Below are 50,568 nucleotides of genomic sequence, written 5' to 3'. Positions count from 1 at the left end.
CTTTTCCTCGCATGCGCGGCGGCGCTGACCGCCGGCTGCGACTCCGACAAGCAGCAACAGGCCGGTGCGCCGGGCGGCAAGATGCCGCCGCCGCAGGTGGCCGTGTACACCGTGAAGCAGGAAGCGCTGCCGGTGGTGACCGAACTGCCGGGCCGCACGTCCGCGTTCCAGATCGCCGAAGTGCGCCCGCAGGTGGCCGGCATCGTGCAGAAGCGCCTGTTCACGGAAGGGGCCGACGTCAAGGCCGGCACCCAGCTGTACCAGATCGATCCGGCCACGTACCAGGCGTCGTTCAGCGCCGCCAAGGCCGCGCTGGCGCGTGCCGAAGCGAACCTGCTGACGGCCGGCCCGAAAGTGAAGCGCTACAAGGAGCTGGTGGAAATCGAGGGCGTGAGCCGCCAGGATTACGACGACGCGGTCGCCGCCGAAGCACAGGCGCGTGCGGACGTGGAATCGGCCAAGGCGCAACTGCAGACGGCCCGCATCAACGTCGAGTACACCAAGGTGCACGCGCCGATTTCGGGCCGCATCGGCCGCTCGAACGTGACCCCGGGCGCGCTGGTGACGGCCGGCCAGGAAACTGCGCTGACCACCGTGCAGCAGCTGGACCCGATCTATGTCGACGTGACGCAATCCTCGGAAGACCTGCTGCGCCTGAAGAAATCGCTGGAGGGCGGCGGCGTGACGAAGGCCGAAGGCAAGGTCACGCTGAAGCTGGCCGACGGTTCCACGTATGCACAGGCAGGCAAGCTGCAGTTCGCCGACGTGGCCGTGGACCCGGGCACCGGCAACGTGACGCTGCGCGCGCTGTTCCCGAACCCGAAGCATGACCTGCTGCCGGGCATGTTCGTGCGCGCCGTCGTCGAGAACGGCGTCAACGAGCAGGCCATCGCCGTGCCGCAGCAGGGCGTGACCCGCAACCAGAAGGGCGAAGCCACCGCGCTGGTGCTGAACCAGCAGGGCATCGTCGAGCAGCGCGTGATCGCCACTACCGGCACGCTGGGCGACAAGTGGCTGGTGAAATCCGGCCTGGCCGCCGGCGACCGCGTGATCGTCGAAGGCATCCAGAAGGTGAAGCCGGGCGCGCCAGCAGTGGTTGCCGCTCCTGCCGCACCCGCCGCGGCCAGCACCGCCGCCGCCAAGCCGGCCGCCGCCGCTCACTAAGCAAGCAGGAGTCATTCAATGGCAAGATTTTTCATCGATCGTCCCATTTTCGCGTGGGTGATCGCCATCGTCATCATGCTCGCGGGCGGCCTCGCGATCTGGAGCCTGCCGATCGCGCAGTATCCAAGCATCGCGCCGCCTTCGATCTCGATTTCCGGTTCGTATCCGGGCGCTTCCGCGAAAACCGTGGAAGACGCCGTCACGCAGGTCATCGAGCAAAAGATGAAGGGCATCGACGGCCTGCGCTACATGAGCTCCTCGTCGGATTCCACCGGCGGCATCAGCATCACGCTGACGTTCAAGAGCGGCACCAACCCGGACATCGCCCAGGTGCAGGTGCAGAACAAGCTGCAGCTGGCGACGCCGCTGCTGCCGACCGCCGTGACGCAACAGGGCCTGGTGGTGTCGAAAGCCACCAAGAACTTCCTGCTGGTGCTGGGCTTCGTCTCCGAAGACAACAGCATGAACCAGGCCGACCTGGGCGACTACGTCGCCGCCAACGTGCTCGACCCGCTGTCGCGCGTGCAGGGCGTGGGCGACGTGACGCTGTTCGGTTCCCAGTACGCGATGCGCATCTGGCTCGACCCGACCAAGCTGACCAGCTACCAGCTGACGCCGGCCGACGTGATCACCGCCGTGCAGGCGCAGAACGCCGAAGTCTCGGCCGGTGAACTGGGCGGCGCGCCCGCCGTGCCGGGCCAGCAGCTGAACGCCACCGTGACGGCGCAGAGCCGCCTGCAGACCGCCGAACAGTTCGGCGCGATCCTGCTGAAGACGCAGTCCAACGGTGCCACCGTGCACCTGCGCGACGTGGCCAAGATGGAACTGGGCCGCGAAAACTACGCCACCGTGGCGCGTTTCAACGGCAAACCGGCCACCGGTATCGCCCTGAAACTGGCCACCGGCGCCAACGCGCTCGATACCGCCAAGGCCGTGGAAGCCAAGGTCGAGGAAATGAGCAAGCTGTTCCCGAAAGGGATGAAGGCTGTCGTGGCATTCGACACCACGCCGTTCGTCGAACTGTCGATCGAGGAAGTGGTCAAGACGCTGGCCGAGGCCATCGTGCTGGTGTTCCTCGTCATGTACCTGTTCCTGCAGAACTTCCGCGCCACGCTGATCCCGACGATGGCGGTGCCGGTGGTGCTGCTGGGTACCTTCGCCGTGCTGTCGGCGCTGGGTTATTCCATCAATACGCTGACGATGTTCGCGATGGTGCTGGCCATCGGTCTGCTGGTCGACGATGCCATCGTGGTGGTGGAAAACGTCGAGCGCGTGATGACGGAAGAGGGCTTGTCGCCGAAGGAAGCGACGAAGAAATCGATGGGCCAGATCTCCGGCGCACTGGTCGGTATCGCGATGGTGCTGTCCGCCGTGTTCGTGCCGATGGCATTCTTCGGTGGTTCCACCGGTGTGATCTATCGCCAGTTCTCGATCACGATCGTGTCGGCCATGGTGCTGTCCGTGCTGGTGGCGATGATCTTCACGCCGGCGCTGTGCGCGACCTTCCTCAAGCCGGTCGAGAAGGGCCATCACCTGACGAATCGCGGCTTCTTCGGCTGGTTCAACCGCACGTTTGAAAAGAGCACCGACAAGTACCAGGGCGTGGTGGCCGGCATGATCCGCCGCCGCGCGCCGTCGATGATCCTCTACGCGGTGCTGCTGGCCGTGCTGGCCGTGGTGTTCATGCGCCTGCCGACTTCGTTCCTGCCGGAAGAAGACCAGGGCGTGCTGTTCACGCAGATCCAGCTGCCGACCGGCGCCACGCAGGAACGCACGCTGAAGACGATCGAGAAGGTCGAGGACTACTTCATGAACCAGGAAAAGGCCAACGTCGCTTCCGTGTTCGCGGTGGCCGGCTTCTCGTTCGGCGGCAATGGCCAGAACACCGGTATCGCCTTCGTGCGGATGAAGGACTGGTCCGAGCGTTCGGGCGCTGAAAACAAGGTCAGCGCAATTGCCGGCCGCGCCATGGGCGCACTGATGCAGCTGCGCGATTCGATGGTGTTCTCGTTCGCACCGCCGGCCGTGATCGAACTGGGTAACGCCTCCGGCTTCGACCTGCAACTGCAGGACGTGGGCGGCGTGGGCCACACGGCACTGATGGCGGCGCGTAACCAGCTGCTCGGCATGGCCGCGCAGAACAAGGCACTGGTGGGCGTGCGCCCGAACGGCCAGGAAGATACGCCGCAGTACAAGGTGACGATCGACCAGCAGAAGGCAACGGCGCTGGGCCTGGCCGTGGCCGACGTGAACCGCGTGCTGTCGGTGGGCTGGGGTTCGTCGTACGTGAACGACTTCGTCGACCGCGGCCGCGTGAAGAAGGTGTTCATGCAGGGCCAGCCTGATTCGCGCATGGTGCCGGAAGACCTGGCCAAGTGGTTCGTGCGCAACAACGCCGGCGAGATGGTGCCGTTCTCCGCCTTCGCCACCGGCGAGTGGATCTACGCATCGCCGCGCCTGGAGCGCTACAACGGCCTGTCGTCCGTGAACATCCAGGGCAGCCCGGCGCCGGGCGTGAGCTCCGGCGCGGCCATGGCCGAAGTGGAAAAGATGATCGCGCAACTGCCGCCGGGTATCGGCTACGAATGGACCGGCCTGTCGGTGGAAGAACGCGAATCCGGTTCGCAGACGCCGATGCTGTACACCATCTCGATCCTGATCGTGTTCCTGTGCCTGGCTGCACTGTATGAAAGCTGGTCGGTGCCGTTCTCGGTGCTGCTGGTGATCCCGCTGGGCATCATCGGTACCGTGATCGCCACCTGGGGCTTTGGGCTGGCGAACGACGTGTACTTCCAGGTGGGCCTGCTGACCGTGGTCGGCCTGGCGGCGAAGAACGCGATCCTGATCGTGGAATTCGCCAAGGAACTGCAGGAAGGCGGCATGGAAGTGCGCCAGGCAACGCTGGAAGCAGTGAAGCTGCGCCTGCGCCCGATCCTGATGACCTCGATCGCGTTCGGCCTGGGCGTGCTGCCGCTGGCATTGGCAAGCGGTGCCGGTTCCGGCAGCCAGAACGCCATCGGCGTGGGCGTGCTGGGCGGCATGCTGACCGCCACGTTCCTCGGCATCTTCTTCGTGCCGGTGTTCTTCGTACTGGTGCGCAGCATGTTCATTTCCAAAAACCAGCCAGCCGCCAATATCGTTAAAGGTGAAGCATGATGACCAAGACCTTGATTACCCTGGCCGTGACGGCATTGCTGGCCGGCTGCAGCCTGGCGCCCACGTATGAGCGCCCCGCGGCGCCGGTGACCCCGGCGTGGCCGCAAGGCGATGCATACCAGCCAGCCGCGCAGCCGGCCGCCGACGGCAAGCAGGCCTACGACGTGCAATGGCGCGAGTTCATCGCCGACGAGCAGCTGGAAAAGCTGGTCGAACTGGCGCTGGCCAATAACCGCGACCTGCGTGTCTCGATCCTCAACATCGAAGCCGCGCGTGCCCAGTACGGCGTGCAGCGCGCCGACCGCGTGCCGGGCCTGAACGCCAGCGTGGGCCAGACGGCCCAGCGCGTGCCGGACAACCAGTCCGCCACCGGCGAAGCCTATATCTCGCGCCAGTACACGGCGGGCCTGGGCATCCCGGCCTTCGAGCTGGACTTCTTCGGCCGCGTGAAGAACCTGTCGGAAGCGGCGCTGCAGCAGTACCTGGGCACCGAAGAGGCGCGCCGTTCGCAGCAGATCAGCCTGGTGGCCGAAGTGGCCAACGCCTGGCTGACGCTGGCGGCGGACCAGGAGCGCCTGCGCCTGGCGCAGGACACGCTCAAAAGCCAGCAGATCAGCTATGAGCTCAGCAAGCGCCGCTTCGAAGCGGGCGCCACGTCGGGCCTCGACATGTACGAAGCGCAGACCAGCGTGGAAACGGCGCGCAGCGACGTGGCCGTGTACACCGCCCAGGTGGCGGCCGACCAGAACGCGCTGGCGCTGCTGGCCGGTGCGCCGGTACCTGCCGAGCTGCTGCCGCAGGGTAGCCTGCAGTCGGTGACGCAGCTGGCGGACCTGCCGGCCGGCGTGCCGTCGGACGTGCTGCAGCGCCGGCCGGACGTGCTGGCCGCCGAGCGCACGCTGCAGGCCAACAACGCCAACATCGGCGTGGCGCGCGCCGCGTTCTTCCCGAGCATCTCGCTGACGGCATCGGCCGGCGCGATGAGTTCCGATTTGTCGAACCTGTTCAAGGCAGGCGCCGGCACGTGGTCGTTCATCCCGCAACTGAACCTGCCGATCTTCGCGGGCGGCCGCAACCAGGCCAACCTGGACCTGGCGCGCACCAACCGCGATATCGCCGTGGCGCAGTACGAGAAGGCGATCCAGTCGGCGTTCCGGGAAGTGTCGGATGCGCTGGCCCAGCGGGGCACGCTGGACGAGCGCGTGGCGTCGCAGGCGGCACTGGTGGAAGCCTCGGGCAAGAGCTACCAGATCCACGAGCAGCGTTACCAGAAGGGCGCGGAGTCGTACCTGAACGCGCTGGTATCCCAGCGCAACCTGTACGCGGCCCAGCAGACGTATATCAGCGCGCGGCTGGCGAAGGCCAGCAATCAGGTCACGCTGTATAAAGTGCTGGGTGGTGGCTGGCAATAAGGCCAGCGAGCCGCTGACGGGTTGATACCCGGCGACGGCAGAGCAACTGGTGTCTGACCCTCGCGGTCTGGCACCGGTTTCGGATGCGTGCAACTAGCGCGTGACCCAGTCGGCGCGTGCAGGACTGAGCAGCTGCTGAGCAACCTTCAAGTCAGCAACGGCGGCATCCACTCCATGCACAAGAACAAGCCGTTGGCCCCGTTGAGCGTAAACCCGCAGCGCTGGAACAGCCGCTGGGCACGGGTACCGGGCAGCACATCAAGCCGCACCGGCACACGCATCCGCACACCCTGCGCCTGCAGGCTGCGCAGCAGCCCCAGGCCGATACCCCGGCTGCGGCATTCCGGCAGCAGGCTGATGTCGAGGATGCGGATTTCGTCGGAGCCGTAATTGACGTGCAGCGCGCCGATCGGCCGCTCGCGCTCGATGATGACCGCCGTGTCGGCATAGGGATAGTAGGCATGGAGCTGGGTTTGCCGGGCGCGGAACTGCAGGGCCATCAGCAGGGCTTCCGTGGGGGCGTCGCAGGCGCCCATCCGCTGGTCAGCGGTACGGGTGCTGGCAAACAGCACCTCCATGAAGGCCTGGTCGGCGGCTTCCGCCGGCCGCATTTCGATCGTGCGGGAAGTCCTGGTTGACATGGTCATCCTTGCGCAAGTGGCGGTCGTGGAAAATGATAGCATCCGTGTGGGTGCACAGGCGATCCGTTTGACAAACCGGGGCGGCCAGCCGATAGCAATTTCGCCAGCGCCCCCTGAAAGGCAGTATGAGCAATACCGAAAAACGCCATCACGACCCGGAAAAGGCACGTCATCGGCGCCGCCAGGTGCTCGATGCGGCCGCCGCGTGCTTCGGCCGCAGCGGCTTCCATGGCGCCAGCATGGCAGAGATCTCGAAGGCCGCCGGCATGAGCGCGGGCCACATATATAACTACTTTGACAGCAAGGACGCGATCATCGCCGCCTTCGTCGAGGAAAACGTCGAGCGCGTCTCGGCCCTGATGCGCGGCTTCGAACTGAAGGACGACCCGCTGCAGGCGCTGCTCGACGAAGTGCCGCGCGCGGTGCGCGACGACCTCAATCCGGAAACCTGGATCCTGCCGCTGGAAATCACGGCGGAAGCGTCGCGTAATCCGAAAGTCGCCGCCGTGGCGCGCGACGCGGACCGCCGCACGCGAACGCTGCTGCGCATGGTGCTGAAGACTGGAAGGGAACGCCACGGGCTGCCCGTGGACGAGGCGCTGCTCGAAGCGCGGATGAACGTTATGATCACGATGTTCCAGGGCCTGCCCGTGCGCGCCGTGCACAACCCGGACATGGACCCGGACACGCTGACCGAGTCCTTCCGCCTGGCGCTGCGGGTCCTGCTGTTCAGCTGACATTCACCTACGGAGCATCATGACCGATTTCGTCTTTCCGCCGCACCAGGCGGCATCGCTGGCCGTCGACGGCAGCGACGCCCGCTTCCCCGTCCGCCGCGTCTACTGCGTGGGCCGCAACTACGCTGGCCACGCCCGCGAAATGGGCTCGGACCCGAGCCGCGAACCGCCGTTCTTCTTCACCAAGCCGGGCGACGCCAGCGCCGTGGTCGCGGTGGCACCGGGCGCCACGGCCGAGCTGCCGTTCCCGCCACAGACGAGCAACTTCCACCATGAGTGCGAGCTGGTCGTCGCCATCGGCAAGGGCGGCGCCGACATCGCCGTGGAAGACGCACCCGCGCACATCTTCGGCTACGCGGTCGGCTTCGACATGACGCGCCGCGACCTGCAGAACAGGATGAAGGACGCCGGCCGCCCCTGGGAAATCGGCAAGGCCTTCGACTTCTCGGCGCCGGTCGGCACCGTGCACCCCGCCGCCACGGTGGCGGGCATCGAGGACGCGGCGATCACGCTGCAGATCGATGGCGCCACGAAGCAGTCCGGCCACATCAACGAAATGATCTGGTCGATCGCCGAGACGATCGCCAACCTGTCGACTTATTTCACCCTGCAGCCGGGCGACCTGATTTTCACCGGCACGCCGGAAGGCGTGGGCGCCGTGCAGCGCGGCCAGACGCTGGTCGGCCATGTCGATGGCCTGAGCGATATCTCGGTCCGCTTCGTGTGACGTTCATTTGTTGTTCATAAGCGCGCGGCGATCGCCTCCAGGCCTTCGAGCGCGCCGGCCGCCAGCCCCACATCGAGCGGGGTTGGCACCTTGGGCTCGCGCGGATTGATTCGCAGCAGCCGCCCGCCGCGCCGTATCACCTCTTCGCTGAAGCGCCGCACCGATGGAATCGCCGTGCCGGCGCCCAGTTCGATGACGACCGGCCGCTCGACCTTGTCCAGCCATCGCTCCAGCCGCGCCGCATGCCGCTCGCTGCGCTCCTCGATCCAGCCCCAGTCGCCGAACATCAGGATATTCGGACGCGCCATGCCGCCGCAATGAGGGCAGACGGGTGTCTCGTTCGTGATCCTGCAGGCCTGCGCGTCGATCTCGGGCTTGAAGTCACCGGCTTCCCAGATCGCATCGCTGCATGGTTCCAGGCATTGCAGGTGATGGATCGAGCCGTGGCATTCATGCACTTTGTCCGCGTCGAAGCCGGCTTTCTGGAACTGGCCATCGACATTGCTGGTGAAGACGTGGTAACCGTGCGGTTTCTTTTCGCCCCAGCTCTTCAGCAGCCTGAAACCTTCGTGGGGAATGGTACCTCGGTAGAGGTTGAGGCGGTGGCCGTAGAAGCCCCAGGCCAGCCCCGGGTTTTCCTTGAACGTGGCGGGCGAGGCTGCGGTCGTGAATGCGATGCGCGCCGCACCGAGGGCGGGGTAGGCGCGCCAGAAGCCTTCGTTGCCGCGGAAGTCGGGGAGGCCGGAGTCGACGCCGATGCCGGCGCCGGCGGCGATCACCAGCGCGTCGGCCTGGCGGATCAGTTCGGCGGCGCGGTCGAGCTGGGCGCTGTCCAGCGATGAGGGGGAGAGTGGTGTCGTCATCGTGCGATTCTAGCGCTGTCCTGCGCTGCGGCGGTAGGCCGGGGCGGTGCCGCCAGGCAAGCCTGCTGGTGTGCAAAAAGGCATGGCAAAAACTCAAACCCCTCTGCTATAATCCGCCACTCGTCGGGGCGTAGCGCAGCCTGGTAGCGTACTTGCATGGGGTGCAAGGGGTCGGAGGTTCGAATCCTCTCGCCCCGACCAGAAGAATTAACGATAGAGGCCACTCTTTGGAGTGGCCTTTTTCGTTTCTAGGTGTTTAACACGATCCGTCTTGAAGATAACGGCCAAATTATGCGAGTCGGGCCCCTTCCGCCAGCGATTCCCTGCTGGGACGTCAGGAATCGAGTCCTCGCGGCTCGCCGCTCAAGTTTGCGTCGATGTGTCCACGCCAAGGAATGACGTCCTGTCGCTGGACCGCCTTTCACGCAAGCCCGGCTCCCAAGCCCGCAACCCCTGATCCTTGCTCAGCCGGATGCGATGAATCTTCATCGCATCGATCACATCCGTTGCCCCGGGCGAAGCAACCAGCAACGGCAGCGTCTGTGCCGCCTCCAGGAAGAATCGCTGCCGCTGCCCATCACTCTGGTCGATGAAAGCATCGACCCACCATTCGGTTATCCGGTCGCTGGCGCTTTCCAATGCCGCTTGAGTCACCAATCGGTTGGATTTCTGGATGTTGATCAGGCGTGCGGAAGGCATCAGGTTCCACGCATCGCCGCAAGGCCAGGCGGCGAACGGGAAGCAATGGTCGATATCGTACTTGTCACCCAGCCTGGCGCCAGTCCAGACGCAATACACCGGCTTCCCTTTTGCTCGAATGCGATCGACTGCAGCCCTCGCGAATGTCGTATCGCGAACAGGGTCTGCCCAGGTAAGCAGCCTGTGTGCCAGCATCCCCACCGCCGGCAACCGATCACCGGAGTAAGCCTCGATCAGCCGGACCCACTCGGCCACCAGCACAGGTTCGATCCATACGTTGTAATGCGTTAGCGCTTGCCAGATATCGAGCGGCACATGAAAGTCTCCAAAGCCCCACAGGAACGCTTCGTCAATTTGCAGTTCTGACTGCGTGGAAGTTTGCCTGCGCCATTCGATGTTGAAAATCGGATTGGCGCTCGCCGGCCAGCGTAAGTACGTCGCTGGCATACGTCGTATCAGTTGCGAGATTTCCGACAGGCTGCGATGCAGGTGCCTCGCGATATCGCCCCGAAATACGGAACCGATCGCCAGTTCGACAGGAGTGATGGGCCTGAGCGCATGGAAATTATCGGTGACGAATCCTGGCCCAGTGCCCAGGCGCGACGGCGGCATTTGCGGCAACTGATGCTCGATCAGCGGCTTGTACATTCGCAGCCAGAACAGCGATACGAGTCCCAGCGGCACGACGACCGATTCTGCTTTATGGCGGGCCAGACCCGCTGCGGTGTCGGCGATGCGGGCGATCACGCGCAGCAGCGCGATCTTGTAGGTGGAAGCCTTATCGTCGACCAGTATCAGGTGGCGTAGCAGGGGCAGGGCGCCGAGGCCGTCATCGGGCAGTCCCAGCACGACGTTCGTCCACGAGACTTCACTCCGCCCCAGTTTGTCGCGGCTATCGCAGGTCCGAACAATGCGCAGCCCGAACTGCAGGGCAAGCGAAGAAAGCTCCTGCAACGACACCTCATGCATTGCCCGCTCGGTGTCCGGCGCGCCGAGCCGAAGGCTGATGGCAATGCGTCCGTTGGGCGCCAGCAGCGTTGCCAGCTTACGCAGCGAACGCTGGCGGTCCTCCGGACGAATGTGCATCCACACGGCCGACAGGAGGACGAGATCGAACCTCAGGCCGAGCCGCGGCACTCTGACGAGGTCCGGCAAGCTGTCGGATAGCCAGCGGATCTTGTCCGACGGATGAAGCCGGCGCGCCTGGGCAAGCATCGCGTCGGACGGATCGACGGCAACGACCTCGTAGCCGTTTGCCGCGAACCAGGCGGCATCGCGGCCGGAACCGGCGCCGACGTCGAGCACCATTCCACCAGGAGGCGGAAGCACATCCAGCAAGCCGGCGTGCACCTCGTTGAAATCCAGGGACTCGTACTGGCCCGCCAGCCGGGCCGCGTGTTGTTCGTAGTAGGGGATCGACGTCATCGACTGCTTGTTATTTTCGGTAGCGACGAACGATTCTAGTCCGAGCGGCGCTACCATGGGGAAACAAGCATGTGAAGGATGGACGAGCTGGGCCGCAAACCAGCCAAATCTGCTGCCCCTCGCATACAAAGCTGGTGAATGCCGCTGCAAGCGGCATTGCTCGACTCACGCCAATTCCAGCACCTCCTCCAGCGGCCGCCGCGGCTTCTGCGGCCAGTTCTCCGGCAACGCATACCCCACAGCAACAAGCATCACCGGAATCTCGTTGTCGGCCAGCCCGAAGCCGCTGGCAACGGCTTCCGGATCGAATCCGATCATCGGCGCCGACCCGAGCCCCATGGCCTGGGCCGCGTGCATCAGTGTCGCGGCGCCCAGCGTGGCCGAGCGGATCGCTTCGTCGCGCTGGCGCTGGGGCTGGCCGTTGTACAGGCTTCGTGCGGCGCCTTCCCAGCCGGGCACCATCGCGGCGGGCATGATGCCGGCATCGACGACCGGCTGCAGGCGTCGGGCCAGCACGCGCTCGTCGGCCAGTTGGCCGACCACGATGAACGTCACGGCGGCATCGGTGATCTTGGCCTGGTCCCAGGCCACTTTGCGCAGCCGCGTCCTGGCGTCACGGTCGTGGACGGCGATGAAGCGCCAGTTCTGCAGGTTGAATGAGGTGGGTGCCCGGGTGGCAAGGTGCACCAGTTCGCCGATCTGCGTGACGGCGATATCGCGCGCCGGATCGAACAGGTTGGTGGTGCGGCGCTCTGCGATCGCCTGGAGGGTAGGGTGGGTCATGATGGTCCTTTGTGATGGCAGATGGGATGTCAAACGAGGTAGTCGACGACGCCGCCGTCGACCCGCAACGCGGCGCCCGTGGTAGCCGAGGCCTGCTCCGAGCTCACGTAGAGAATCATGCTGGCGACTTCATCGACCGTGGCGGCACGGCGCAGGATCGACGAGCCGCGGTGCTGCGTGACGAAGTCCGCCGCCACCTTGTCGAGGCTCTCGCCGGTGCGCTGCACGTCGGCCGCCAGCATGTCGGCCACGCCATCCGACAGCGTCGGGCCGGGCAGCACGGCATTGACGGTCACACCGGTGCCGGCCAGCCGCTTGGCCAAGCCGCGCGATACCGCCAGTTGCGCGGTCTTGCTGAAGCCGTAATGGATCATGTCGGCCGGGATGTTCAGCGCGGATTCGGAGGAGATGAACACGATGCGCCCCCAGCCTCGGGTGCTCATCCCCGGCGCATAGGCTTTCGCCAGGCGCACGCCGGACATCACGTTCGTCTGGAAGAAGCGGTCCCACTCGCTGTCGGGCGTGTCGAAGAAATCCTGCGGGCCGAAGATGCCGACGTTGTTGACGAGGATGTCGACGTCCGGATACGCGGCGAACAGTTGCGCGCACCCTTCCGCCGTGGCGAGGTCGCCCGCGAAGCCCGAAGCGGTTCCCTGCTGGCCGCTCAGCCGCTCCAGCGCGGCGTCCACGCTCTTCTGGCTGCGGCCATTGACGATCACGTGCGCGCCGGCCGCAACGAAGCCCTTGGCGGTGGCGAAGCCGATGCCCGCGGTGGAACCGGTCACCAGCACCGTGCGGCCTGCGAAATGGATATGCATAGTGAATTCTCCTGAAGTGAATGAACTGCGACCACTATATCCATGCGGGGATGGCGCGATAATGGGGGCTGTTTCCAAATAACTTTTCGAGGAATTCGAAAGATGGACCGTATCGATGCGCTGCGCCTGTTCGTGGAAGTGGTGGAAGCCGGCAGCTTTTCGGCCGTGGCGCGGCAGCGCACGATCGCGACATCCACGGTGACGCTGGCGGTCGGCCAGCTTGAACAGGAGAGCGGCGCCCGGCTGATGGCCCGGTCGACACGGCGCCTGGTGCTGACGTTCGAAGGCGAGATGCTGCTGGCCGATGCGCGCCGCATCGTGGCGGAGTGGGATGGGGCGCTGAGTGGCCTGCGCCAGGATGGTCCGCTGGCGGGACCGGTCCGCGTGGCGGCGACGAACGACTTCGGCCGGGTCCAGCTGCGCCCCTTGCTGGACGCTTTCCAGCAGCGCCACCCCGGCATCCATGTCACCCTGCTGCTGAGCGACAGCACCATCGACATGGTCGACGAACGGGTCGATCTCGCCCTGCGCTCCGGGCCATTGCCCGATTCCGGCCTGCGCGCGCGGCTGCTGTTACGCGGCAAGCGGCTGGTCTGCGCCTCGCCCGGTTATTGGGCCAGGGCGGGCAAGCCGGTGCATCCGGACCAATTGGCGGAGCACAATTGCCTCGTGCTGGCGCGGCCCGGCGCACCGCTCGCGGCTTGGTCGTTCCAGGACGGCGCGCGGCTGTTCAGTGTCAAGGTACGGGGCGACCGGCAGGCCAGCAATGGCGACGTGGTGCGGGAATGGGCCCTGGCCGGGCTGGGCGTCACGTTCAAGAACGCGTGGGATGTCCGCCAGGACCTGGCGGCGGGAAGGCTGGAAACGGCGCTGGACGACTACGCCGCCGACAGGATGGACCTGTATGCCGTGCAGCCCGGCGGGCTGCCGTCGCGGCGCGTGGCGGCGCTGGTGGACTTCCTGGATGAGGCGCTGAACGATCCGGCGTAAGCGGATCGCCCGGCATCCAGTGCGCGAACCGACGCAGGCAGCAGACACAAGGAGGGTCTGCCGCACTGCAAAGCTTCAACAACTGACTGTGGCGATGCTTCGTCCGGTCCGAAGGTCGATCCCGATCCAGCATTCATACCCCTTGTTTGCACCTTGGGCTGTGTAGGTGCATTGCACTCCTTGCTTCGTCCGCTCCCTGTCCCCTTTGTCTTGCCTGCAAACTTGCGGAGCATCCGGTCCGATCGAATCGAAAATCTCCTTCGCTGGCTGTCCTTCAACGAGCACAGTGAGTTTTCTATCTGTCGGGGTAGGCGCGTCCCGATCGGCCAGGATCGGGCCGGAGAATATCGTGTAACGAGCTTCGAGCGGTCGCCATGCCTCCAGTGGCGCTGCTCCAGCGAGCGTAAAAATGATGACACCGGGAAGAGCTAACCTCAGCGCTTTTTTCATCTCAGGTCCACAAGGTCACGTGAAAATGGTTGTCGTGCTGCTTTGCCCAGACTACGAATGGAATTCTGCGGTCGTTGAAAAGCAGTACCTTCACGTTTGCGTAAGCATGGAATAGTCCAATCAACTTTCTGTCGCAGCGAAGTCGTACTCCTTATCCTTCCAGGTCACCGGTGTATGTTTGCCGTCTTTGCGAAGCGGTCGTACATCGACGTCGACACCTTTTTCGTGGGACTCGTGATCAGGGTGATTGCCGCCGCCAGCCAGGCTGATGTCGCCGATACCGAATTTCCTGTTGTCATATTGACGCCATTCTCGTTCGACACGCAGGATCGCTGTCATGAGGGACGGATGGGCGTACTGAGAGGCGCCTTTGCTCGGAATGCCATCGAGTTTGCCGTATACATAGTAGCCAGCATCCTCCGGAGCTTGAGGCAGCATGAAATAGCTGCGTGAATCTTTTGGCTGCATCTGCATGGGTGCCTCCGTCAGACGCATTTGTTCGAAGCGAGGTCCCATCCGCCAGCGGTATTGCCACCAGTTCCACCGCTGATTTTCTGATGGGTGTATTTCCATTTAACCTTTGAGAACTTCAGACCCACCGAGTCGTGCAAAATACTTCCTTCCGCAACTGCCTGGTCGATGTTCGCGATGAGGACATTTTCCATCTCGATCTCGTAGTAGCGGATACGTACACCCTGGCCGTCTGCGCGCATGAATTCAAGTTTCGCCTTTGGTATCGTTCTTCCTGCGGAACATGTTTGCAGCAGGACCGGAGAAGCCATGTCCGCAAGCTTTGTGAACGAAAGCGTACGATGTTCGCATCGCTCTGCCGTGTGGCCCCCGCCAGTTGACGCGGTAGCGCTGCGTGGTTGCGTTACGCCCCAGAAGGCAGCTGTGACTTCGATCCAGCCTTGATGCGCCGAGTCAGCCGACTCGCCCTTAATGCCGTCGATTTGAAGATATACGTCGATCGCCATGTCACTCTCCTATCAAAGATGTGTGCATGGAATTGTTGCCCGTTTCCCCTTAAAAAATGTTGGGACCGATCAACGGGTGGGCGGCGATGCGTATCAGCCGTCAGACAAGAGAGGATTCACATTAACGATCCCACTTCGCTTACGCCGCTTCCCACAACAACTTCAGCCGGAAATCCTAACTCCGGCATCGAATGTATTAACCGTTGCCTGAAGCATCGACCCCGCCTTCTGATGTCACTTCTGCGCAGCTTCAGAATCAGCCGCAAGCCCCCTGGCCAGCACCTCCGCCACGGTCGCATTCAAATCCTGCCCCGTCTCGGCGGCCAGCGCCTGCAACTGCTTCACCAGTTCGCTATTGAGCTTCACCGCGAACGGCACCAGCCCCAGCGCCTGGTCACGCTTGCGCTGCTCGCGCTTGTCGACGGCGGGTGCGACGGCATTGCCGAAAGCGGCGCCGCCCGGTGCTGCCGTTTTGCCCATCAGTTTCTTGGCATCGAATTTTGCCAGGTCGGTTTTCTTCATATCGTCGTCATCCTTGTCGTCATCCTCTAAAGGGCTGCATTCTACGCGCTGGCCACAGCCGGCGGCAGGCAATGATTGCCGCCGTCACGCTGAGCAGCAGTCCGCCGCCGCTCAGCAGGATGAGCAGCGCGATGCGCAGCCACCCGGCCGACAGCATCGAAGGCAGGTCCCAGCTGTGCAGCAGGTTGAACAGCCACCGTCCCACGCGCTGCGAACGGTCCGCACTCAATTCCAGCTGCCCCGTGCGCATGTCCACGTGCACCCACGTCGACGAGGGATCGCCGAACACCACGCGCAGCGCCGGCAGGCGCCGCTCGTTCCCGCCATACATCGACGCTTCATCGCGCAAGTAGTAATAGGCGTCATACGCGGTCAGCGTTTCAACCGAGGCCACCGGCCAGGGCATCACCCGCACGGCGGCGCGGCGCAGCTTTTCCTCCGGCCACGAACGAACGGCAACGAAGCCCTGGCCCGAAGCACGCACGATGCGCGTGTCATTGACGCCATCGCGCGCCAGAATAAACGGTTCCCCATCCAGCACGCGCCATTCCAGCTCGCGGGCCGCGAAGCCTTCGCGATCGAGCAGTGCCAGGACATCGGAGACGGCGAGGGGCAGCCGCGCCGCGGCCGGGCTGCCGCCCTGCATCGCCGCCACGTCCGGCTTCGCACCCTTCGCATCGAACATGCCGGCCGGGTTCATCGACATCAGTCCGCTGAACACCCAGGTGCACAGGATGGCGCCGAACGCGAGGCCGAGCATGTGATGCCAGCGCATGGCGGCCTCGCGGTACGGCGTGCGCGAGCCGTTCCGGTAGCGCCCCGCGAAGCGCCAGCGCCAGATGCCATTGGCGATGCCGGTGACGGAAGTGAATACGCCGATAGCGGAAATGGCGACCAGCGTCCACGTCCACACAGGATCGGTCGGCTGGTTCTTCAGCATGTACAGCCAGTGCAGCCAGGCGCCGACGTAGTTCCAGCCGCGCTCCGCGCGCGGTGCGTCGAGCACCACCTGCCCGGTGGCGGACGACACGTAGACGCGCGTCGCGGCCGCATCGTCCAGTTCGACGACATGCAGCGGCCGGTGCGGATTCAGGCCGCGCGCGTGCGTCCACCGGTCTTCGAACACCGTGCCTTCGTAGCGCGCCGGCGAGCCCGATGCGAACGCCGCTGCCGCACGCATGGCCTGGTCCGGGGCGGCAGCGGCACGCCGGCGGCCGGAGACGGCATCGACCGAGACCTGGGCGCCGGAGGAGCCCTGCAGCACGTAGTGCGGGGCGCCGCCGATCGACGTCAGCACCAGCGATGTCGCGTCGACCATGCCGCTGCGTTCCAGCGCCTGCGCGGGAGCGATGCAGCAGCCCGCCCGGTCGAGTGCCGGCAGGGCGGCCAGCCGTTCGGCCGGGGTCAGCTTCGGGTAGCCGACGAACAGCATCACGATGCCGCTGGCGAACCAGATGGCCATCAGCAGGCACATGGCGATGCCGGTCCAGCGGTGCACCAGGTAGACGTAGCGTTTCATGGGTTCAGAAGCGGTGGTGCACGATCAGGTCCAGCTTGCGGTGCGGCCCGTAGAACCATTGCTCGGGCATGTAGTAGGCGGTCGTGAAGTAGCGCTTGTCGAAAGCGTTCGCGGCGCGCAGCATGACGCTGGTGCGCGGCGCCGCCTGCCAGCGCAGCGACAGGTCGGTGACGGCGTAGCCCGGCATTTTCAGGGTGTTGGCGTTGTCGGCATTGCGTTCGCCCACATAGCGCAGGCCGGCGCTGGCCGTCCAGGCGGGGATGAAATCCCAGTGCAGCCATGCGTTGGCGAGGCGTTTCGGCACGTCCGGCGGGGTATTGCCGGCGCGCGAGACGGCCTGGCCGGCGGACGATTCGTTGAAATCCTCGAAGCGGGCGCGCAGCAGCGAAGCGTTGGCTTCGATGCGCCAGCCGGGGGCCAGCGCCGCCATCACCGTGGCCTCGATGCCGCGCGACGAGCGCTCGCCTACCTGCAGGCTTTGGGAAGGATTGGCCGAATCGCGCGTGAGCAGGTTGTTCTTGCTGATGTCATAGACCGCCAGCGTCCATTCGCCGCCGTTCGCGAACGCGTGCTTGACGCCCACTTCGAGCTGGCGCCCGGTCGCGTTGTCGAACCGGCTGTTGCTGGTCGACAGGAAGAGCAGGGCGCCGATCGGGTCCGCCGCCCTGGCGTACTGGCCGTAGACCGCCAGCGCCGGCGTGGCCTGGAACACGGTGCCGAGGCGCCAGCCCACGTTGGTGAAGGTGCGCTCGTAGGCCTGTTTGCTGGCGACGAGATCGTCGCGGGCCAGTTCCGCATGGTCGTAGCGCAGGCCGGCCAGTATCGACCACTTCTGCGTCAATTGCAGCCGATCCTCGGCGAACAGCGCATATTGTTTGGCTTTCGTGTGGTAGCGCGGGATCGTCGGCACGGGGCTGGCGAAATTGCCGGGGACCGGATCGAACAGGTCGACGGAAGGCACGCTGCCGACGTAGGTGTTGTTGGTGTGCGTGAAGTCCGAGGAATTGATGTCGAAGCCAAGTGACACCTGGTTGGCCAGGCCGAGCAGGATGCCCTTGACCGCCATGTCGGTGGTGTTGCCGGTCTGCGATTGATCGTGATAAATCTCGGTGGCGTCGGCGCGGTCGAGCAGGCCCGTTGCGGCGTTGTAGTAATAGCCTTCCACGTCGCGCCAGTGGCGGTCGCTGCCGATGCGGTAGAAGCGGCTGCGCACGGTCGTGGCGTCGTTCGGCCGCCAGTGCACCATCGCGTCGGTCCAGCGGTCGTCGAACTGCATCACGCTGTCGGCCACGTTGTAGTTCTTGTCGGCGATGGCCGGCACCGGCTTGCCGTCGACCAGCGGCGTGCCGAAGTAGCGCATCGGTTCCTGCCGGCCACGGGCGGTGGAGAGGCGGATGTTCAGCGTGGGCGAGACGTCGAAGCGCAGGGCGGCGGAGATCGCGCGGTTGCTGTATTCGCCCATGTCCACCCAGCCGTCGGCGCGCTCGGTGCTGGCGTCGATGCGGTACGACCAGCGCTCGTCGATCGCGCCGCCGCTGCCGAAGGCGGCGCGGCGGCTGTGTTCGTTGCCGATACCGAGTTGCAGCTCGTGCTCGGGCGCGCCGCGCGTCGGCTGCTTCGGGATCACGTTGATGACGCCGCCGATGGCGCCGTCGCCATGGATCACCGAAGCGGGGCCGCGCAGCACCTCGATGCGTTCGACCGACCAGGTATCGAACGGGAAGGTGAGCCCGGCGCCGCCGTACTGGCGCATGCCGTCGTACAGGCGCATGACGGACGTGGTGTCGGTGAAGCCGCGCGCGGCCACCGAGGAGTTGCCGTTGCCGGGGTGCGGCATGGCGCTGATGCCCGGCGCGCGGGTGATGGCGTCGAGCAGGCTGGTGTCGCCGCGCTCTTCCAGTTGCTTGCGGGTGATGATGTCGATGCTGGCCGGCGTGTCGAAGCGGCTCAGGTCGAGGTTCGAGCCGGTGCCGGCTTGCGCGTCCAGGCCGCCCTGGTTGGCGCGCGAGGTGACGTAGACGGTCGGCAGCGTGGCGTCCTGGGCCTGGACGGCGCAGGGGATCGAGGCGGCGGCCAGCAGGCAGCAAAGGGGCAGTGCGGACAGGCGGACGCGCGCCGGCACAGGCGCGATGGTGGCGATGTTCATGGTGGTTCTGCTATCGGTGATCGGTTGCCGCATGCGCGGCAGGGCGGCTGAAACAGGTCAGCCGTTCGGGAAAATACGATCAGGCGGGCAGGGGCGGGCCGCGCGGCTTGGCGGCGGCCCAGGTGAACAGCGGAGAATGGGAGTGGTAGAACAGCGCGGGCCGCGGCGCGGCGATCTTGCCCGGCGCGGTCAGGGCGATGGTGACGGGCAGGACCGGCGTATCGGCCTGCAGGCGGCAATAGGCGCAATCGTCCATGTGGCCGATGGCCTTGTCTTCCTGGCCCTGCATGCCGGAATAGCTGATGCCGGCATAGCTCATGCCGCTGGGGGCGCAGATCTCGGCCATCATGATGTTGCCGATCCGGTCGCTGGCCATGGCGCGCGACAGCGAAGGCATCAATGCAGCGGCCAGGATGGCTGCGAAAGCCATCCAGGTGAAGCAGTTGCGCCAGTGCCGGGATCTGAACATGCCGTCATTCTAGCAGCGCATGGCACTTTGCCAACATGGACTTCAGGCCTGCCGTGCGCTCTCCTTCATGGCCAGCGCGACCACGACGCCCAGCGCGCACAGTGCCATCACGTAGTACGCCGGCGCCAGCGGCTGGTATTTCAGCATCAGCGTCACCATCACCGGCGTCAGCCCGCCGAAGACGGCATACGACAGGTTGTAGGAAAACGAAATGCCGGAAAAGCGCACCGCCGCCGGGAAGGCGCGCACCATCACGCCCGGCACCACGCCGACCACGCCGACGGACAAGCCCAGCGCGGCGTACAGCGGCAGCAGCAGGTCGGGGCGCTCGGCCAGTGTGGTGTAGAACACCCAGGTGCAGGCGCCGAGCAGCAGCGCCCCGCACAGCAGCACGGGCCGCGCGCCGAAGCGGTCGGCCAGCGCGCCCGCGGCGACGCAGCCGAACGCCAGGCACAGCGTGGCCAGCGCGTTGGCTTCCAGCGCCGTGCGGGCGTCGAAGTCGTAGACTTTCTGCAGCAGTGCCGGCGTCATCAGGATGACGACGACGATGGCGGCGGACAGCATCCAGGTCAGCAGCATCGACAGCACGACAGCGCGCCGGTGCTCGCGCAGCACGGCCTTCAGCGGCAGTTCGGCGGCCAGCGCCTTGCGCTGCTGCAGTTCGGTGAACACCGGCGTTTCATGCAGCCAGCGCCGCAGGTACATCGCGCCCAGGCCGAAGATGCCGCCCAGCAGGAAGGGAATGCGCCAGCCGAAGGACTGCACCTGTTCCGCCGTGAACCAGCCGTGGATGCCGGTTGCCATCAGCGAGCCGAGCAAAATGCCGAAGGTGAGGCCGGCGGTCAGCGTGCCGCAGGCGTAGCCGATGCGCCGCGCCGGCACGTGTTCGGACACGAACACCCAGGCGCCGGGCACCTCGCCGCCCACCGCCGCACCCTGCAGCACGCGGAACAGCAGCAGCAGCAGCGGCGCGGCCAGGCCCACGCTGGCGTAGGTGGGCAGCAGGCCGATCATCAGGGTCGGCACCGCCATCATGACGATCGACAGGTTGAACATCTTCTTGCGGCCCAGCAGGTCGCCGAAGTGGGCCATCACCATGCCGCCCAGCGGCCGCACCACGTAACCGGCGGCGAAGATGCCGAAGGTCTGGAACAGGCGCAGCCAGTCCGGCATCGACGGCGGGAAGAACAGGGCGCCGATGGTGGTGGCGAAGAACACGAAGATGATGAAGTCGTAGAACTCCAGCGCACCGCCCAGCGCCGCCAGCGACAGCGTCTTGTAGTCCTGCCGGGTGAGCGGACGGGATGGCGGGCGGGCGCCCCCGCCGGGGCTGGAAGCGGTGCCGCGTTCCGTGTGATTGCCGTGCATTGCGCCTTGTTTCCTTACATTTTTCCGTACATTTCCTTAATACGGAAGATACGCGATTCCGCTTGCAATGGATGCACTGACATCGTCGCGGTGTTCCGTGCTGTCGGAAAAGTCCACCAGCATGTGCGCGCGGTCGGTATCGCCGCTTTCCAGCGCGCCGGCCCAGTAATCGTACCCGGCCTTGTCCGCAGCGCGGTGCAGCACGTTCTGGTACAGCAGTTCGACGAACTTGCCGTTGTCCACCTGGCCGCCGTACAGCGTGGCGAATTCCTGGCTGGCGATGAATTCGCGGCTGGCGTCCAGCAGCGTGGCGCCGCCGTCCAGCGCTGAGATCCAGAAGCCCAGCCCGGCCTGGTCCGGCGCGCGGTCGAAGGCCGAGAGGTAGAGCCGGTAGGCCTGGCCGGCGTTGCCTTCCCTGTCGAAGGCGAGCGCGCCGTCGGCGTACTCGATGCGTTCGACATTGGTCAGCGTATCGCGCGCGCCGCTCGCCGCCGTGGTCGTGAACAGTGCTTCGGCGGTGACCGTCAGGCCGTAGTCGCCGCGCTTGCCGGCATAGACGACGGTATCGACGCCGCTGCCGCCTTCGAGGAAATGCGAGCCGGACAACACGTTGACGACGTCGTTGCCGGTACCGGCATGGACGTGCAGCCGCCCGCCGCCGCCGGCGATCGTCACCGTGTCGTTGCCGGCGCCCGAGGCGACTGCAACGGAGTCGTGCAGCGTGTCGGGCAGTTCCACGCGGATCGTATCGTCGCCGGAAAGGGCCGCGGGATTGGCCAGCAGGCTGGCGTCGAAGTCCGTCTCGCCATCGACCACGATCGCGGCGCCGGCCACGCGGACATGGGCGCCGTCGTGGAATTCGATGGCGGCATCGGTGAGCACGCCGCCGCCGGTTCCCTCGGCAATGGCGGCCACGTCGAACGTGCCCGCCAGCGTCGCGCTGCGCAGGAAAGCGTCCGCCTGCAGCGTGATGCTGCGCACCTGGCCGGTGACCGTGCCGGCGGCATCGGCCCGCAGCAGGCCGTCGAATGCCAGGCGGAGATTGCCGATATCGGTGTCGTACAGGGGCGAAGCCGGGTCGTACTGCGTGGACACGGCGCCGGAGGTGGTGAGGGCGGTGACGCTGTTCATCACCAGCCTGTCGCCGCCGGTGGCCGTGAAGACGAACTGGTAATCGCCCGCCTGCGTGACGCTCACCGCGCCCGGCTGCTGGTAGGCGATGCCGGTGGCGGAAGCGTAGAAGCGGCTGTCGGCGCCCAGGAACGGAAACGTGGCGCCGGTGAAGGTCAGCGTGGCGCCGCCAGCGAGGAACAGCTTGAACGACGCGTCGGCTTCCTGGCGCCAGGTCAGCACAGAGTCGTCGTCCAGCATCGCCAGCGGCGCGAGGCTGTCGCCCAGCTGTTCGAGCAGCGCCGTGGCGTCGATGGATGAGGTACCGGTGGCCATTGCGTGCAGCTGGTTTTCAGTGGCCTGGGTCAGTTTGATGTCGATGGTCGCCATGGTTTTTTCAATTGTCGATGGGGAAGCGGCAGCTTAGCGGCACGCTGCATTTCAGGCAACAAAATTATGCTAATGAAATAATTGGTGAGAATCGATGCAGGCCGTCCGAGCGCCGCACGCCGTACTGCTTGCACTTTCGACCCGTTCCGCTAAAGTGCCGGGGTACCTACACTGCAGGAGAGACCCGTGAAACGATCCCTGAAGCGATCCCTCGTAGCATTTGTACTGTCCCTTGGCGCCGCCGCTACCGCTTTCGCCCACCACGGCTGGAGCGAATACAACGCCGACAAGCCCCTGACCCTGACCGGGACCATCGCTGAAAGCGGCTATTCGCAGCCGCATGGCCATGTCGAGCTGAAGACCGCCGACAAGACCTGGCATGTGGTGCTGGCGCCGCCGTCGCGGATGGAGAGCCGCGGCTTGCCGAAGGATGCGCTGGCCAGCGGCGGGCAGGCTACCGTCTACGGCTATCCGCACCGCAGCAAGGACGGCGAACTGCGCGCCGAACGCATCACCGTCAAGGACCAGGGCAAGGACAAGACGGTCGAGCTGCGCTGATGGTGGAAGGCTGGTTGACGCGGCAGCTGGCGCCGCCGGCCGAATGGCTGGCCGCCACGCCGGTGGCGGTGGCGATGCGCGACGGCGTCTGGCTGTATCCCATCGTCGAGACGGTGCACATCGCCGGTTTTGCCATCCTGGTGGGCGCGGTGGCCATGTTCGATCTGCGCCTGCTCGGCTGCGCACGCCGCCTGCCGGTCGATGCGCTGGCGGCACACCTGCTGCGGTGGGCGGTAGCCAGCCTGCTGCTGGTCGTGCCGGCCGGGCTGCTGCTGTTCGCCAGCGCGCCGGGCGATTACCTGTCGAACCGCACGTTCGGCGTGAAGCTGGCGCTGATCGTGCTGGCCGGCGCCAATGCGCTGGCGTTCCACGTTGGGGTGTACCGCGGCGTGGCCGGGTGGAACGTGGCGACGCCCGCGCCGCTGCCCGCGCGGGCGCATGCGCTGCTGTCGCTGCTGCTGTGGTTCGGCGTGATCGCCTGCGGGCGCCTGCTGGCCTACACCTGAGAGTTGCCCTGGCCGGAGCCGGCAAGCTTCTTGTCGAGGTATTCGCGGGCGATACGGGCGGCGCCCGCCTCGGCATCGGCACGGCTGGCGAAGCGCTGCTCGGCGGTGAAGCGGTCGCTCCACGTATCGACGTGCCCCTTGATGATGATCGTGCAGTGCCATTGGTGATCGTGCGCGGCCGCCGTGTCTTCATACTCTTCCGTGCGGATCGTGTAATTCCGGTAGTCGAATTCCATTGCCAGTTCCTCAGCCGGTTGCCTGTAAAGTGGCCAATGTAGCATCGCGCGCCGTCTCGCGCCGCCCGCTTATACTGATGGAACGACCAGGGAGCACACCATGAAGATCGCGGCAATCTCGGATATCCACGGCAATCTCGGCGCACTGGAAGCGGTGCTGGCCGATATCGAACGGCGCGGCGCGACCGTGACGGTGAACCTGGGCGACATCGTGTCCGGCCCGCTGCAACCCTGCGAAACGGCCGAGCGCCTGATGGCGCTGGACATGCCGACGATCGCCGGCAACCACGAACGCCAGGTGCTGATGCACGTGCCGGAAAGGATGGCTGCGTCGGACCGCTTCGCGCATGAACGGATCACCGAGGTGCAGCGTGCGTGGATCCACTCGCTGCCCGCCACGCTGCGGCTGACGGACGACGTGCTGCTGGTGCACGGCACGCCGTCGTCCGACGTGGTGTACTGGACCGAGACCGTCACCGAGGCCGGCCAGCGCGCCGCCACGCACGACGAAGTGCTGGCGCACGCCGGCGATGCGCGCGCCTCGCTGATCCTGTGCGGCCACACGCACGTGCCGCGCAGCGTGCGGCTCGACGACGGGCGCCTGGTCGTCAACCCCGGCAGCGTGGGCCTGCAGGCCTACGACGACGACCATCCGTTCCCGCACGCATCGGAAAACCTGACGCCGCACGCCCGCTACGCGATCGTCGAGCGCACCGCGGCCGGCTGGCTGGTCGAGCACATCGCCGTGCCGTACGACTGCGAGTTTGCCGCACTGCTGGCCGACAGCAACGGGCGCCCGGACTGGGCGCATGCGCTGCGCACCGGGCGCATGCCGGCGTGAGGCGCGCGGGAATGCCCATGGCCGCTCGCCCCAGCCTCCCGGTGCTGGCATCCTGGTTGCTTGCCATGATGATGGCCTTGCCTGGCGGCCATGCCGGCGCCGCACCGGCGGGCATGCAGCGTGTGAACGCTATCGAAGCGGAACAAGTCGATCGCCTGCTGTCGCTGGCGAAAGAGCCGGACCGGATGACTCCCGACAGGATCGAAAGACTGTTCGAGGCCAGGCTGATCCAGCATCCCTGCGATGCGTCCAGCTGGACGTGCCATTGGGTGCGTGACTCCCGGGGAATCGCTTCGGGCATCACCAATGTCATCTTGCCGAATCCCGCACGCGGCAAATACCAGACCGGCGGATGGCTCATGCTCGAGATCGAAAAAACCAGCTGCATTCCGCTGCAGGAGATCGCCGGCCGGTTGCAGGCGAAGCCCTCGGTGCCGTCGGCCCCTCCCACATTCCTGTCGTTCTCGCCGGACGACGGTGCGGAACCCGAACTGATGCGGGTATTCAGCGATATCCCGGGCATGGACAAGCAGGTCGAGGTAGTCGCATGGATGGCCAGCGGATGCCTGGTGCGCCTGGAGCTGAGGGCACTGATCAGGTGATGGCGCGATCAGGTGATGGCGCGATCAGGTGATGGCGCGATCAGGGAACGCCGTGTGCCGCGCCGTACGAAACGCGCGGCAGTGCGCCTCTAGCCCAGCACCTCGGCGCTCACGTCCAGCCAGGCCCGCGCGGCGTGCGACAGGTACCGCCCGCTCCATACATGGGCGACCTGCCACGCCACTTCCGGTTCGACGATGCGCACCGCCTGCAGCGCGTCGTCGCCCAGCCGGTCGATGAACGGTTCCGGCAGCAGCGCCACGCCGATGCCGGCCGACGCCATTTCCACCAGCCAGTCCCACTGGCCGCTCTGCGCCGCCACCGCCGGTTCGAAGCCGGCCTGGGCGAAGGCGCGGCGCAGCGCGCGGGTCAGCGCGAAGTCGTCGGTCAGCAGCACCAGCGGCAGGTCCTTCAGCGCGGACAGCTTCAGCGTGCGCCGCTGGCGCTGGAAGGTGCCGCCGGCGGCCAGCGCCCACATCGGGTAGCTGGCCACCGGCAGCGTCTGCACCGGCAGGGCGGGGTCGGCAGGCAGCACCGTCATGCCGATCTCCAGTTCGCCGGCCGCCACCAGCCGCTCGACGTTCTGGCCGGTTTCCTCGCGCAGCACCAGCGCGATATCCGGATGGCGCTCGCGGAACGCCTTCAGCACCGGCGTGAACAGCAGGTTGATCATCGGCGGAATGCCGACCGTCAGCGTGCCGCGGCGCACGGCCTGCACGTCGCGTACCTCGGCCGCCAGCGTGCGCATCGTCGCCAGCATTTCCTCGCCGCGCTGGAACACCACGCGGCCCGTATCGGTCAGGCCGAGCCGGCGCCCGTCGCGCACGAACAGCGGCGTGCCCAGCTCTTCCTCGAGCTGGTGCACCATCTTGCTGATCGTCGACTGGGTCACGTGCAGCAGTTCGGCCGCCTGGGTAAAGCTGGACAGGCGGGCGGTTTCAACGAAGTAGCGCAGCGAGCGGATATCCATGGGGCGGACTTTGGTAAGAACAAAGAATACAAATATAAATGCAGCTATGAATTTTGCGAATGGATTTCGTGAATATAAGTCATATTATCCATGAATAGCGAACCTATACTCCGCTGATCGAACAAAGAATAGTGGAGGACACCATGATCGACCGACAAGTGCGGGAACAAGCGCGGGAACGTATCCGCCGCCCTGAATTGCTGGCCCGCATCCAGGGCGCCGAACAGGCCGCGCTGCTGTTCGAGCCGGGCATGACGGTGGGCATGAGCGGCTTTACCAAGGCCGGCGATGCCAAGGCGCTGCCGCGCGCGCTGGTCGAGCGGGCCCGCGAACGGCCGCTGGGCCTGACGCTGATCACCGGCGCCTCGCTGGGCAACGACAGCGACGGCATGATGGCCAATGCAGGCGTGATTGCGCGCCGCCTGCCGTTCCAGGCCGATGCCTCGCTGCGCCGCAAGATCAATACCGGCGAAGTGATGTTCGTCGACCAGCACCTGTCGGAAACGGCCGAACAGCTGCGCAGCGGTGCGCTGCCGCGCATCGACATCGCCGTCATCGAGGCCTGCGCGATCCGCGAGGATGGCGCGATCGTGCCGACCATGGCGGTGGGCAACAGCGCCAGCTTCGTGCAGGGGGCGCGGCAGGTGATCGTCGAGCTGAACCTGGCGGCGCCGGCATCGCTGGAAGGCTTGCACGATATTTACGTGCCGCGCCCGCGCCCGGCACGCGAGCCGATTCCGCTGACGCGTGCCGGCCAGCGCATCGGCACCACCGCGATCGCGATCGACCCGGAGCGCATCGCCGCCATCGTCGTCACCGACAGCCCGGACAGCCCGTCGTCCGTGCTGCCGCCCGATGCGCAGACCGATGCGATCGCGCGGCATGTGATCGCCTTCCTGGAAGGCGAAGTCGCGGCCGGCCGCATGAGTGCCGAGCTGCTGCCGCTGCAGGCCGGCATCGGCACCATCGCCAACGCGGTGCTGCACGGCCTCACGGAGTCCTCGTTCCGCAATCTGGCCATGTATTCCGAGGTGTTGCAGGACAGCGCCATCGCGCTGCTCGAATCGGGGCAGCTGGCGCTGGCGTCGGCGTCGTCGATCACGCTGTCGGCGGCGATGCACGAACGCTTTCTGTCGAACCTGGAGCGTTACCGCGACCGCATCGTGCTGCGCCCGCAGGAAATCAGCAACCACCCGGAGATCGTGCGGCGGCTCGGCATCATCGGCCTGAACACGGCGCTGGAATTCGACATCTACGGCAACGTGAACTCCACCCACGTGGGCGGTACCAACATGATGAACGGCATCGGCGGTTCCGGCGACTTCGCCCGCAACGGCGAGCTGGCGATCTTCGTCAGCAAGTCCGAAGCGAAGGATGGCGCGATCTCCAGCGTGGTGCCGATGGTGGCGCACGTGGACCATACGGAACACGACGTGGACGTGCTGGTGACCGAATGGGGCCTGGCCGACCTGCGCGGCCTGGCGCCGCGCGAGCGGGCACCGCTGATCATCGAGCGCTGCGCCCACCCGGACTACCGCGCGCCGCTGCGCGACTATTACGAGCGCGCCCTGCTGCGCGGCGGGCATACCCCGCACGTGCTGGAAGAGGCGCTGGCGTGGCACGAGCGGTACCGGCGTACGGGGACGATGACGGCCGCCTGATCCGGCTGTGCTCCCGGCATGCCCGGCGTGCCAAGCGTGCCAAGCATGCGACGCGGAGACGGATGTATGGTTTTGGTCACAAGCGTTGCTTGGTCTTGCCTACGCCGCGGCGATTTGATAGCTTTCATTTCACTATCGGTCATTCGCCACCGATAAGGCCTTGCCCCGTGCAGGGCTGGGCCATCCGTCGCGGCATGCGGACGAGCCCTGGCATGCAGATTGCGGTCCGCCTATCACGGGGGAGCAGCCATGCAACAGACTGGACGGGGGGATACGCCTGCGGCATCCGCGACACCCGCGACATCCACAGCACCCACGGCGCCGGGAACAACGACGCAGGGCCTGCGCTACGATGCCGAAATCCGCTTCGGCATCGTGATGTATGGCGGCGTATCGCTGGCCATCTACATCAACGGCGTGACGAACGAGCTGTACGAGATGTGCTGCGCGACGCCGCGCGACGGCTTCGTGCTTGAGCCGTCCAGCGAACCGTCGACGCGCGACATCTTCCGGCGTATCGCTTATCTGTGCGGCAATCCGGAACTGCGCCAGCGCTATGCGGCGAAGCTGCGCCGCAACCGGGACCAGTGTGCTCCCGGCAGCACCCCCGCCGAGGCGTGGGATGCCGCGGACGAGGCAAGCTTCGCACCGACCCGTTTCGTCGTCGATGTCGTTTCCGGCACGTCGGCGGGCGGCATCAACGGCGTCTTCCTGGCCAAGGCCCTGGCCAACGGTGAGCAGTTCGGCGCCCTGAAGGACCTGTGGGTGAACGAAGGCGATATCGGCCTGCTGCTCAACGACCGGCGCTCGTACGCCGACATCGGCGATGCGCGGCGGGGCGACAAGCCCGCCTCGCTGCTCAACAGCGACCGCATGTACATCAAGCTGCGCCAGGCGCTGGAAGCGATGGCGCCGGTGCCGCTGCGCAGCGCGCCGGCCGATGGCGGCTCGCCGTTCGCCGACGAACTGGACCTGTTCGTGACCACCACCGACATCGCCGGCTCGGTGGTGCCGATCCGCCTGTTCGACAAGGTGGTGCACGAGCGGCGCCACAAGCAGAGCTATCAGTTCAGTTATCCGAACGGTATCACCGGCAACGACTTCCGTGCCGATAACAACGCGTTCCTGGCGTTCGCCGCGCGCTGCACGTCGTCGTTCCCGTTCGCGTTCGAACCGATGAACCTGCACACGGTCACGCGGCTGGCGGGCAAGGTGGCCGGCGTGGATACCGCGCGCTGGAACGGCTTCTTCCCGAACCTGCCGAAGGACGAAATCGCCAGCAACGCGCACGTGCACCGCGCCTTCGGCGACGGCGGCTACCTTGACAACAAGCCGTTCAGCTACGTGGCCGACGTGCTGGCCCGGCGCGTCGCCGACGTGCCCATCGAGCGCAAGCTGCTGTACGTGGAACCGTCGCCGCAGCGGCTCGATCCGGCCGCGATGGCGCCCGCTCCGGCCGACCAGCCCGATGCGCTGTCCAATTCGATCGCGGCGCTGACCTCGATCCCCATGTACGAGACGATCAGGGAAGACCTGCAGGCGGTACTGAAGCGCAACCGCCGGATCGAGCGGGTCGAGCGCATCGTGCGGCTCGGCGAAGCGGATATCGAACGCGGGCTGCGCCAGGCCGGCGAGAACGAGCGCCGCGTGCTGGCCGGCCGCGACTGGGCCAGCCTGACGCTGCGCGAGCAGCTGGCGATCCATGGCACCGCGTTCGCGCCCTACCTGCGGCTGCGGGTCGTGGCGGTGACCGATATCCTGGCGGACCGCCTGGCCGAACGCTGGGCCATCGACAGCGATTCCGACTACCACTACGCGCTGCGCGCGCTGGTGCGTGCCTGGCGCGAAAGCCAGTTCGACGACGGCGGCAGCGAAGGCCGTGCCACGGTCAACGCCTTCCTCGTCGCCTACGACCTGGAATACCGGCTGCGCCGGCTGGGTCTCATGCTGCGCAAGACCGACCAGCTGATCCGCATCTATGGCAAGTACCGCGCCCGCGCCGGCATGGAAGGCGGCGCGGCGCCGCCGCCGCCCGTTGCGCTGTCGGAATCGGACCAGCAGCTGCTCGGCCGCCTGGCCGGCTGCCAGCCGCGCGACGGCATGCCCGGCCTGGATGTGGTGCTGGACGTGCTGCGCGCCTTGCAGGCGCTGCGCGCGAACCTGGCGGACATTCGCGCGGCCATGACGAAGCAACGCTGCGAGCAGGGCAGGGCGCGCGATGGCGAGACGGACCCGCTGCTGCGCGCCGAACTGCTGCTCCTGCTCGGCATGATCCTGGGCGAGCCGGTGACGGGGGAGCCGGCCGTGACCGACATCCATGGCCAGCGCCAGCGGGTGCGGCTCGATGCCGTGCCGGAGCGGGTGGCGTCGAGTTCGCGCACCCTGCAGGAAGCCGTGCTGACGCGCGCCAAGGCCTTGCTTGACACCGCGGGGGGCGCCAGCCCGACGCGCATCCAGGCGGCCCTCGAACGGTCGATCACGTCGATGCGGCTCGACGCGGGCACGCCGGGCCGGCCGGGAGAGGCGATGCTGTCGAACGTGGCGGCGCGCATCTGGAAGATACTGGGCAAGCCAGCCGAGGCGGCGGGCCCGGCGGCGCAGGCAGCGCAGTCAGCGCCGCCGGTGGTGGCGCCGGTGGCCCGCGACGCCGGCGAAGCCCGGCCGCTCGACGGGGAACTGGCCGCGCTGAACACGCCCGCCGGCACCGCGCTGCGCGCGCTGCTGAGCGAGTACTACCTGCGCTTCGATTCGTTCGACCAGATCGGTTTTCCGCTGTACTTCGATACCGGCACCGGCGAACCTGCCACCGTGGAAGTGGCGCGCGTCAGCCCGCAGGACGCCGTCAACCTGATCGACGAGCGCAACGATCCGCGCCAGCGCAGGAAACTGGCCGGCACCGCGCTGGCGAATTTCGGCGCCTTCCTGGACCGGCGCTGGCGGCTGAACGACGCCATGTGGGGCCGGCTCGATGGTGCCGAGCGGCTGATCCGCGTGCTGCTGCCGATGGCCGATGCGGACACCCGGCTGATCCGCGAGGAGCTGACCGAGCGCGCCCACGGCCTGATCCTGCGCCAGGAACTGCTGCCGGGCGGGCAGGGCAAGCTCGCCGAGCTGTTCTGCGAGGCGATGGGGCGGATCCCGGCCGGCACGCCGCGGGCGGAGATCGACGCACTGCTGGCCAGGCTGGCGCTGGACTCGCTGCGCGGCCGCGAGAACCTGGCCGGCTGCCTGACGGCGATCCTCGGCGAGGAGGGGCTGCTCGATTACGTGCGCAACGATCGCGATATCGACCGCAATCCCGATCCGAAGACCACGCTGGCCAGTGGGGCACGGGCCGTCAGCGTGATGGGCAAGGTGCTGGAAGGGGTGGCGGCCCGGCATGGCGCCGGCACGGCGGGGCCGCGCTGGCTGGCCAGGATGGGCCTCGTGCTGCAGGGCACCGTCGCGGTCTCGCTGCCGGGCACGCTGCGGCACCGCTGGTGGACCCACGCGCTCAAGCTGCTGTATGCGTTCGAGGTCATGCTCTTCCTGCTGGCGCTGCCTTTCGGCGACGGCGCCACGCGCACGCTGGCGATCAGCGCGCTGGCGGTGACGGTGCTGCTGCACCTGCTGACGCTGGTCATGGGCGACCTGCTGCGCGCCCGGCGGCGCTGGCAGCGCTGGCTGCTGGCCGCGGCCATCATCGGCATTGTCACCCTTGCCGTGCTGGGCCTGCTGGTGCTGGGCTTCCACCTTTCCGGCTGGCGACTGGCGCCCCCTGTGGAGATCATCGTGGCGAAATGAAAACATTGGACTCTCCGACCGGGTGATGGCGATCTCTGCCATTGGTAATGGCTATTGGGCTGATTTAATTAATTAGCTTTTCCAATGCCATGCTTGAACGTAAAATTTCCCCACGTTCACACCACTGAGGAGCCAGACATGAGCCAGCCGCCTATCACCACCGCATCGGGCATTCCCGTCGCCGACAACCAGAATTCGGCCAGCGCCGGCGCCCGTGGACCGCTGCTGCTGCAGGATTTCCACCTGATCGAAAAGCTGCAGCATTTCAACCGTGAGCGCATTCCGGAGCGCGTGGTGCACGCCAAGGGGTCGGGCGCTTATGGCAAGTTCACCGTCACGCACGACATCTCGCAATTCTCGAAGGCGAAACTGTTCTCGGCGATCGGCAAGGAAACCGAAACGTTCCTGCGCTTCTCGACCGTGGGCGGCGAAAAGGGCAGCGCCGATACCGAGCGCGATCCGCGCGGCTTCGCGGTGCGGTTCTATACCGAAGAAGGCAACTGGGACCTGGTCGGCAACAACACGCCCGTGTTCTTCCTGAAGGACGGCATCAAGTTCCCGGACTTCATCCACACGCAGAAGCGCGACCCGCAAACCAACCTGAAGTCGGCCACGATGATGTTCGACTTCTGGAGCAAGGCGCCGGAAAGCCTGCACCAGGTGACCACGCTGTTCTCCAGCCGCGGCACGCCGGACGGCTACCGCCACATGCACGGCTTCGGCAGCCACACGTACAGCCTGATCAACGATGCCGGCGAGCGTGTCTATGTGAAGTGGCACTTCCTGACGCAGCAGGGCATCAGGAACCTGAGCGCCGCCGATGCCACGCGCATTGCCGGCGAAGACCCGGATTACGCGCAGCGCGACCTGTTCAGCGCGATTGCCCGCGGCGACTTCCCGCGCTGGACCGTGTCGATCCAGGTGGCCACCGAAGCCGAGCTGGCGGCGTGGGAACAGCGCACCGGCTGGAACCCGTTCGACCTGACGAAGGTGTGGCCGCATGCCGACTTCCCGCTGCAGCAGGTGGGCGTGCTGGAACTGAACCGCAACCCGGTCAACTACCACGCCGAAGTGGAACAGGCGGCGCTGTCGCCATCGAACGTGGTGCCGGGCATGGGCTACTCGCCGGACAAGATGCTGCAGGCACGCCTGTTCGCCTACCACGATGCGCAGCTGTACCGCGTGGGCACGAATCACCAGTACCTGCCGGTGAATGCGCCGCGCTGCCCGGTGCACAACCAGCAGCGTGACGGCGCGATGGCCTTCACCAACGGCGGCGCCGAGCAGAATTACCACGCCGTGCAGGCTGGCGGTTCCGGCGTACGGGGCCTGGGCAACGGCGAACCGGCGCTGGTGCTGGACGGCGCGGCCGGGCTGTACGACCCGCGCGGCACGGACGACGACTACACGCAGGCCGGCAACCTGTTCCGCGTGCTGGACGCGGCCGAGCAGCAGAACCTGTTCGACAACCTGGCCGGGCCGCTGTCGCAGGTGTCCGACGAGATCATCGCCCGCCAGCTGGGGCATTTCGACAAGGCCGATGCCGCGTATGGCGCCGGCGTCCGGGCCGCGCTGAAGAAGAAGGGGCGTAACGTCGACTGAGGCATGCCTGCCTCATCAGGCAAAACGGGGCGGGCCGCGAGGTCCGCCTTTTGCGTTAACGCCGCAAACCAAGGACAATAACGCCATCCAAACCCAACGGATCCCCCGATGACCATCAAAATCAGTCAGAACTTCGACTCCGGCGCGATCGACGTCGTGAGCGCGGAGAACCCCGCCAGCATCGAACTGAAGCTGCGCAGCGATTCGCATGCCGACATCCACCAGTGGTTCCACTTCCGCGTGCAGGGCGCGCGCGGCAAGGGGCTCAACCTGCGCTTCCTGAACGCCGGCCAGGCAACCTATGCCAAGGGCTTCGAGGATTACAACGCGGTGGCCAGCTACGATGGCGAGAACTGGTTCCGCGTGCCGACTTCGTTCGACGGCGAAGTGATGACGATCCGCCATACGCCGGACCTGGACAGCGTGTACTACGCCTACTTCGAGCCCTACTCGTGGGAGCGCCACCTGCGCCTGCTGGGCGAGGTGGCGGAAAACCCGGTGGCGCGCGTGCTCGACCTGGGATCGTCGGTCGATGGCCGCGACATGAATCTCGTCGTTGTTGGCAACCCCGATGCGGAAAAGAAGATCTGGTTCATCGCCCGCCAGCATCCGGGCGAATCGATGGCCGAGTGGTTCATCGAAGGCCTGATCGATGCCTTGCTGGACGACGCCAACCCGATCGCCCGCAAGCTGCTGCAGCGTTGCGTGTTCTACATCGTGCCGAACATGAACCCGGACGGCTCGGTGCGCGGCAACCTGCGCACCAACGCGGCCGGTGCGAACCTGAACCGCGAATGGATGACGCCGACGCCCGAGCGCTCGCCGGAAGTGCTGTGCGTGAAGCAGAAGCTGCACGAGACGGGCGTCGACATGTTCTTCGACATCCATGGCGACGAGATGCTGCCGTATAACTTCGTGGCCGGCAACGAGATGCTGGAGACGTTTACGCCGCAGCAGGCCACGGCGCAGAAGGCGTTCATCGAGCGCTACAAGAACGCCAGCCCGGACTTCCAGGACGCCATCGGCTACCCGATCAGCAAGTACAAGGCGGACGTGCTGACCTTGGCCTCGAAATATGTCGGCCATCATTTCGGCTGCCTGTCGCTGACCCTGGAAATGCCGTTCAAGGACAATGCCGACCTGCCGGTACCGCAGGTGGGCTGGAACGGCGCACGCAGCGCAGCGCTGGGCGCCGCCATCCTGCAACCGATCCTTCTCTCGCTGGACGACTGATGGGCATCGAGATCGAACGCAAGTTCCTGGTACGGGGCGACGGCTGGCTGAAGGAGGGCGAGCCGGTGCTGCTGCGCCAGGGTTACCTGTCGTCGCACCCGGAGCGCGTGGTGCGCGTGCGCATCGAGGGCGACCATGCCGTGATGACGATCAAGAGCAAGGCGGTGGGCGTCTCGCGCGGCGAGTGGGAGTACCCGCTGCCGATGGCCGACGCCGCCGAGTTCCTCGACCGGCTGTGCGAGCAGCCGATCATCGAGAAGTACCGGCGCCGCATTCCCCACGCGGGCTTCGTGTGGGAAGTCGATGAGTTCCTGGGCGTGAACGCCGGGCTGGTGGTGGCGGAAATCGAACTGCCGGCGGAGGATACGGTATTCGACAAGCCGGAGTGGGCGGGCGAAGAAGTCACGCACGACAAGCGCTACCTGAACTCGAACCTGATCGGCCATCCTTACTCTGCGTGGTGACAGGCGTCCGGTCGCCAGCGCCCTGGTGCGGCGGGTTTTACTGTCGAGACAGGTAGGAGCCTTCCGACCGTGAGACGGTGCGGGCTCCGATGCTGCGCGCGTGGCGAACCCGCTAATCTGTGCATCCACGGTCTCCAATGACCGTTCCCACAGATCGGATCCCAACAGGAGCTATACCATGCGCAAAACCCTGATCGCAGCAGTTCTTGCAACGATGGCAACCGTCGCTTACGCACAGAGCGGCACGAGTGGCAGCACGTCCACCGACCCGCAACGCACGTCCGGCGCCTCGTCGAACAGCGCCACGTCCGGCAGCGGCTCGTCGGACCAGCAGTCCAACAAGAAATCCAAGCGCAGCAAGTCCGGGTCCAACTCGGGTTCGCAGCAAAGCGGCTCCTCGGGTAGTTCGTCCGGCGGCATGACGGGCGGCACCTCGGGCGGCACGTCGGGCGGCACCTCGGGCAGCGGTGCTTCGGGCACGTCGGGCTCCGGCACCTCGTCCGGCACGGGCGGCACGTCGGGCACGGGTGGTTCGTCCGGCACGTCGGGCACTGGCGGTACGTCCGGTACCGGTGGGACGTCCGGCACTGGTGGAACGTCCGGTACCAGCGGCGGCACCACCGGTTCGAACCGCTGACGCCGTGCAGCGCCGGCTGGCAGACCAGGAGGCACCATGCGACAGCACTTCTTCATGACAGGACTTTGCATTGCCGCGCTGGCCGGGTCCGCGCACGCGCAGTCGACAGTTGGCGATGCGCTGAAGAACAAGCCCGGCAGCGTGGGCTTGCAGGATGCCGATGCCAACAGCAGTGCGGCCAGCCGCAAGGCCGCCACCACGGCGCCGAAAACCAGCGACAAGGTGCGTCCGGTGCCAGGCAGGGAACCGGCGCCGCTGGGCAGCACGGCCAACCGGGCAGGGCGGGACAAGGCCGCGCCGGACGATACTTCCGGCCACGGCACGCAGCGCACCGACAGCCGCAAGTCCAGCAACGGCAAGGATACGAGCGGCAACAGCAATCTGTGATGCCGCTTGCCGGCGAAAAAAAAACCTCGCATGCAGCGAGGTTTTTTTTCGTCCGATCCCTGATCAGTGGAAGTGCTCGGTGCCGGCCGGCGCATCCTCCGGCATCTCGGCATGAACCAGCTCGCCGGCCGGGTCGGCGAACAGCGGCGCGCCGCAGTCGTCGCAGTACTCGGCCACGTAGCGTTCCGACAGCTTCTTGACGACGGTGACGCCGGCTTCGCTCAGGTGCTCGACGATTTCCTCGACGGGCGTGCGCGGCTGCAGCAGGTTGGCCAGGCCGCCGGCCAGCGGGCCTTCCGGTGGCGTGCCTTCCTCGTCTTCCTGGCCGTACAGCGGCCAGACGACGCCGTAGACCACATCGGTATCGGCGCGGCGCGTGAAGGCGACGCGGTATTCGTCCACCTGGTTATCCGCCGATTCCTCGCCGAAGCCGGCGATCACCGCGCGCAGGTCGGCGGGTTCGCAGGCCAGCGTATGGGTCAGGTAATGCACGGCGGCGCGGATCGACACCGGGCGGATCAGTTTATCCGCTTCGCGGCAGGCCATGTAATACGCTTCCGGCAGCAGCAGTTCGATGCCGCAGCCCGGCAGCAGGCGCGCCACGGTGGGCGTTGCCTGGGTGCGCCACGCTTCCAGCGCACCGCGCCGCTCGTCCGCCTGGTGCAGGTGGGCACCCGGCATCTGCCAGCGGAACAGCGGGCCGCCGGCCGGCGCGACGATGGCGGCGATCAGGTAGCGCGTATCGGCCAGGAACGGCGCCGTTTCCGGCGATTTCACATCGGTCTTGACGGCCACGCCCTTCACGGCGGCCTGGGCCAGCTTGTGCATCTTGGCGTAGGTTTCCGCATGGGTGCGCGGCAGCTGGTCGATCGAGAACAGGTTCGAGGCCATTGCCAGCTTCGTGCCGTCGGCCAGCAGGTGGGCGGAGAAGTGGGCGGACAGCGTGTTCAGCACATCGGCCGGGATGGCGCCGGAGGCGATCGAATAGCGGGTCCACGCCAGGATCGGCGCGGCGACCAGCAGCACGTCGTACTGCACCGGCTCGCCGTCGGTCTCGACGGTGATGGTGGCCGATTCGCTGACGGCTTCCACGCTGTCCATCAGCACGTCGTAGGCGGTCAGGTCGGCGGCGAACAGGCTGTTCAGGGCGGCATCGACGGTGTCCTGGTGGCTCGTCTTGAGCAGTTTCGTCAATTGCACGTCCAGCGCGCGCTCCCAGCTGCGCTCTTCGAGACGGCTGCCTGCCTGGCCGACGGCCTGGGCAAGGGTGGAAAGGCGCTGGCTGTCGGCAGACAATTTGGTAGATGAATCTTTGGATGGGCGACGCATGGCGCTAACGATCTCGGTAGTGGTGAATAACTTATCAGACGTATTGTAGTTGATTCGGCAAGGATGGGCGGCGGAATGCAAAACGGTGCATCTGGCTGAATGGTTTGATCTTGATCAAGCCTGCGTCAGCACCGTGATCTACATTGGACTTCCATCAAGAAGCGGGGGCCACGATGACAAAACGCGCAGTGATTTGCAAGGGTGACCCAACTTCGCATGGCAGGCGTGTCCTGGAAGGAAGCGCCACTGCCAGCGCGAATGGCCGTGCCATCGCACTGAAGGGGCACATGACATTTTGCCCGCTCTGCAAGGGTGAATTTCCCATCACGGAGGGCTTGGATTTCCATACCTTCTTCGGCAAGGGTACGGCACTGGATGGAATGAAAACGGGCTGTGGTGCGACGCTGATTGCGACCACGACCAAAGGCTTTATGGAAGTCGATGACGGGGGCAAATCGGAAGACGGAACCCGCACGTCGATGAGGGCGGGAGCGGTTGCGGAAGACCAGTCCCACTCCGGTACCTTCCAAGCCATCGATAAGCGAACCATGCTACCCGTTCAGGGCATGCCGTACCGGCTCGAATTTCCAGATGGTTCGGTGCGGCAAGGCGTGACGGACGCTGCGGGCTATACCGAACGCGTGACCAGTCACGATCCCGCAAAAGTTAATTTGTATTGGGAAACCACCGTCGCTCCCCACGACCAGCCGGATCCGGAGCCATGAGTGCACCCGACGCGAGCTGCACATTGAGCACGGCCGGGCAGACTACCCAAGTGCCAATAGAATCAAAATGCAAGGTTGTTTATAGATTCGACACCAAGAAAACTACCAAGGACTTGCGTTTGCCGTTCGTCGTCGCGGTTGACGGGAAGACTCTGTCCTCTTATGCCTCCCAGCCTGGAGTGCTTGGTCCCAGCAGGCAGATCGAACTGTGGGCCGAAAGCGGTAGCCGAGTAGCCCTGTTTCTCAATAGTGATGCGCATCCGCGACATAGAATGCAGCCAGTCTATGAGGTACGGGTTGGCACGAAGGATGTGCACGTAAACATTCTTGAGGTCACGGGCCGTAATATCGGCCACCTTCGCCCAAGTGTCGGCTCGCCGGTATGCCGTCCATCCGATGTGCCGGGCAAATATATCGAATCGTATGAGGCGCACCTCACTGGCGATATCTGGATGATGATCTCGCACCTCTATACCGAGGCAGAAGCCGACGAGTTGATGACTGAGAATACTCCCCCGGCTATTCGCAGTGCCGTGCGCAGTATTTATCGCGGCTTGTCCAGCCCATTGCTGACGGTGGACATTCCTCAAGAGGATTCTGATCGAAAACAGCGGATTTCCCTGCGCTTCATGGACGAGATGCAAAACAATGCCCGAGCGAACACGACATCGTGTTCCTGGTTAAGCGGTGTTCTACCCAGGTGCCATCCATTTGCATATGCTGCCTTGCTGGTTGAGGCAGCCGCTGCAGGTGTTACTGACGTACGTGTTACTTCCGGCTGGAGACCAATGCTTGGCTCCATAGCGCACAGGGCTGGGGTGGGGCTCGATATCAATTATGCGGAAGGAGCCACTGGAGGTGTACCACTCAACCGTGCGGCGTTGACAAAGCCGGGTGCGCCCAGAAATGGTCAGGTCAGCAAGGAGGAGGAAGAGCTATACGCCGATTACATGAAGGCACGCAATGAGACCGTGACAATTGACGCATCCTTGGCTAGACACCGTAAGCTGCTTGCCGTGAGCAGGGATGAGCAGGAGAAGGCGAGGCTGCGGCAGGAGATGGCCGCCCTTCAGGCGAAACGCGATGACAGCAAGGCGATGGAAGCGAAGGCTGGCAAAGCCTGGGAGGACGCTTTAGCACGGCGTCAACCCGGTATTATCCATACTCTGCGTGAAAGGCTGGGCAAGAACCCTGCGGTCAAACAGTTGTTCGACCCATGGTACATGGACGCAAATACACGGGATTCAAACCCGCCGGAACCTAATCCACAGATCACAGCAAACGAGCGGCTGCACAATAACCATCTGCACATCACGATTTACGAACCCTGGATATCGGGATGAGGGGCCGTTTTGCCTGCAGCAGATCGGCTGTCCAAAATCGCTCAGGCGCCTGGTGCTAAGAATGGAACTGCGATGAGATCAATGCTGATCGGCTTATTGATCACCACTCAAGTCTGCATGGCCACAAAAGCTGCCGCGCCGAACGTCTCGAACTATGTATTTGTCGAGATTGGTGGCAAGGCTATACCGCTTGCGTCGGTAAAACATGGGCGTTTCGAGATGTTTTCTGTAGTCGGTTCAGCAGTTGGTTCTGAATTCGAACGAGCCAATGGCAGGGGTGGATTCCTGGGTGTGAAAACGTACGGTTACCGTGGCGGCCAGTTTATCGGGCCGAGCAGTGTGATCGGAGTCCTGGCTTCAGAGGGCGAGGGAGAGTCGGACGCAGTTCTCATTGCTGCACCCGACGGTAGCTCACTGGGGGCGGCACGTACTTTCACAACCCAGCCGTTAAAGAGCTCAGTACGCATCCCTCCGCGGGAAGCCAATGCGAGTGAAGTACAGAATGCACTGGACATGGTTCGCAACATCTTGAGGAGCCGGCAAGTGCCGCAAAGCGCGTGGCCGAGAATTATTAAATCCACGCGCATCAAACCGGTGCAAGTATCGACCGATATGGAGATACTGGTCATCAGAACACCCGCCATCGAAATCGGCGAAAAGGCGCTTGACTTCTTTTTGATTGCGGAAAGGAAAGGCACTGAGTATCGCCTTAAGATGAGCCGTTTGCATTGGGGGGGGCTGACGTGTAAGCAGGATTTCGATCTGTTCGATCATGCCGATCTCGATTCCGATGGAACCGACGAGCTGATTTATTCGGTCTACGGGTGGGAGTGGTGGCGCTATTGGATTATCCATCGCCAGAATGGCCGTTGGGAGATTGTCAACCGGATGGACGAACAGGAGTGCTGAAGCATTCGGGCACAACTACTCCTCAAAGCAGGGCTTGCCGATCGCCGCACAGCTCTATTTTAGGGCGAAAAAACGCCGGGCGAAGCCGGCGTTCTTGGGCGGAGCGGCGGGTGCTTACGCAGCCAGCAGCTGGCGCAGCACGAACGGCAGGATGCCGCCATGCTTGTAGTAGTCGACTTCGATCGGCGTGTCGATGCGCAGCAGCACGGTGACTTCCTGCTTCGAGCCGTCTTCGCGGTGGATCACCAGGGTGGCCAGTTGCTGCGGCTTGATCTCGCCTTCCAGGCCGAGCAGGTCGTAGGTTTCCTTGCCGGTGATGCCCAGCGTTTCCACGCTGTCGGTGCCGATGAACTGCAGCGGCAGCACGCCCATGCCCACCAGGTTCGAGCGGTGGATACGTTCGAACGAACGAACGATCACGGCCTTCACGCCCAGCAGCTGCGTGCCTTTCGCCGCCCAGTCGCGCGACGAGCCGGTGCCGTATTCTTCACCGCCGAAGATCATGGTCGGGGTGCCGGCGGCCACGTACTTCATGGCTGCGTCGTAGATCGACAGCTGTTCGCCGGACGGCTGGTGCAGCGTGATGCCGCCTTCCACGGCGGAACCGTCGGCTTTCGGCGGGATCATCCGGTTCTTGATCCGTACGTTGGCGAAGGTGCCGCGCATCATGATTTCATGGTTGCCGCGGCGCGAGCCGTACGAGTTGAAATCGGCCTTCATCACGCCGTTTTCCTTCAGCCACTTGCCGGCAGGGCCGTCTTCCTTGATCGAACCGGCCGGGGAGATGTGGTCGGTGGTGATCGAGTCGCCGAACACGCCCAGCGCGCGCGCGCCGGTGATGTTGGCGTTGTCGGAGACCGGCGGCGTCATTTCGAAGTTCTCGAAGAACGGCGGCTCGGCGATGTAGGTCGAGTCAGGCCAGTTGTAGACCTGGCCTTCCACGGACGACACGGCTTCCCACAGCTTGCCCGGGTTGCTCTTCACTTGAGCGTAGTTGGCCTTGAACACTTCCGAGTTCATCGCGAACTTCATCAGTGCCTCGATCTCGGCCGAGGTCGGCCAGATGTCGCCCAGGTACACGTCGCGGCCATTGCTGCCCTTGCCGACCGGTTCCGTCATCAGGTCGCGCGTCACGTTGCCGGCGATCGCGTAGGCGACGACCAGCGGCGGCGAGGCCAGGAAGTTGGCACGGATGTTCGGGTGGATACGCGCTTCGAAGTTGCGGTTACCGGACAGCACGGCCGCGGCCACGATGTCGTTGCTGGTGATCGCCGCGTTCAGTTCCGGCGTCAGGTCGCCCGCGTTGCCGATGCAGGTGGTGCAGCCGTAGGCGGTCACGCCGAAGCCCAGCTTGTCCAGGTACGGCAGCAGGCCGGCCGCTTCCAGGTACTCCGTGACGACGCGCGAGCCGGGGGCCAGGGACGACTTGATGTGCGGTGCCACGGTCAGGCCGGCTTCGACGGCTTTCTTCGCCAGCAGGCCGGCGGCCAGCAGCACGCTCGGGTTCGACGTGTTGGTGCACGAGGTGATCGCGGCGATCAGGATGTCGCCGTTCTTAACCTGCACGCCGTTGGTGGTTTCGTAGGCGGTGGTCAGGTCGGCCGGGTTCTTGTTGAAGCCGTTCTGCGTGGTCGGCTTGGAGAACAGGTCGGTGAAGGTGGACTTCACGTTGCCGATTTCGATACGGTCCTGCGGGCGCTTCGGACCGGCCAGCGACGGCGTCACCGTCGACAGGTCCAGGTTCACCTCGCGGGTGAAATCGAGTTCGCCGGCCTTGGCCACGCCGTACATGCCCTGCGCCTTGAAGTAGGCCTGGAACGCGGCGATTTCTTCTTCGGTGCGGCCGGTGCCCTGGAAGTATTCGATGGTCTTGTCGTCGACCGGGAAGAAGCCCATCGTGGCGCCGTATTCCGGTGCCATGTTGCCGATGGTGGCGCGGTCCGTCACGGACAGCGACTCGGTGCCTTCGCCGAAGAACTCGACGAACTTGCCGACGACTTTTTCCTTGCGCAGCAGTTCGGTGATGGTCAGCACCAGGTCGGTCGCGGTGCAGCCTTCGCGCAGGCGGCCGGTCAGGTTCACGCCGATGACGTCCGGCGTCAGGAAGTACACCGGCTGGCCCAGCATGCCGGCTTCCGCCTCGATGCCGCCCACGCCCCAGCCCACCACGCCGATACCGTTGATCATCGTGGTGTGCGAGTCGGTACCCACCAGCGAATCCGGGTAGTACACGCCGTTGTTGTTATGGACGCCGCGCGCCAGGTATTCCAGGTTGACCTGGTGGACGATGCCGAAGCCCGGCGGCACAACGCCGAACGTGTCGAAAGCCTGCATGCCCCACTTCATGAACTGGTAGCGCTCGTTGTTGCGCGAGAATTCCAGCTTCATGTTCAGGTCCAGCGCGCCCGGCTCGCGGAAATGGTCGATCGTGACCGAGTGGTCGACGACCAGGTCGACCGGCACCAGCGGCTCGATCTTCTTCGGGTTGGCGCCCTGCTTGTAGGCGACGTTGCGCATCGCGGCCAGGTCGGCCAGCAGCGGCACGCCGGTGAAGTCCTGCAGCACCACGCGGGCGACGACGAACGGGATCTCGTCCGTGCGCTCGGCGGTGGCGCCCCAGTTGGCCAGCTGCTTGACGTGTTCTTCGGTGACCTTCTTGCCGTCGCAGTTACGCAGGACGGATTCGAGCACCACGCGGATCGACACCGGCAGACGGGAGATCTTGGCGCCCAGGGCCTTTTCCAGCGCGGGCAGGGAGTACAGCTTGCCCTTGGTTTTGCCGGAAATCGGGAAATCCTTGAGCGTGTTGAATGTGTTGCTAGACATAACCTCTCCTTCAGGTGGGTGTCATTTATTGATCGAGGGTACTGCGCGAGGGTACTGCGTATCTTTGCGACGACATATAAAGCCCCATTGCTACGGCTTCATGACGGCGGCGCGACTACATGTGTGCTTGCGGTGCCGCCGGTGCCGCCGGCTGCGGTTGCTGCGCCGCCGAGGTGGTCGGCGCCGCCGCTTCGATGGCGGGCGGCGCTTCCACCGGCTTCAACTGCTCGGCATTGCGGCATTCGTTGGCCAGCTGGCGGTTCTTCTTTGAATCGAGCAGCATGCCCTTGGCGGGAATGCCGATCCAGATCAGGCCGTGGAACTTGTTTTCGAAGCGCTGCGCGCCGGTGGTGGTGGCCACGCGCGTCAGGCGGTGCAGGCGCTTTTTCCAGCGCAGCGCGACGTGGCTTTCGTCGCCGGCATTCTGGTAGATCGTGATCTTGTTGCCCAGTTCGCAGTCGTAGTCGACCACGTTGGAGCCCAGTTCGGTGGGCTCGTCGGCTTCGGGATCGGGTACCGCCGGTGCCACCGGCGCCGGCGTCGTTTTCGCCTTGGCGGCGGATTTTGCTTGCCTCGCCTTGGCGGCCGGCTTTTTCTTCGCCTCCGCTTTCGGCTTCGCGGTCTCGACGGCGGCATGGGCGGCCGGCGCGCCGGCCAGCGCGCACGCGGCGGCGCAGGCGGCGATGAACTTGAGAATGGACATTACGTGTTTTCCGTTGCGTTGGGTTGCGTTCCAGGCAAGGGCGCCAGCAGATTGGCGGCCGCTTCCGGCAGGTTCAGGCCGGCCAGCTTGGCCCGCTGCAGTATCGTCCAATAGTAGCGATAGCTCGCGCGGTCGTGCAAGCGGCCATGCTGGCTGATCGGGCCCCAGTTCGCCTTGGCCGCTTCCTGCAGGATCGCCGCCGCTTCGTTCACTTCCGACAGCCGCGGCGCGAAGGCCTTGACGACCGGCTTGATCTGGCTGGGGTGGATGCTCCACATGCGCGTGTAGCCGAATTCGGCCAGCGCGCGCTGCGCATCGTTGGCCACCACGGCGGAATCCTTGATGTCGGTGGTGACGTTGTGCGACGGTACCTTGCCGTGGGCATGGCAGGCGGCCGCGATCTCCAGCTTGGCGCGCACCACCAGCGGATGCACGAACTGGTTCGGCGTGCGCATCGCGTTGGCGGGAATCGCGCCATAGTGGCTGGAGACGAAGTCCATGATGCCGAACGACAGGCACTCGACCTGGGGCAGGGCGGCGATCGCGAACACGCCGCGCAGCGCGCCATGGGTTTCGATCAGCACGTGCACCGGAAGATTGTTCCGGCCGGCCTTGACGGCGTGGCTGTTGACGACGTCGATGGCCTTCATTACGTCCTGCACGCTGTCCGGCTTCGGCAGCACGAGATAGGCCAGCCGGGCGGCCGCCGCGCCGACGACGATCTCGACATCGCGGGCGAAGTGCGGGCTCGACACGTCGTGCACGCGCACGCCGATGCGGTTGAATTTGTTGTCGGCTGAGTTGACCAGCTCGGCGACGAGGCGCGCATGCGCCTCCTCGTTGCCGGCGGCTGCGCCGTCCTCGCAGTCGAACGTGATGTCGAACACGGGGCCAAGCTCTTGTTGCAGGGCCATCGATTTGCGCATCAGCTTTTCGGAGCCGGCGTAATGATCGCAGGCTGGCAGCATCAGCGGCTGGCGTTCGCCCTGGAATAAGACCTCGGATGGATGCATCGTGGATGTTCCGGATGAAGCGGCCGCCGCGCGGCCTGGAAGGGCGGCGCGGCGACCGGTGTGGAGCGGCGAATTGTCGACCGGGTCCACGGGGGAGAAGATTACGGCAGCAGGTGCTTCACGCCTTCACGCTCTTCGGTCAGTTCCTTCAGCGTGAGGTTGATGCGTTCCTGGGAGAATTCGTCGATTTCCAGGCCCTGCACGATCGTGTATTCGCCGTTCTCGGTGGTGACCGGGAAGCCGAACATCGTGCCTTCGGGGATGCCGTAGGAACCGTCGGACGGCACGCCCATCGTGGTCCACTTGCCGTTGGTGCCCAGCACCCAGTCACGCACGTGGTCGATGGCCGCGTTGGCTGCCGACGCCGCCGAGGACAGGCCGCGCGCTTCGATGATCGCCGCGCCGCGCTTGCCGACGGTCGGCAGGAAGGTGTTGGCGTTCCATTCCTGGTCGTTGATCAGGTCTTTCACGGATTCGCCATTGACGGTGGCGAAGCGGTAATCGGCGTACATCGTCGGCGAGTGGTTGCCCCACACGGTCAGCTTTTCGATGTCCTTGACCTGCTTGCCGGTCTTCTGTGCCACTTGCGACAGCGCGCGGTTGTGGTCCAGGCGCAGCATGGCGGTGAAGTTCTTGGCCGGCAGGTTCGGTGCCGATTTCATCGCGATGTAGGCATTGGTGTTGGCCGGGTTGCCGACCACCAGCACTTTCACGTTGCGCGAAGCGACGGCGTCCAGCGCCTTGCCCTGCACCGTGAAGATCTGCGCGTTGGCTTCCAGCAGGTCCTTGCGTTCCATGCCCGGGCCACGCGGACGGGCGCCAACCAGCAGGGCCACGTCGACATCCTTGAAGGCGGTCATCGGGTCGGAATGCGCGGTCATGCCGGCCAGCAGCGGGAATGCGCAGTCGTCGATTTCCATCATGACGCCCTTCAGCGCCTTCTGTGCCTTTTCGTTGTCGATCTCGAGCAGTTGCAGGATGACCGGCTGGTCCTTGCCCAGCATGTCGCCGTTGGCGATGCGGAACAGCAGGGAATAGCCGATCTGGCCGGCGGCGCCGGTAACGGCAACACGCAGTGGGGTTTTAGCCATGATGAATCTCCATTGTGGAATAAAGAAGCTTGACGGACCTGGAGTGCAGGACCTGTACCGGCGTCGCGCCCGGAGGCGGCGCGCTGGTAAAACTGCAATGATACCAAATTCGCCCTGTGCAAAGGCTCAGCCTTGCGGGGTATTTCCGTACCTCCGATGCCATCCTGTGCTGTGCGCCGTCGGAGCGTCGCCAGGAATAACATCGACGGCGAGTGTAGGCTGCATGCTGATATCTGTCAATGCTATCTTATGTCTTATATAAGACATATAACTTAGTCGGTTATTACTGGACGGACAGTGCCTTTTGTGGTGAAATCGCGGTCTATGAATCCTGTCACGCCCAACCAGACCAGCCCAGGCAGCAGTGCGAACGCGCCGGCTGCGCCGAGCGCGGGCGCGACCGCTCCCGCCACGCAGACAGGGGGCGCCACGCAGGCAAGCGCGCACGTTTCCGCTGCCGTGCCCACCCCCGCTCCCACTTTTTCTCCGCTGTACCAGCAGATCAAGGCGCTGATCACGCAAAGCCTGCAGTCGGGCGAGTGGAAACCGGGCGAAATGATCCCCAGCGAAGTGGAACTGGCGAACCGCTACAAGGTCAGCCAGGGCACCGTGCGCAAGGCGATCGACGAGCTGGCGGCCGACAACCTGGTGATGCGCCGGCAGGGCAAGGGCACGTTCGTGTCCACCCACCACGAAGCGCGCGCCCACATCCGTTTCCTGCGGCTGCGGCCGGACGAAGGGCAGCCGCATTATCCCGAAAGCCGTTTCCTGGAAGTGAAGCGCCTGCGCGCACCGGCGGACGTTGCGCGCCTGCTGGACCTGAAGTCCGGCGACGCCACCGTCTATATCAAACGGGTGCAGTCGTTCGACGGCGTGCCCACGATCGTCGAGGAACTGTGGCTGCCCGGCCTGCTGTTCAAGGGGCTGACGGCCGAGAGGCTGTCCGAATACAAGGGGCCGATGTACGGCCTGTTCGAATCCGAGTTCGGCACGCGGATGATCCGCGCCGACGAAAAAGTGCGCGCCGTGCTGGCCAGCGCGGAAGATGCGGCACTGCTCCATGTGGAGGGCGGCACGCCCCTGCTGTCGGCGGAGCGGGTGTCGTTCACCTATGGCGACAAGCCGGTCGAACTGCGCCGCGGCCTGTACCTGACGAGCCGCCACCACTACCAGAACGACCTGAATTAGCGGTATTGCCCCGAAAATCCTTGGCTAGCGGAAACGAAGGGAGCGGTGCAACATAAATTTTTATATGTGTAAGAATAGATGTTGGTCGTTGCGGGGAAATGGGCGAGAATCGCGGCGCAGCATCGAAGTTTCATCGCGTTGTTGCATGTAGCCGACAAGTTGGCGGCAGATGCGATGTAACGGCGTTGCGGGCACGCCGCAAGCAGCTCGCGCTCATGCCCGTGCGAGCACCGGACCAGAAGCTACCCGAGTAGCCACATAAGTCAATAAATCAAAAGCAGTACACAAGGGAGGTAAGCCATGTCTGAAGCCATCAAGGACCCCCGGCGCAAGCCGCGGCGGGAATACCGCAACATCCACATCGGTGAACTGGGCCAATACCGCATGCCGCTGTCGGCCATCGTGTCGATCCTGCACCGTATCAGCGGCATGCTGCTGTTCGTGCTGCTGCCGTTCATCCTGTACCTGCTGCAGGAAAGCATCCGCTCCGAGATCTCGTTTGCCCACTTCCAGGGCATCGCCTCGCATCCGTTCAGCAAGCTGGTCATCCTGGCCCTGGTGTGGGGCTACATGCACCACTTCTGCGCCGGCATCCGCCACCTGGTGATGGACACCCACGTTGGCCTGGACAAGGATTCGGCCCGCAAGACGTCGGTCGCCGTGCTGGTCATCAGCCTGGCCGTGACCTTCCTGGTTGCCCTGAAACTGTTCGGAGTGTTCTAAGCCATGAAAAACAATATCGGACCGAAGCGCCTCGTCGTGGGCGCCCACTACGGCCTGGGCGAGTTCCTGGCGCAGCGCGCCACCGCGATCGTGATGGTGGTGTACACCGTCGTCCTGTTGCTGGCTTTCCTCACCGGCAGCAATTTCTCCTATGAAGGCTGGGCCGGCCTGTTCGCCCAGACCTGGTTCAAGCTGTTCACGCTGGCCACCCTGATCGGCCTGTTCTATCACGCCTGGGTCGGCGTCGTCAGCGTCTACCAGGACTACATCAAGAACGTCGGTGTTCGCTTCCTCATTCAAACCGCGTCGGCCATGTGGCTGATCGCGTGCGCCGTGTGGTCGGTGCAGATACTCTGGAGTGTGTAAATCGTGGCAGCAATCAAATCCTCCATTCCCGTACGCCGCTTCGACGCGGTGATCGTCGGCGCCGGCGGCTCCGGCATGCGCGCTTCCCTGCAACTGGCCGAAGCGGGCCTGAACGTGGCCGTGCTGTCGAAGGTCTTCCCGACCCGTTCGCACACCGTCGCCGCACAGGGCGGCATCGGCGCCTCGCTGGGCAACATGGCCGAAGACAGCTGGTTCTGGCACATGTTCGACACCGTCAAGGGCGGCGACTACCTGGGCGACCAGGACGCGATCGAATTCATGTGCCGCGAAGCACCGAAGGTCGTGTATGAACTCGAACACTTCGGCATGCCGTTCGACCGCAATCCGGACGGCACGATCTACCAGCGTCCGTTCGGCGGCCACACGGCCAATTTCGGCGAGAAGGCCGTGCAGCGCGCCTGCGCCGCGGCCGACCGTACCGGCCACGCGCTGCTGCACACGCTGTACCAGCGCAATGTGCGCGCCCGCACCCACTTCTTCGTCGAATGGATGGCGCTGGACCTGATCCGCGACGCCGAAGGCGACGTGATCGGCGTCGTGGCGCTGGAAATGGAAACCGGCGACGTGATGATCCTGCAGGCGAAGACGACGATCTTCGCCACCGGCGGTGCCGGCCGCATCTTCGCCGCATCGACCAACGCGTTCATCAACACCGGCGACGGCATGGGCATGGCGGCACGCGCCGGCCTGCCGCTGCAGGACATGGAGTTCTGGCAGTTCCACCCGACCGGCGTGGCCGGCGCGGGCGTCCTGATCACCGAAGGCGTGCGCGGCGAAGGCGGCATCCTGATCAACTCGCAGGGCGAGCGCTTCATGGAGCGCTATGCGCCGACGCTGAAAGACCTGGCGCCGCGCGACTTCGTGTCGCGCTCGATGGACCAGGAAATCAAGGAAGGCCGCGGCGTGGGCCCGAACAAGGACCACGTGCTGCTCGACCTGCGCCACATCGGCAAGGAAACCATCGAGAAGCGCCTGCCGTCGATCCTGGAGATCGGCCACAAGTTCGCCAACGTCGATGCAACGAAAGAGCCGATCCCGGTGGTGCCGACGATCCACTACCAGATGGGCGGCATCCCGACCAACATCCACGGCCAGGTCGTGGCACCGTCGGCCGATGGCGGCCAGAAGATCGTGAACGGCCTGTACGCGATCGGCGAATGCGCCTGCGTCTCCGTGCACGGCGCGAACCGCCTGGGCACGAACTCGCTGCTCGACCTGGTGGTGTTCGGCCGCGCGGCCGGCAACCACGTGGTGGCATCGAACCTGAAGCAGAAGGAACACAAGGACCTGCCGAAGGACGCGTCGGACTACGCGATGGACCGCCTGAACCGCCTGGAAACCTCGACCGGTTCGGAAAAGGTGCAGGGCGTGGCCAACGACATCCGCGCCACGATGCAGAAGTACTGCGGCGTGTTCCGTACCGACGACCTGCTGAAGGCCGGCTTCGACGAGATCATGAAGCTCGACGAGCGCCGCAAGCATGTGTCGTTCAAGGACAAGTCGAAGGTGTTCAACACCGCCCGCGTCGAAGCGCTGGAACTGGACAACCTGATCGAGACGGCCAAGGCAACCATCACGTCGGCCGTCGCCCGCAAGGAATCGCGCGGCGCGCACGCGCACAGCGATTTCCCGAACCGCGACGACGACAACTGGATGAAGCACACGCTGTGGTTCTCCGAAGGCAACCGCCTGGAGTACAAGCCTGTCGTCACCAAGCCGCTGACGGTGGAAACCTTCAAGCCCAAAGCACGCACTTTCTAAGGTAGCAAGAACATGGCACGTACTCTCAAATTCAAGATTTACCGCTACGATCCGGACAAGGATGCCAAGCCTTACATGCAGGACCTGACGGTCGAGCTGAAGGACACCGACAAGATGCTGCTGGACGCGCTGCAGCGCATCAAGTCCGACGTGGACGATTCGCTGGCCCTGCGCCGCTCGTGCCGCGAAGGCGTGTGCGGTTCGGACGCGATGAACGTCAACGGCAAGAACCGCCTGGCGTGCACGACGAACCTGAACGAACTGAGCGAACCGATCATCCTGCGCCCACTGCCGGGCCTGCCGGTGATCCGCGACCTGATCGTCGACATGACGCAGTTCTTCAAGCAGTATGAATCGATCAAGCCGTTCCTGATCAACGATTCGATCCCGCCGGAGAAGGAACGCCTGCAGACGCCGGCCGAGCGCGAGGAACTCGACGGCCTGTACGAATGCATCCTGTGCGCGTGCTGTTCGACGTCGTGCCCGTCGTTCTGGTGGAATCCGGACAAGTTCGTCGGCCCGGCCGGCCTGCTGCAGGCTTATCGCTTCATCGCCGACTCGCGCGACGAAGCCACCGGCCAGCGCCTGGACAACCTGGAAGACCCGTACCGCCTGTTCCGCTGCCACTCGATCATGAACTGCGTGGACGTTTGCCCGAAGGGCCTGAACCCGAACAAGGCGATCGGCAAGATCAAGGAACTGATGGTGCGCCGCGCCATCTGAGCC

The 50,568-nt window shown here is 65.1% G+C and carries 45 protein-coding genes and 1 tRNA gene; 26 read left to right on the top strand and 20 right to left on the bottom strand.

Annotation, left to right across the window (positions count from 1 at the left end; all coding sequences use genetic code 11):
* The 3 genes from ACY34H_RS29150 to adeC all read left to right on the top strand — a co-directional run.
* A partial coding sequence (locus ACY34H_RS29150) for an efflux RND transporter periplasmic adaptor subunit (protein ID WP_464980909.1) occupies positions 1 to 1,164 on the top strand: 1,164 nt, incomplete at its 5' end.
* Positions 1,165 to 1,182: 18 nt separating this feature from the next.
* Positions 1,183 to 4,320 (top strand): efflux RND transporter permease subunit, encoded by a 3,138-nt coding sequence (locus ACY34H_RS29145; protein WP_464980908.1) that lies wholly within the window; start codon positions 1,183 to 1,185, stop codon positions 4,318 to 4,320.
* Positions 4,320 to 5,732 carry an AdeC/AdeK/OprM family multidrug efflux complex outer membrane factor gene (adeC, locus tag ACY34H_RS29140; RefSeq protein ID WP_464980910.1) on the top strand — a complete coding sequence of 471 codons (1,413 nt, stop codon included), beginning with the start codon at positions 4,320 to 4,322 and terminating at the stop codon, positions 5,730 to 5,732. Before ACY34H_RS29145 ends, adeC begins: the two co-directional genes overlap by 1 nt.
* 146 nt (positions 5,733 to 5,878) lie before the next feature.
* Here the strand turns inward: adeC and ACY34H_RS29135 are convergent, their stop codons facing one another.
* Positions 5,879 to 6,373 (bottom strand): GNAT family N-acetyltransferase, encoded by a 495-nt coding sequence (locus ACY34H_RS29135; RefSeq protein ID WP_464980907.1) that lies wholly within the window; start codon positions 6,371 to 6,373, stop codon positions 5,879 to 5,881.
* 125 nt (positions 6,374 to 6,498) lie between these two features.
* Here ACY34H_RS29135 and ACY34H_RS29130 point away from each other — a divergent pair, with 125 nt between their 5' ends.
* Together ACY34H_RS29130 and ACY34H_RS29125 are read left to right on the top strand one after the other, a co-directional pair.
* Complete coding sequence (locus ACY34H_RS29130; protein WP_464980906.1) at positions 6,499 to 7,110, top strand: TetR/AcrR family transcriptional regulator; 612 nt, start codon at positions 6,499 to 6,501, stop codon at positions 7,108 to 7,110.
* Between the two features lie 19 nt (positions 7,111 to 7,129).
* A complete protein-coding gene (locus ACY34H_RS29125) occupies positions 7,130 to 7,837 on the top strand; it encodes a fumarylacetoacetate hydrolase family protein (RefSeq protein WP_464980905.1) in 708 nt (235 codons plus the stop codon).
* A gap of 14 nt (positions 7,838 to 7,851) precedes the next feature.
* On the opposite strand, the gene ACY34H_RS29120 is transcribed toward ACY34H_RS29125, so the two are convergent.
* Positions 7,852 to 8,700 (bottom strand): SIR2 family NAD-dependent protein deacylase, encoded by an 849-nt coding sequence (locus ACY34H_RS29120; protein ID WP_464980904.1) that lies wholly within the window; start codon positions 8,698 to 8,700, stop codon positions 7,852 to 7,854.
* Between the two features lie 124 nt (positions 8,701 to 8,824).
* Here ACY34H_RS29120 and ACY34H_RS29115 point away from each other — a divergent pair.
* Positions 8,825 to 8,901: transfer RNA gene (locus ACY34H_RS29115), tRNA-Pro, on the top strand.
* Positions 8,902 to 9,063: 162 nt separating this feature from the next.
* Here the strand turns inward: ACY34H_RS29115 and ACY34H_RS29110 are convergent.
* The 3 genes from ACY34H_RS29110 to ACY34H_RS29100 all read right to left on the bottom strand — a co-directional run bounded on the left by ACY34H_RS29110 (position 9,064) and on the right by ACY34H_RS29100 (position 12,425).
* Positions 9,064 to 10,824 carry a methyltransferase domain-containing protein gene (locus ACY34H_RS29110; protein WP_464980903.1) on the bottom strand — a complete coding sequence of 587 codons (1,761 nt, stop codon included), beginning with the start codon at positions 10,822 to 10,824 and terminating at the stop codon, positions 9,064 to 9,066.
* A gap of 165 nt (positions 10,825 to 10,989) precedes the next feature.
* Positions 10,990 to 11,607, bottom strand: a complete 618-nt coding sequence (locus tag ACY34H_RS29105) for a nitroreductase family protein (protein WP_464980902.1) — start codon at positions 11,605 to 11,607, stop codon at positions 10,990 to 10,992.
* Positions 11,608 to 11,636: 29 nt separating this feature from the next.
* The gene (locus ACY34H_RS29100) at positions 11,637 to 12,425 is read right to left on the bottom strand and encodes an SDR family NAD(P)-dependent oxidoreductase (protein ID WP_464980901.1); all 789 of its coding nucleotides are present in this window, start codon (positions 12,423 to 12,425) and stop codon (positions 11,637 to 11,639) included.
* 102 nt (positions 12,426 to 12,527) lie between these two features.
* Between ACY34H_RS29100 and ACY34H_RS29095 the strand changes: the two genes are divergently transcribed.
* Positions 12,528 to 13,415 (top strand): LysR family transcriptional regulator, encoded by an 888-nt coding sequence (locus ACY34H_RS29095; RefSeq protein ID WP_464980900.1) that lies wholly within the window; start codon positions 12,528 to 12,530, stop codon positions 13,413 to 13,415.
* Between the two features lie 570 nt (positions 13,416 to 13,985).
* Here the strand turns inward: ACY34H_RS29095 and ACY34H_RS29090 are convergent.
* From ACY34H_RS29090 to ACY34H_RS29055, 8 genes are all read right to left on the bottom strand, one after another.
* Positions 13,986 to 14,339 carry a penicillin-insensitive murein endopeptidase gene (locus ACY34H_RS29090; RefSeq protein ID WP_464980899.1) on the bottom strand — a complete coding sequence of 118 codons (354 nt, stop codon included), beginning with the start codon at positions 14,337 to 14,339 and terminating at the stop codon, positions 13,986 to 13,988.
* An 11-nt stretch (positions 14,340 to 14,350) separates the two neighbouring features.
* Positions 14,351 to 14,842, bottom strand: a complete 492-nt coding sequence (locus tag ACY34H_RS29085) for an Hcp family type VI secretion system effector (RefSeq protein ID WP_464980898.1) — start codon at positions 14,840 to 14,842, stop codon at positions 14,351 to 14,353.
* 234 nt (positions 14,843 to 15,076) lie between these two features.
* Positions 15,077 to 15,364, bottom strand: a complete 288-nt coding sequence (locus ACY34H_RS29080; RefSeq protein ID WP_464980897.1) for a hypothetical protein — start codon at positions 15,362 to 15,364, stop codon at positions 15,077 to 15,079.
* A gap of 19 nt (positions 15,365 to 15,383) precedes the next feature.
* Positions 15,384 to 16,883, bottom strand: a complete 1,500-nt coding sequence (locus tag ACY34H_RS29075; RefSeq protein ID WP_464980896.1) for a PepSY domain-containing protein — start codon at positions 16,881 to 16,883, stop codon at positions 15,384 to 15,386.
* Between the two features lie 4 nt (positions 16,884 to 16,887).
* Positions 16,888 to 19,029 carry a TonB-dependent receptor gene (locus ACY34H_RS29070; RefSeq protein ID WP_464980895.1) on the bottom strand — a complete coding sequence of 714 codons (2,142 nt, stop codon included), beginning with the start codon at positions 19,027 to 19,029 and terminating at the stop codon, positions 16,888 to 16,890.
* 79 nt (positions 19,030 to 19,108) lie between these two features.
* A complete protein-coding gene (locus tag ACY34H_RS29065; protein WP_464980894.1) occupies positions 19,109 to 19,498 on the bottom strand; it encodes a DUF2946 domain-containing protein in 390 nt (129 codons plus the stop codon).
* A gap of 42 nt (positions 19,499 to 19,540) precedes the next feature.
* A complete protein-coding gene (locus ACY34H_RS29060; protein WP_464980893.1) occupies positions 19,541 to 20,866 on the bottom strand; it encodes an MFS transporter in 1,326 nt (441 codons plus the stop codon).
* Positions 20,867 to 20,902: 36 nt separating this feature from the next.
* Positions 20,903 to 22,366: a DUF4214 domain-containing protein gene (locus tag ACY34H_RS29055; RefSeq protein ID WP_464980892.1), complete on the bottom strand. Its 1,464-nt coding sequence runs from the start codon at positions 22,364 to 22,366 to the stop codon at positions 20,903 to 20,905.
* 186 nt (positions 22,367 to 22,552) lie between these two features.
* Here ACY34H_RS29055 and ACY34H_RS29050 point away from each other — a divergent pair, with 186 nt between their 5' ends.
* Positions 22,553 to 22,924 carry a DUF6152 family protein gene (locus ACY34H_RS29050; RefSeq protein ID WP_464980891.1) on the top strand — a complete coding sequence of 124 codons (372 nt, stop codon included), beginning with the start codon at positions 22,553 to 22,555 and terminating at the stop codon, positions 22,922 to 22,924.
* Positions 22,924 to 23,430, top strand: a complete 507-nt coding sequence (locus tag ACY34H_RS29045) for a DUF6644 family protein (protein WP_464980890.1) — start codon at positions 22,924 to 22,926, stop codon at positions 23,428 to 23,430. Before ACY34H_RS29050 ends, ACY34H_RS29045 begins: the two co-directional genes overlap by 1 nt.
* Here ACY34H_RS29045 and ACY34H_RS29040 read toward each other — a convergent pair.
* Complete coding sequence (locus ACY34H_RS29040) at positions 23,421 to 23,666, bottom strand: hypothetical protein (RefSeq protein WP_464980889.1); 246 nt, start codon at positions 23,664 to 23,666, stop codon at positions 23,421 to 23,423. The genes ACY34H_RS29045 and ACY34H_RS29040 overlap by 10 nt on opposite strands.
* A gap of 100 nt (positions 23,667 to 23,766) precedes the next feature.
* On the opposite strand from ACY34H_RS29040, the gene ACY34H_RS29035 reads away from it, so the two are divergent.
* Together ACY34H_RS29035 and ACY34H_RS29030 are read left to right on the top strand one after the other, a co-directional pair.
* The gene (locus ACY34H_RS29035) at positions 23,767 to 24,507 is read left to right on the top strand and encodes a metallophosphoesterase family protein (RefSeq protein ID WP_464980888.1); all 741 of its coding nucleotides are present in this window, start codon (positions 23,767 to 23,769) and stop codon (positions 24,505 to 24,507) included.
* A gap of 17 nt (positions 24,508 to 24,524) precedes the next feature.
* Positions 24,525 to 25,109, top strand: coding sequence for a hypothetical protein (locus ACY34H_RS29030; protein WP_464980887.1), 585 nt, complete (start codon positions 24,525 to 24,527; stop codon positions 25,107 to 25,109).
* 89 nt (positions 25,110 to 25,198) lie between these two features.
* On the opposite strand, the gene ACY34H_RS29025 is transcribed toward ACY34H_RS29030, so the two are convergent.
* Complete coding sequence (locus ACY34H_RS29025; RefSeq protein ID WP_464980886.1) at positions 25,199 to 26,077, bottom strand: LysR family transcriptional regulator; 879 nt, start codon at positions 26,075 to 26,077, stop codon at positions 25,199 to 25,201.
* Between the two features lie 143 nt (positions 26,078 to 26,220).
* On the opposite strand from ACY34H_RS29025, the gene ACY34H_RS29020 reads away from it, so the two are divergent.
* From ACY34H_RS29020 to ACY34H_RS28990, 7 genes are all read left to right on the top strand, one after another.
* Entirely contained in the window at positions 26,221 to 27,738 is a 1,518-nt protein-coding gene (locus ACY34H_RS29020) for an acetyl-CoA hydrolase/transferase family protein (RefSeq protein ID WP_464980885.1), read from the top strand.
* Between the two features lie 249 nt (positions 27,739 to 27,987).
* Entirely contained in the window at positions 27,988 to 31,521 is a 3,534-nt protein-coding gene (locus ACY34H_RS29015; RefSeq protein ID WP_464980884.1) for a patatin-like protein, read from the top strand.
* 138 nt (positions 31,522 to 31,659) lie between these two features.
* On the top strand, positions 31,660 to 33,123 hold the full coding sequence (locus tag ACY34H_RS29010; protein WP_464980883.1) for a catalase: 1,464 nt from the start codon (positions 31,660 to 31,662) through the stop codon (positions 33,121 to 33,123).
* Positions 33,124 to 33,231: 108 nt separating this feature from the next.
* Positions 33,232 to 34,356 (top strand): M14 family metallopeptidase, encoded by a 1,125-nt coding sequence (locus ACY34H_RS29005; RefSeq protein ID WP_464980882.1) that lies wholly within the window; start codon positions 33,232 to 33,234, stop codon positions 34,354 to 34,356.
* A complete protein-coding gene (locus ACY34H_RS29000) occupies positions 34,356 to 34,820 on the top strand; it encodes a CYTH domain-containing protein (RefSeq protein ID WP_464980881.1) in 465 nt (154 codons plus the stop codon). The genes ACY34H_RS29005 and ACY34H_RS29000 overlap by 1 nt, the downstream gene beginning before the upstream one ends.
* Positions 34,821 to 34,998: 178 nt before the next feature.
* On the top strand, positions 34,999 to 35,457 hold the full coding sequence (locus tag ACY34H_RS28995; RefSeq protein ID WP_464980880.1) for a hypothetical protein: 459 nt from the start codon (positions 34,999 to 35,001) through the stop codon (positions 35,455 to 35,457).
* Positions 35,458 to 35,493: 36 nt separating this feature from the next.
* On the top strand, positions 35,494 to 35,844 hold the full coding sequence (locus ACY34H_RS28990) for a hypothetical protein (RefSeq protein WP_464980879.1): 351 nt from the start codon (positions 35,494 to 35,496) through the stop codon (positions 35,842 to 35,844).
* Between the two features lie 63 nt (positions 35,845 to 35,907).
* Here the strand turns inward: ACY34H_RS28990 and ACY34H_RS28985 are convergent, their stop codons facing one another.
* Positions 35,908 to 37,173, bottom strand: a complete 1,266-nt coding sequence (locus ACY34H_RS28985; protein ID WP_464980878.1) for a DUF2863 family protein — start codon at positions 37,171 to 37,173, stop codon at positions 35,908 to 35,910.
* Positions 37,174 to 37,346: 173 nt separating this feature from the next.
* Here ACY34H_RS28985 and ACY34H_RS28980 point away from each other — a divergent pair, with 173 nt between their 5' ends.
* The 3 genes from ACY34H_RS28980 (at position 37,347) to ACY34H_RS28970 (ending at position 40,150) form a co-directional block, all read left to right on the top strand.
* On the top strand, positions 37,347 to 37,898 hold the full coding sequence (locus ACY34H_RS28980; RefSeq protein ID WP_464980877.1) for a PAAR domain-containing protein: 552 nt from the start codon (positions 37,347 to 37,349) through the stop codon (positions 37,896 to 37,898).
* Positions 37,895 to 39,241, top strand: coding sequence for a hypothetical protein (locus ACY34H_RS28975; protein ID WP_464980876.1), 1,347 nt, complete (start codon positions 37,895 to 37,897; stop codon positions 39,239 to 39,241). Before ACY34H_RS28980 ends, ACY34H_RS28975 begins: the two co-directional genes overlap by 4 nt.
* Before the next feature lie 81 nt (positions 39,242 to 39,322).
* Positions 39,323 to 40,150 carry a hypothetical protein gene (locus tag ACY34H_RS28970; RefSeq protein WP_464980875.1) on the top strand — a complete coding sequence of 276 codons (828 nt, stop codon included), beginning with the start codon at positions 39,323 to 39,325 and terminating at the stop codon, positions 40,148 to 40,150.
* A gap of 114 nt (positions 40,151 to 40,264) precedes the next feature.
* On the opposite strand, the gene acnA is transcribed toward ACY34H_RS28970, so the two are convergent.
* From acnA to ACY34H_RS28950, 4 genes are all read right to left on the bottom strand, one after another.
* Positions 40,265 to 42,976: an aconitate hydratase AcnA gene (gene acnA / locus ACY34H_RS28965; RefSeq protein ID WP_464980874.1), complete on the bottom strand. Its 2,712-nt coding sequence runs from the start codon at positions 42,974 to 42,976 to the stop codon at positions 40,265 to 40,267.
* Positions 42,977 to 43,091: 115 nt separating this feature from the next.
* A complete protein-coding gene (locus ACY34H_RS28960; RefSeq protein ID WP_464980873.1) occupies positions 43,092 to 43,679 on the bottom strand; it encodes a hypothetical protein in 588 nt (195 codons plus the stop codon).
* Positions 43,679 to 44,692 carry an HpcH/HpaI aldolase/citrate lyase family protein gene (locus tag ACY34H_RS28955; protein ID WP_464980872.1) on the bottom strand — a complete coding sequence of 338 codons (1,014 nt, stop codon included), beginning with the start codon at positions 44,690 to 44,692 and terminating at the stop codon, positions 43,679 to 43,681. The genes ACY34H_RS28960 and ACY34H_RS28955 overlap by 1 nt, the downstream gene beginning before the upstream one ends.
* Positions 44,693 to 44,793: 101 nt before the next feature.
* Complete coding sequence (locus ACY34H_RS28950) at positions 44,794 to 45,783, bottom strand: malate dehydrogenase (RefSeq protein WP_464980871.1); 990 nt, start codon at positions 45,781 to 45,783, stop codon at positions 44,794 to 44,796.
* A gap of 324 nt (positions 45,784 to 46,107) precedes the next feature.
* Between ACY34H_RS28950 and ACY34H_RS28945 the strand changes: the two genes are divergently transcribed.
* The 5 genes from ACY34H_RS28945 to ACY34H_RS28925 all read left to right on the top strand — a co-directional run bounded on the left by ACY34H_RS28945 (position 46,108) and on the right by ACY34H_RS28925 (position 50,565).
* Entirely contained in the window at positions 46,108 to 46,971 is an 864-nt protein-coding gene (locus ACY34H_RS28945; RefSeq protein WP_464980870.1) for a GntR family transcriptional regulator, read from the top strand.
* A 300-nt stretch (positions 46,972 to 47,271) separates the two neighbouring features.
* Positions 47,272 to 47,694 carry a succinate dehydrogenase, cytochrome b556 subunit gene (sdhC, locus tag ACY34H_RS28940; protein ID WP_137314048.1) on the top strand — a complete coding sequence of 141 codons (423 nt, stop codon included), beginning with the start codon at positions 47,272 to 47,274 and terminating at the stop codon, positions 47,692 to 47,694.
* Between the two features lie 3 nt (positions 47,695 to 47,697).
* Positions 47,698 to 48,060: a succinate dehydrogenase, hydrophobic membrane anchor protein gene (sdhD, locus tag ACY34H_RS28935; RefSeq protein ID WP_464977291.1), complete on the top strand. Its 363-nt coding sequence runs from the start codon at positions 47,698 to 47,700 to the stop codon at positions 48,058 to 48,060.
* A 3-nt stretch (positions 48,061 to 48,063) separates the two neighbouring features.
* Positions 48,064 to 49,842 (top strand): succinate dehydrogenase flavoprotein subunit, encoded by a 1,779-nt coding sequence (gene sdhA / locus ACY34H_RS28930; RefSeq protein WP_464977292.1) that lies wholly within the window; start codon positions 48,064 to 48,066, stop codon positions 49,840 to 49,842.
* 12 nt (positions 49,843 to 49,854) lie between these two features.
* The gene (locus tag ACY34H_RS28925) at positions 49,855 to 50,565 is read left to right on the top strand and encodes a succinate dehydrogenase iron-sulfur subunit (RefSeq protein WP_130184894.1); all 711 of its coding nucleotides are present in this window, start codon (positions 49,855 to 49,857) and stop codon (positions 50,563 to 50,565) included.
* Positions 50,566 to 50,568 lie beyond the last annotated feature (3 nt).

It is taken from the genome of Pseudoduganella sp. jia 9 (assembly GCF_055502615.1).
This window is presented reverse-complemented; position numbering and strand designations above follow the sequence as displayed.

Bases quoted from the DNA above. Each gene is read 5' to 3' on its own strand.
- ACY34H_RS28950 (WP_464980871.1), bottom strand. From the start codon at position 45,783: ATGGCTAAAACCCCACTGCGTGTTGCCGTTACCGGCGCCGCCGGCCAG.
- ACY34H_RS29065 (WP_464980894.1), bottom strand. From the start codon at position 19,498: ATGTTCAGATCCCGGCACTGGCGCAACTGCTTCACCTGGATGGCTTTC.
- ACY34H_RS29045 (WP_464980890.1), top strand. From the start codon at position 22,924: ATGGTGGAAGGCTGGTTGACGCGGCAGCTGGCGCCGCCGGCCGAATGG.
- ACY34H_RS29080 (WP_464980897.1), bottom strand. From the start codon at position 15,364: ATGAAGAAAACCGACCTGGCAAAATTCGATGCCAAGAAACTGATGGGC.
- ACY34H_RS29110 (WP_464980903.1), bottom strand. From the start codon at position 10,824: ATGACGTCGATCCCCTACTACGAACAACACGCGGCCCGGCTGGCGGGC.
- ACY34H_RS29010 (WP_464980883.1), top strand. From the start codon at position 31,660: ATGAGCCAGCCGCCTATCACCACCGCATCGGGCATTCCCGTCGCCGAC.
- ACY34H_RS29125 (WP_464980905.1), top strand. From the start codon at position 7,130: ATGACCGATTTCGTCTTTCCGCCGCACCAGGCGGCATCGCTGGCCGTC.
- acnA (WP_464980874.1), bottom strand. From the start codon at position 42,976: ATGTCTAGCAACACATTCAACACGCTCAAGGATTTCCCGATTTCCGGC.
- ACY34H_RS29060 (WP_464980893.1), bottom strand. From the start codon at position 20,866: ATGCACGGCAATCACACGGAACGCGGCACCGCTTCCAGCCCCGGCGGG.
- ACY34H_RS28975 (WP_464980876.1), top strand. From the start codon at position 37,895: ATGAGTGCACCCGACGCGAGCTGCACATTGAGCACGGCCGGGCAGACT.
- ACY34H_RS29035 (WP_464980888.1), top strand. From the start codon at position 23,767: ATGAAGATCGCGGCAATCTCGGATATCCACGGCAATCTCGGCGCACTG.
- ACY34H_RS29000 (WP_464980881.1), top strand. From the start codon at position 34,356: ATGGGCATCGAGATCGAACGCAAGTTCCTGGTACGGGGCGACGGCTGG.
- ACY34H_RS29085 (WP_464980898.1), bottom strand. From the start codon at position 14,842: ATGGCGATCGACGTATATCTTCAAATCGACGGCATTAAGGGCGAGTCG.
- ACY34H_RS29135 (WP_464980907.1), bottom strand. From the start codon at position 6,373: ATGTCAACCAGGACTTCCCGCACGATCGAAATGCGGCCGGCGGAAGCC.
- ACY34H_RS28990 (WP_464980879.1), top strand. From the start codon at position 35,494: ATGCGACAGCACTTCTTCATGACAGGACTTTGCATTGCCGCGCTGGCC.
- sdhD (WP_464977291.1), top strand. From the start codon at position 47,698: ATGAAAAACAATATCGGACCGAAGCGCCTCGTCGTGGGCGCCCACTAC.
- ACY34H_RS29025 (WP_464980886.1), bottom strand. From the start codon at position 26,077: ATGGATATCCGCTCGCTGCGCTACTTCGTTGAAACCGCCCGCCTGTCC.
- ACY34H_RS28980 (WP_464980877.1), top strand. From the start codon at position 37,347: ATGACAAAACGCGCAGTGATTTGCAAGGGTGACCCAACTTCGCATGGC.
- ACY34H_RS29015 (WP_464980884.1), top strand. From the start codon at position 27,988: ATGCAACAGACTGGACGGGGGGATACGCCTGCGGCATCCGCGACACCC.
- adeC (WP_464980910.1), top strand. From the start codon at position 4,320: ATGACCAAGACCTTGATTACCCTGGCCGTGACGGCATTGCTGGCCGGC.
- ACY34H_RS28945 (WP_464980870.1), top strand. From the start codon at position 46,108: ATGAATCCTGTCACGCCCAACCAGACCAGCCCAGGCAGCAGTGCGAAC.
- ACY34H_RS28955 (WP_464980872.1), bottom strand. From the start codon at position 44,692: ATGCATCCATCCGAGGTCTTATTCCAGGGCGAACGCCAGCCGCTGATG.
- ACY34H_RS29145 (WP_464980908.1), top strand. From the start codon at position 1,183: ATGGCAAGATTTTTCATCGATCGTCCCATTTTCGCGTGGGTGATCGCC.
- ACY34H_RS29105 (WP_464980902.1), bottom strand. From the start codon at position 11,607: ATGACCCACCCTACCCTCCAGGCGATCGCAGAGCGCCGCACCACCAAC.
- ACY34H_RS29090 (WP_464980899.1), bottom strand. From the start codon at position 14,339: ATGCAGATGCAGCCAAAAGATTCACGCAGCTATTTCATGCTGCCTCAA.
- ACY34H_RS28995 (WP_464980880.1), top strand. From the start codon at position 34,999: ATGCGCAAAACCCTGATCGCAGCAGTTCTTGCAACGATGGCAACCGTC.
- ACY34H_RS29095 (WP_464980900.1), top strand. From the start codon at position 12,528: ATGGACCGTATCGATGCGCTGCGCCTGTTCGTGGAAGTGGTGGAAGCC.
- ACY34H_RS29040 (WP_464980889.1), bottom strand. From the start codon at position 23,666: ATGGAATTCGACTACCGGAATTACACGATCCGCACGGAAGAGTATGAA.
- ACY34H_RS28925 (WP_130184894.1), top strand. From the start codon at position 49,855: ATGGCACGTACTCTCAAATTCAAGATTTACCGCTACGATCCGGACAAG.
- ACY34H_RS29100 (WP_464980901.1), bottom strand. From the start codon at position 12,425: ATGCATATCCATTTCGCAGGCCGCACGGTGCTGGTGACCGGTTCCACC.
- ACY34H_RS28970 (WP_464980875.1), top strand. From the start codon at position 39,323: ATGCTGATCGGCTTATTGATCACCACTCAAGTCTGCATGGCCACAAAA.
- ACY34H_RS29005 (WP_464980882.1), top strand. From the start codon at position 33,232: ATGACCATCAAAATCAGTCAGAACTTCGACTCCGGCGCGATCGACGTC.
- ACY34H_RS29020 (WP_464980885.1), top strand. From the start codon at position 26,221: ATGATCGACCGACAAGTGCGGGAACAAGCGCGGGAACGTATCCGCCGC.
- ACY34H_RS29130 (WP_464980906.1), top strand. From the start codon at position 6,499: ATGAGCAATACCGAAAAACGCCATCACGACCCGGAAAAGGCACGTCAT.
- ACY34H_RS28985 (WP_464980878.1), bottom strand. From the start codon at position 37,173: ATGCGTCGCCCATCCAAAGATTCATCTACCAAATTGTCTGCCGACAGC.
- sdhC (WP_137314048.1), top strand. From the start codon at position 47,272: ATGTCTGAAGCCATCAAGGACCCCCGGCGCAAGCCGCGGCGGGAATAC.
- ACY34H_RS29030 (WP_464980887.1), top strand. From the start codon at position 24,525: ATGGCCGCTCGCCCCAGCCTCCCGGTGCTGGCATCCTGGTTGCTTGCC.
- ACY34H_RS29070 (WP_464980895.1), bottom strand. From the start codon at position 19,029: ATGAACATCGCCACCATCGCGCCTGTGCCGGCGCGCGTCCGCCTGTCC.
- ACY34H_RS29120 (WP_464980904.1), bottom strand. From the start codon at position 8,700: ATGACGACACCACTCTCCCCCTCATCGCTGGACAGCGCCCAGCTCGAC.
- ACY34H_RS28960 (WP_464980873.1), bottom strand. From the start codon at position 43,679: ATGTCCATTCTCAAGTTCATCGCCGCCTGCGCCGCCGCGTGCGCGCTG.
- ACY34H_RS29055 (WP_464980892.1), bottom strand. From the start codon at position 22,366: ATGGCGACCATCGACATCAAACTGACCCAGGCCACTGAAAACCAGCTG.
- ACY34H_RS29075 (WP_464980896.1), bottom strand. From the start codon at position 16,883: ATGAAACGCTACGTCTACCTGGTGCACCGCTGGACCGGCATCGCCATG.